We start from the raw sequence: 56,029 nt of genomic DNA, 5'->3' as shown, positions 1-56,029 counted from the left end.
CCGCCCCGCCGCCCCCCGCACCCGGGGGTGGCCCGTAGGGGTGAAGGGGGCGACGGCGGAGGGCGCCCGGAGAGCGCGGTCTACTCGGCGGCGAGGTGGTCCGGGCCGGAGGAGATGCGGCCGCCGGGCACGCCCGCCTGGGGCTGGCGGCGGGCCGGTTCGCGGCCGGGCGGCTGGGCGCAGCGCTCCTGGGAGGGCGGCGAGGTGGTCGGCAGCGAGACCGGTTCGCCGGCCTTCACCTGCACCGGCTCCCCGTCGTGCCGCAGGTGGATCACGTCGCCCCGGCGCAGCGTGTACGTGGTCTCGTCGTGGTCGATCCGCACCGCGAGCAGCTTCCCCCGGATCAGCAGCGAGAAGCCGATCCGGGTCAGCCCGGCCGGCAGCCTGGGCCGGAACCACAGCGCCTCGCCGTGGTCGCGCAGTCCGCCGAAGCCCGCGACCAGCGCGATGCAGGCACCGGCGAGCGAGGCCATGTGCAGGCCGTCCCGGGTGTTGCCGCCGAGGTCGTGGAGGTCCATCAGGGCGGCCTCGGCGGTGTAGTCGTAGGCGAGGTCGAGCTGGCCGACCTCGGCGGCGATCACGGCCTGGGTGCACGCGGAGAGCGAGGAGTCGCGGACGGTCAGCCGCTCGTAGTAGGCGAAGTTGCGGGCCTTCTGCTCGTCGGTGAACGCGTCGCCGCGGACCTGCATGGCGAGCACCAGGTCGGCCTGCTTGACCACCTGCTTCCGGTACAGGTCGAAGTACGGGTAGTGCAGCAGCAGCGGGTAGTTCTCCGCCGGGGTGTTCTCGAAGTCCCAGACCTGGTGGTCGGTGAAGCCGTCGGCCTGCGGGTGGACGCCGAGGTCGGCGTCGTACGGGACGAACATCGCCGCGGCGGCGTCCCGCCAGGCGGCCGTCTCCTCGGTGTCGACGCCGAGCGCGGCGGCCTCGCGCGGGTGCCGGGCGGCGGACTCGGCGGCGGCGAGCAGGTTCGTCTGCGCCATCAGGTTGGTGTAGACGTTGTTGTCGGCGACGGCGCTGTACTCGTCGGGGCCGGTCACGCCCTCGATCCGGAACCGGCCGGCGGCGTCGTGGTGGCCGAGCGAGCGCCACATCCGGGCCGTCTCGACCAGCAGTTCGAGCCCGTACTCGCGCTCGAACTCGACGTCCCCGCTGGTCCGGACGTAGCGGGCGACGGCGACCGCGATGTCCGCGCCGATGTGGAACGCGGCGGTGCCGGCCGGCCAGTAGCCGGAGCACTCCTCGCCGCGGATCGTCCGCCAGGGGAACACCGCCCCGGCCAGGCCGAGCTGGACCGCGCGCTCGCGGGCCATCGGCAGGGTGGTGTGCCGCCAGCGCAGGGCCTGGGTGACGGCGGACGGCAGGCAGTAGGTGAGCACCGGCAGGACGAAGGCCTCGGTGTCCCAGAAGCTGTGCCCGTCGTAGCCGGGGCCGGTCAGGCCCTTGGCCGGGATGGCGCGCTCCTCGCTCCGGGCCCCGGCCTGGAGGACGTGGAAGAGGGCGAACCTGACGGCCTGCTGGAGTTCGACGTCGCCCTCGATCTCGACGTCGCTGGTCTCCCAGAACTCCTCGAGGTAGGCGGCCTGTTCGGCGACCAGGTCGTCCCAGCCGGTGTACCGGGCGGCGGTCAGCGCGGCCTCCACCTGGTCCCGGACGGCGGGCAGCGAGCGGGTCCCGGACCAGCCGTAGGCCATGAACTTCACCAGTCGCAGCCGCTCGCCGGGGCGGAGCACGGTGGTGACGCTGATCCGGCAGTGGTCGTCCTCGGCCTCGGCGACGGTGTCCAGCCGGTCCGGCCCCTCGATCACGTGGTCCATGCCGGCGGCGACCCGGATGCCGCTGTAGCGGGTGCGGTGCACCAGCACCGCCTTCGTCCCGCCGGCGTGGCTGGCCTCGGCGAGCAGCGGGGCCTCGAGCACCGCGGCGGCCCTGGGGTCGCCGTCGGCGCCGCCGGGCAGTTGCTCGTTGGCCACGAGTTCGCTCTGCAGCACGATCCGCACCGGGGCGTCCACCGCCTCCACGGTGTACTCGACCGCGGCGACCGCCCGCTGGGTGAGCGAGACCAGCCGGGTGGAGTCGACCCGGACGGTCCGCCCGGCCGGGGAGGTCCACTCGGCGGAGCGCCGCAGCAGGCCGTCCCGGAAGTCCAGCCAGCGGCGGTGGGAGACCAGTTCGCCGTAGCGGAGGTCGAAGGGCTCGTCGTCGACCAGCAGCCGGACGATCTTGCCGTTGGTGACGTTGATGACGCTCTGGCTGGACTCCGGGTAGCCGTAGCCGCCCTCGCCGTAGGGCATCGGGCGCAGCTCGAAGACACCGTTGAGGTAGGTGCCGGGCAGGCCGTGCGGCTCGCCCTCGTCGAGGTTGGCGCGCAGGCCGATGTGGCCGTTGGAGAGCGCGAACACGGATTCGGCGCGGGCCATCGAGGTGAGGTCGAGGCCCGGTTCGACGACCTGCCACGGGTCGACGACGAAGGGTTGCTCCTGACCGGTCATGCCGGTGTCTCCTCGGGCTTGCCGGGGGCCTGCGGCCCGGGGTCGGGGATCAGTTCGGCGAGGTCCCGGACCACCACGGTGGCGCCGTCGCGGCGCAGTTCGGCGGCCTGGCCGACCCGGTCCACCCCGACCACCGCGCCGAAGCCGCCGGCCCGGCCGGAGGCGACCCCGGCCAGCGCGTCCTCGAACACGGCGGCGTGCGCGGGCTCGACGCCCAGGGTCCGGGCGGCGGCCAGGTAGGTGTCCGGCGCGGGCTTGCCCGGCAGTGCGTCCCGGGCGGCGACGAGGCCGTCCACGATCACGTCGAAGTAGCCCTCGATGCCCGCGGCGCGCAGCACGTCCCGGCAGTTGGCGCTGGACGAGACCACGGCGGTGGGCAGGCCGAGCGCGCGCAGCCGGCGCACGTAGTCGACGGAGCCCGGGTACGGGGCGACGCCCTGCTCGCGGATCATCCGCAGCACGGTGTCGTTCTTGGCCCGGCTGACGCCCTGCACGGTGCGGGCGCCCGGCGGGTCGGCGTCGGTGCCCTCGGGCAGCTCGATGCCCCGGCTGCCGAGGAAGGCGCGGGTGCCGTCGAGTCTGGGCCGCCCGTCCACGTAGGCGTCGTAGTCGGCGACGGCGTCGAAGGGGGTGAACGGCCCGCCGGTGCGGGCGGCTTCGGCGCGCAGGAAGGCGTCGAAGGTGTCCTTCCAGGCCGCGGCGTGCACCGTGGCGGTCTGGGTGAGCACCCCGTCGAGGTCGAACAGGAAAGCGCGGATGTCGTCCGGTAGCCCCAGCATGGGTGCAGTCTTACCCGCCGGAGCGCGTTCGACCGCCCATTCCCGGCGGCGCGTCGCGGGAACGGGCGGCGCGGCGGCCCGGGCGGGCCGCCCGGGGCCCGGGATGCGTCCGGGGCACCGGGGGCGTCCCGGGCCCCGGGGGGAGCGTGGGGACCGGGGGAAGTCCGGGGCGGAGGTGCGCGCGAGGACCGGGGCCGGGGCGGATCAGCCGCCGGAGCCGTAGGTGGTGTTGTCGCAGATGTTGTCGTCCGCCGAGCGGGCGTCGGCGACGATGCTGCTGGGCAGCGGCTGGGGCACGGCGGGGGCGGACGGGGCCGCCCCCGAGGCGCTGCCGGAGGCGCCCGGGGCGGTGGCGCCGTTGGCCGCCGCGAAGTCCTTGCCGACGATCACGGTGATACCGGCCGAGGTGCCGGGCTCGACCACCGCGCCGGGGAAGACCGCGGCGACCTTCTCCGCGTTCGCCTTCTGCCCGGAGCCGTACTGGACCATCGTGGTCGTGTACTTGAGGTTGTCCGCCCGGCCGACGGCGGTGGCGGTGAACTTGGCCGCCTTCAGCTGCTCGGCCGCCTTGCCGGCCATGCCGGTGGCGCTGGTGCCGGTGTAGACCGACACCTTGATGCTCTTGGTGTCGGCGAGCGGGGAGCCGGCCGCAGCGGCGTGCGCCACGGCCGCCGGGGTGGACGCGGTGGTCGCCGCCACGGCCGGCGGGGCGGTCGGGGAGGGGGCCTCCGCGGGCTGCTCGCCGGTGGCGTTCTGGCCGTCGATGGTCTGGTCGGCCTTGAGGGTGTCCCAGAGCTTCTTGGCGTCCGCCTGGACGATGTCGATGTTGGCGTCCACGGTGCGGTAGCGCCAGGGCAGGGTGACGAACTTGAGGTCGTGCAGGTCGATGTTGCGCAGCGAGAGGCCGAAGGACATCAGCTTGTCGGCGCTGTCGAGGCCGGGGTCGACGGTGAGCGAGCTGGTGGCGGCGTTGGCGAGCGGCAGCAGGGTGGTCGGGTTGAGCCCCTGCTTCTTGATCTTGGACGCCAGCGAGCTGATGAAGGCCTGCTGGCGCTTCATCCGGCCGATGTCGGAGCCGTCGCCGATGCCGTGCCGCAGCCGCACGTAGTCGAGCGCCGGCTGGCCCTCCACCTTCTGCGGGCCCTTCTTCAGGACCACGGCGCCCTTGGCGGGCAGCTTCTCGTTGAGGTCCTTCTCGTAGATGTCCTCGGGCAGGCAGACGTCCACGCCGTCGACCGCCTTGGTCATCGCCGAGAAGCCCTGGAAGTCCACCACCATGGTGTGGTCGACCCGGATCCCGGTGAGCTTCTCCACGGTGTTCTGGGTGCAGGCGGGGTTGCCCTCGTCGGTGCCGCCGGTGGAGAAGGCCGCGTTGAACAGGTCGCTGTTCGAGCCCTTGGTCCACTTGCCGTTGGGCAGCTTGCAGGACGGTATGGCCACCATCGCGTTGCGCGGTATCGAAATTCCCACCGCGTGCTTGTGGTCGGCGTAGACGTGCAGCAGGATCGTGGTGTCCGAGCGGGCTCCGCCGTCCTCGCCGCCGCCGAGGTCGGAGTTGTTCTTGCCCCGGCTGTCGGAGCCGATCAGCAGCAGGTTGACGGGCTTGTTGCCGTCCGCGTCGGCCTGCGCCTCCGGCGGGCGGTCCTTGGCGATCGCGTCCGCGTCGAAGGACTTGATGTTGCCGTTCAGCTGGTAGTAGATGAGCCCGCCGGCGCCCGCCAGCAGCACCAGCACACCGGCGGCGGACCAGGCGACGATCTTCTTGACGTCCCGCTTCGGCTTGCGGGCGGCCGCCCTGGCCGCGGCCCGTCCGCCGCCACCGGCCGGAGGCGGACCGGCCTTGGCCGGACCGGCCTTGGCGGCCTGGCCCTGTTTGCCCTGGGCGGCCCGTCGGGCCTCGGCGCGGCCACCGGCCCGGGGCCCGGGCACCGGGGCACCGGGCGTACCGCCGGCGGCACCGTCAGCCGTGAGCGCACCGGGCGCGTCGTCACCGCGAGCCGGACCCTCGCCCCACTGACCAGACATGCCTGAACCTTTCACCGGCGGACGCTGCGCCCACTACGACCGGACGCACTGCACACAGAGAGACGGTCGAGACCGCTCCCGGGTTGCACGTACGACGGTCGCAATAACCGACGAACGCCCCCGGCCGCGCCGTCCACGGCCCTCCGTGCGGGTCCGATGTCCCCCAACGAACCCGGTTTGGATCATACAAACCGATCGTCAGAACGCATCGTTCGCATGCTCTGCGTCACCGGCCGCGCCCTCCGGCACCCTCGGGACCCTTCGGCGCCGGTGGAACGACGGAGGCCCGGGTCGGAGGTCTCCGGCCCGGGCCTTTCGCGTCGGTGGGGCGCCAGGGGCTCGAACCCTGAACCTACGGATTAAAAGTCCGCTGCTCTACCCATTGAGCTAGCACCCCGACACCGTGGACATCATGCCAGACCGGGCCGCCCGGTGCCGCCGAATACCGCCCCGCGTCCGGGGTCCCGGGATCGGCCGCGGGGAGCGTGACCCAGGTCACTTTCCGGGAGCCTTGGCCACCGGGCGGACCGCGTGTCACTATTTCTGCACGCCCACCCTGCCCAAAACCCGTTCCGGGGGCGGGTGTTGAGTGCCAGAACCGCCGGTCCCCGCAGGTCGGACCAGGTCTTCGGTCGGCACGGCGGTGATTCCCCTCGGTTCGTCCGTCACCCGCGTGTGCCTCGGCGTACGCACCCGCCCCGATCCCGGCACGGGTGCCCGGCCCGCGGCTGACGGCTGTGCGACGTCGCGGCGTGCACGACCCGCGACGAACCCCCCCGATCCACACAGACGCCACGATTGGACAGGTGGAAGAAGAATGTCGGAAAGCGCCTTCCTGGAGAACTTCTACGCGGCCGTCGAGGGAACCGCCCGCGTGGTGGACGTACCTTTCGAGCGCGAGACGGTGTGGCCGGTCCTGACCGCCTACCAGGACGTGCTGCCGGAGTCGGTGATCTCCTTCCGGGTGCAGAACAGCCCGCTCGGTGCCGATGACCTCGACTGCCGGTTCACCATGCTCCCCCGGGGGCTCGACCCCTACGCCGTCGCGCTGGCGAACGGCCTGACCGAGAAGACCGACCACCCCGTCGGCAAGCTGCTGGCCGAGGTCCACGGCGAGCTCCCGATCGACAGCTGCGGCGTCGACTTCGGCGTCCGGGCCGGGTTCACCAAGACCTGGTCCTTCCCCACCGTCGAGCGGCTGCTGACGGTCCGCGAGGTCGCCGCGCTGCCGTCGGCCCCGGCGGGCATCACCGACAACCTCGACGTCTTCGACCGCTACGGCCTGTCGGACATCGTCAGCACCGTCGGCATCGACTACGGCAGCCGGACGGTCAACCTCTACTTCGGCGGCGGCGCCTCCGGCCGGGTGCCGCGGGAGACCTTCGCCCCCGCGGGCGTCCGCGCGATGCTCGCCGAACTGGGCCTGCCGGCCCCGAGCGAGGAGCTGCTGACGTTCAACGAGAAGGCGTTCGTCATGTACGCCACGCTGAGCTGGGACTCCCCCAAGATCTCGCGGATCACCTACTCCGTGATGACGCCCGAGCCGCTGGCGCTGCCGGTGACCGTCGCCCCGCAGATCACCCGGCTGGTCCAGGAGGCCCCGTACAGCACCGAGGGCCGCAACTTCGTCTACGGCGTGACGGTCACGCCCAAGGGCGAGTACCACAAGATCCAGTCGTACTACCAGTGGCGGCGGCCGGTCGAGAAGATGCTCGTCGCCGAGTCGTAGGCCGTCGCCGAGTCGCGACCCGCGGCATCCGCACCCCTGCGGCACCCGCACCACCCCGGGCCTGCCGGGGACCCGAACCGGGTCCCCGGCAGGCCCTTTTCGGTCCCGCCACCGGATTCCTTCCTTCCGAGAACTCTGGATGAGCGATCTCCATGCAGAAACGAAACGGGGAGCTGAGTTCGTTGTCCCTACCCGCCGCACCCGAGGGGTTGTCGGAGAACCGCGGCGCCCGGCCGGTCGGCACCGGCCGGGCCCGGGCCAAGGCGATCGTGCTGGGTGAGCACGCGGTCGTCTACGGAGCTCCGGCGCTCGCCCTCCCGCTCCCGCAGCTGGGCGTCACCGCCACCGCCGGGTACTCCGCGCAGTCCCCGGCCGACCCGGACGACTTCTCCCTCACCATGACCGGATCCGAGTCCCGGCCGGGGGCCGCCCAGGCCTCCGGCGGACTGCACCGGCTGACCGCCGAGTTCCGGGCCGCCATGGGCGTGCCCGACCGCCTGCACCTCGATGTGATCATCGACTGCGCGATCCCGGTCGGCCGCGGCCTCGGCTCCAGCGCCGCCTGCGCACGGGCCGTGGTGCACGCGCTGGCCGACCTGTTCGAGCGCGAGGTCACCCCGCAGCAGGCGTTCGACCTGGTGCAGACCGCCGAGAACGTCGCGCACGGCCGGGCCAGCGGCGTCGACGCGATGGCCGTCGGCGCGAGCGCCCCGCTGCTGTTCCGGGCAGGGCGGGCGGAGGAGCTGCCGATCGGCTGCGACGGTCTGTTCATCGTCGCCGACAGCGGCGTGGCGGGCCGCACCAAGGACGCCGTCGAACTGCTCCGCGAGGGCTTCCGGCAGCGGCCGGGGACCCAGGAGGACTTCCTGCGCCGGGCCACCGACCTGACCGCGACGGCCCGGACGGCGCTCGCCGAGGGCCGGCCCGAACAGCTCGGCGCCCAACTCACCGACTACCACGAGCTGCTCCGCGCGGGCGGCCTGAGCACCGACCGGATCGACGGGATGGTGTCGGCCGCGCTGGCCGCCGGCGGGCTCGGCGCCAAGATCACCGGCGGTGGCATGGGCGGCTGCGTGATCGCGCTGGCCACCGAGGAGTCGGCCGCGGAGGTCACCCGCGCGCTGCTCGCCGCCGGCGCCGTCCAGACCTGGTCCGTACCGCTGAGGGAGTACCCCGGCCATGGCCGCTGAGCAGCCGACCGCCACCGACCGACCGCACCCCGGCACCGGAGTCACGGCAAGCACCGGGAGCACCGGGAACGCCGCCGGGGACGCCACCGCCGTCGCCCATCCGAACATCGCGCTGGTCAAGTACTGGGGCAAGCGGGACGAGCGGCTCGTCCTGCCCTGGACCGACAGCCTCTCGATGACCCTGGACGTGTTCCCGACCACCACCCGGGTCCGGCTCGCCCCCGGGGCCGCCGAGGACACCGTGACGCTCGACGGCGCGCCCCTGGAGGGCGAGCCGCGCCGCCGGGTGACGGCCTTCCTCGACCTGGTCAGGGAACGCGCCGGAAGCCCGCTGCGGGCCGTCGTGGAAACCCGCAACACCGTCCCCACCGGCGCCGGACTGGCCTCCTCCGCGAGCGGCTTCGCCGCACTGGCGACCGCCGCCGGCGCCGCGTACGGACTCGGCCTGGACGCCACCGGGCTGTCCCGGCTGGCCCGGCGCGGCTCCGGATCGGCCTCGCGCTCCGTCTTCGGCGGGTTCGCGGTCTGGCACGCCGGGCAGCCGGACCGCGGCGGCGACCCCGACCTCGGCTCCTACGCCGAGCCGGTCCCGGTGCCGGTGGCCGCGCTGGACCCGGCGCTGGTGGTCGCGGTGGTCGACGCCGGCCCGAAGGCGGTGTCCAGCCGCGAGGCGATGCGGCGCACCGTCGCCACCTCGCCGCTGTACCGGCCGTGGGCCGCCTCCAGCCAGGCCGACCTGGCCGAGATGCGGGAGGCGCTGCGGCGGGCCGACCTGGACGCGGTGGGCGAGGTCGCCGAGCGCAACGCGCTCGGGATGCACGCCACCATGCTGGCGGCCCGCCCGGCGGTGCGCTACCTCTCGGCGGCCACCCTGACCGTGCTGGACGCGGTGCTGGAGCTGCGCCGCGGCGGGGTGTCGGCCTGGGCGACCATGGACGCCGGCCCCAACGTCAAGGTGCTCTGCCGGCGGTCCGAGGCGGAGCGGGTGGCCGGGGTGGTCCGCGAGGCCGTCCGCGGCGGTTCGGTGCACATCGCCGGCCCCGGACCGGGCGCCCGGCTGCGGGACGCGGACGCGTGAGCACCGGCCGCCCGCCGGTGGTCCGGCGCGCGCCGGGCAAGCTGTTCGTCGCGGGCGAGTACGCGGTGGTGGAGCCGGGCAACCCGGCGATCCTGGTGGCGGTCGACCGCCGGGTCACCGCCACCGTCACCGAGCCCGCCGGGGAGGGGACGCTGGTCTCCTCCGACCTCCTCGCGGCGCCGGTGCGCTGGCTCCGCCGGGGCGAGGGGCTCGACCCGGTCGGGGTCGAGGACGCCGACCGGGCCCGCCGGGAGCTGGCCCATGTGCTGGCCGCGCTCCGGACCGTCACCCGGCTGCTGGCCGAACACGGCCGCCCGGCACCGGAGCTGGACATCGCGATCAGCAGCGAGCTGCACCGGGACGGGGTCAAGTTCGGCCTCGGCTCGAGCGGCGCGGTGACCGTGGCGACCGTCACGGCGGTGGCCGCGCACTGCGGGCTGACGCTGTCGGCCGAGGAGCGGTACCGGCTGGCGCTGCTGGCCTCGGCCGAACTCGACCCCAAGGGCTCCGGCGGCGACCTGGCCGCCAGCACCTGGGGCGGCTGGATCGCCTACCGGGCGCCCGACCGGGCCGCCGTGCTCGACCTGGTCCGCCGGCGGGGGGTGGCCGGGGCACTGGCGGAACCCTGGCCGGGCTTCGAGGTGCGCCGGCTGCCGCCGCCCCCGGGGGTGGCGCTGGAGGTCGGCTGGACCGGCACCCCCGCCTCCACCTCGGAACTGGTGTCCGGGCTGCACCGCCGGGCCTGGCGAGGCACCCCGCCGCACCGCCGGTTCGTGGCCGCCAGCGCCGATCTGGTGCGGGCCGCCGCCGACGCGCTCGAGCACGGCGACCGGCCCGCGCTGCTGGACAGCGTCCGGCGCGCCCGCCGGGAGCTGGCCCGGCTCGACGAGGAGGCCGGGCTCGGTGTCTTCACACCCGCCCTGACGGCGCTGTGCGACATCGCCGAGGCCGTCGGCGGGGCGGCCAAGCCCTCCGGCGCGGGGGGCGGCGACTGCGGCATCGCCCTGCTGGAGGTGCCGTCCGCACCGAACACCCAGGACGCGCCGAACACCCAGGACGCGCCGAACACCCAGGACGCGCCAGCCACCCGGACCGCCCCGGGTACCGCCGCGTCCCACCACTCCCGGGCCGGGGCCACCGGAGCCCCGCCGGACATCGACCACCTACGGGAACGGTGGGCCGCGGCCGGGGTGCGACCCCTGGACCTGCGTCCCGCCACGGAAGGGAACGAGGAATGATCTCTCAACGCAAGGACGACCACGTCCGGCTCGCGGTCGAGCAGCAGCACGGCCACGTCGGGCGCAACCAGTTCGACGAGGTGTCGTTCGTCCACCACGCCCTGGCCGGGATCGACCGCCCCGAGGTGTCGCTGGCCACGGAGTTCGCCGGCTTCTCCTGGCCGGTCCCGCTGTACATCAACGCGATGACCGGCGGCAGCGAGATGACCGGCAGAATCAACCGGGACCTCGCGATCGCCGCCCGGGAGACCGGGGTGCCGATCGCGTCCGGCTCGATGAGCGCCTACTTCAAGGACGAGTCCTGCGCCGGCACCTTCAGCGTGCTGCGCGAGGAGAACCCGGACGGCTTCGTCCTGGCCAACGTCAACGCCACCGCCTCGGTCGAGAAGGCGCGCCGCGCCGTCGACCTGCTGAAGGCCGACGCGCTGCAGATCCACATCAACACCGTCCAGGAGACGGTGATGCCGGAGGGCGACCGCTCCTTCTCCGCCTGGGTGCCGCAGATCGGCCGGATCGTGGAGGGCGTGGATGTCCCCGTCATCGTCAAGGAGGTCGGCTTCGGCCTCAGCCGGGAGACCGTCCTGGTCCTGCGCGACCTCGGCGTCCGGGTGGCGGACCTCGGCGGCCGGGGCGGCACCGACTTCGCCCGGATCGAGAACGGCCGCCGCGACCTGCGCGACTACACCTTCCTGGAGGGCTGGGGCCTGTCCACCGCCGCGTGCCTGCTGGACAGCCGGGACGTGGACCTGCCGGTGCTGGCCTCCGGCGGTGTGCGCCACCCGCTCGACGTGGCCCGGGCCCTGGCGCTCGGCGCCCACGGTGTCGGGGCGTCCGGCACCTTCCTGCGCACCCTGATGGACGAGGGCGTGGAGGCGCTGGTCGCCCAGCTGTCCAGCTGGCTGGACCAGCTGGCGGCGCTGATGACCATGCTCGGCGCGGCCACCCCGGCCGCGCTGACCGGCCGGGACCTGCTGATCCAGGGCACCCTGCGCGAGTTCTGCGCCGACCGCGGTATCGACACCGCGCAGTTCGCCCGGCGTTCCGCCGCCGGGACCACCACCACCGGAGGCATCCGATGACCGAGGACCACGCCATCGCCGGCGTCCCGATGCGCTGGGTGGGTCCGCTGCGCATCTCGGGCAACGTCACCACCACCGAGACCCATGTCCCGCTGGCCACCTACGAGTCGCCGCTGTGGCCCTCGGTGGGCCGGGGCGCCAAGGTCTCGATGCTCGCCGAGCACGGCATCGTCGCCACCCTGGTGGACGAGCGGATGACCCGCTCGGTGCTGGTCGAGGCGACCGACGCGGGGACGGCGCTGGCCGCCGCCCGGAGCATCCGGGACCGCTTCGAGGAACTGCAGGAGGTGGTGCGCGGCTGCAGCCGGTTCGCCGAACTCGTCGGCGTCCGGCACGAGATCAACGCCAACCTGCTGTTCGTCCGGTTCGAGTTCACCACCGGCGACGCCTCCGGGCACAACATGGCCACCCTCGCCTCCGACGTGCTGCTGCAGCACCTGCTGCGGACCGTCCCCGGCATCTCCTACGGGTCGATCTCCGGCAACTACTGCACCGACAAGAAGGCCACCGCGGTCAACGGCATCCTGGGCCGGGGCAAGAACGTGGTGACCGAGCTGCTGGTGCCGCGCGAGGTCGTCACCGGGGTGCTGCACACCACCGCGGCGAAGATCGTCCAGCTGAACATCCGCAAGAACATGCTCGGCACCCTGCTCGCCGGCGGCATCCGCTCGGCGAACGCCCACTTCGCGAACATGCTGCTCGGCTTCTACCTGGCGACCGGCCAGGACGCGGCCAACATCGTCGAGGGCTCGCAGGGCGTCGTGATGGCCGAGGACCGCGACGGCGACCTGTACTTCGCCTGCACCCTGCCGAACCTGATCGTCGGCACGGTCGGCAACGGCAAGGGACTCGCCTTCGTGGAGACCAATCTGGCCCGGCTGGGCTGCCGGGCCGACCGCGGGCCCGGCGAGAACGCCCGCCGGCTCGCCGTGATCGCGGCCGCGACCGTGCTCTGCGGCGAGCTGTCGCTGCTCGCGGCGCAGACCAACCCGGGCGAGCTGATGCGCGCCCACGTCCACCTGGAACGCGGCACCACGGAGAAGGTCGGAGTTTAGGTATGTCCAACGGGGCCACTGTCGGAATCCACGATCTGTCGTTCGCGACCACCGAGTTCGTGCTGCCGCACACCGCGCTCGCGGAGTACAACGGCACCCCGGTCGGCAAGTACCACACGGGCATCGGCCAGCGGTCGATGAGCGTGCCGGCCGCCGACGAGGACATCGTCACCCTGGGCGCGGCGGCCGCCGCCCCGATCGTCGCCCGGCACGGCACGGACGGGATCCGGACCCTGGTGTTCGCCACCGAGTCCTCGATCGACCAGGCGAAGGCCGCCGGCGTGTACGTGCACTCGCTGCTCGGCCTGCCGTCGGCGACCCGGGTGGTCGAGCTCAAGCAGGCCTGCTACGGCGCCACCGCGGCCCTGCAGTTCGCCCTCGGCCTGATCCACCGCGACCCGTCCCAGAAGGTCCTGGTGGTGGCGAGCGACATCTCCAAGTACGAGCTGGACAGCCCCGGCGAGGCGACCCAGGGCGCGGCCGCCGTGGCGATGCTGGTCACCGCGGACCCGGCGCTGGTGCGGATCGAGGAACCCTCGGGCCTGTTCACCGCGGACGTGATGGACTTCTGGCGGCCGAACTACCGCGACGCGGCACTGGTCGACGGCCAGGAGTCGATCGGCGCCTACCTCCAGGCGGTGCAGGGCACCTGGAAGGACTACTCCGAGCAGGGCGGCCGGCCGCTGGAGGACTTCGGCGCCTTCTGCTACCACCAGCCGTTCACGAAGATGGCCTACAAGGCGCACCGGCACCTGCTGAACTCCGCCGGGCACGACACCGACGAGGCCGCCGTCGAGCGGGCCCTCGGGCGCACCACCGGGTACAACGCGGTGATCGGCAACAGCTACACCGCGTCGGTGTACCTGGGCCTGGCCGCGCTGCTCGACGGGGCGGAGGACCTCGACGGGCAGGCGGTGGGCTTCCTCAGCTACGGCTCGGGCAGCGTCGCGGAGTTCTTCGCCGGGACGGTGGTGCCCGGCTACCGGGAGCACCTGCGGACGGAGGCGCACCGGGAGGCGGTCGAGCGCCGGCGGCCGATCGGCTACGACCGCTACCGCGAGCTGCACGAGTGGGGCTTCCCGACCGACGGCGGCGACCACCCGACCCCGGCCGGGACCACCGGGCCGTTCCGGCTGGCGGGCATCGGCGGGCACAAGCGGATCTACCAGAAGCGCTGACGGCGAAGGGGCCGGGGACTCTCCGCGGAGAGTCCCCGGCCCCCGGCCGGGCGCCCCGGCCGCCGTGCGCGGCCGGTCCCGGAGCACCCGCGGATCCGTTGACGGGCGGTGTTCCCGCCCGCCCGGCAATGGATCCGCGGGGTCGTCGCGCCGGTTCGGCACCCGGTGGCCGGTCAGGACCGGCGGCGCAGGGCGATCTCGGTGAGTTCCTGGATGTCGAACTCCGAGCGGCCCGGTGTGCCGTAGCGGGTGATCTTGCCGCGGCTGACCCATTTGCGGATGGTCGCCTCCGAGACGCCCGCGGCGAGCGCGGCCACGTTCGTCGGCACGAGCCGGTGTCTGGGCGGCCGGCTCAGACGGCCGCCGTCCGCCGTTGGTCCAAGAGGTGCCGTAGCGTGAGCCATTCGCGAATCCCCCATGAATGTCCGGACGAGCAGCCGACGCTGGTCCGTCCCCCGTTGTGGTGCTGCGGTGAGGCGTCGATCGTCCCGGGGCAGCCGTCCACCACGCAGGCCCGGGTGGGCACCGCGCGGTCGCCGGCCTCGGGGTCGATCGCGTCGAGCAGTTCGAGCCGCAGGTCCTCGATCTCGTCGGCGAAGTCGGCGGCCGGCGGCTGTGCGGTGAGCCAGTCCAGGTGGCGGCCGAGGAACCGGGTCAGGTGCGGCACCGAGCGGAGCACCGCGGTGGTGCCGAGCCGCTCGGCGGCGAACCGCGACCAGGACTCCAGGATCGCCACGATGTTGTTGCGGGCGTCGATCGCGGACAGGTTCAGCCGGTCCCGGCGACGGCTCCCGGAGACCCGGGTCGGGTTGCGCCGCCGGGGCTCGGTCTGGATGTGGTGCAGGCACTCCCGGTGCAGCTCCGGGAGGGCCCGCAGGGTGTGTTCCAACTGCCTGATGCACGGGCCGCAGAGGACGGACCCCGCGGCCGCGGGAACCTCCCGTCCGTGGTTCCTGGGACACGAGTGGAACTCCATCGAATCTCCTTCGTGCGCGCGTCCGGCCCCCGGACTCCCTGCCCGACGGGTCAGTCGGTGGGAATCCAGTCCCGCCTGATGTGCGGGGTCTCGATGCCGAGCGACTTCATGTGCTCGATCGGGTTGGTGTACTCGCGGCTGGCGGCGATGAGGCCGTCCCGGAGCGTGAATCCGTGGATGAAGTGGTTGCGGTAGTGGCCCTCGGGGTAGCCGGGGAAGCGGATGGTGCCCTCGCCGTCGCACTCGACCATGACCTGGCCCGGATCCTGGGTCTCGTACACGTGGACGTCGAACCACCGCCAGTCGGGCAGGACTTCGAGCGAGAGCTCGTTGTGCCGCTTGAGCTTCTCCCGGCCGGTGACGACGATCGGCCGGCCGATGTCGGTGTAGAAGAGCGCGGCGGTGCCGTCCTCGGTGTAGAGGGTGTAGCGGCGCAGCCGGGCCTCCGGGCCGGTCTCCAGGTACTGCTCGACGGCCCGGCGGTTGCGGGCGCGCAGGTCGTGGTGGTCGGTGAAGATCTGTGGCGAGGTCATGACATCTCCTCGGGAGTCGGGGCCGGTCGGGGGCCGGTCGGGGTGCGCGGCGGGCCGCGCGGGGGGTCAGGGCTGGAGCCGGCTGATCCCCCAGCCGTCGGCGGTGCGGTCGTAGCGCAGCCGCTCGTGCAGCCGGTCGGTGCCGTCGGCCCAGAACTCCAGGGCGTCGGGCACGAGTTCGAAGGCCACGTAGGACGCGGGGCGGGGCAGCGGCTGCCGCGGCCGGCCCAGTTCCAGCGCCTTCGCCCGCAGTTCCTCGAAGTGCTCGAGGTCCTCCACCGGGCGGCTCTGCCGGGACACCGTGGTCATCGGGTGGGTGAACACCGCCCTGGCCGCCCACAGTTCCTCCGCCGTGGCGTCGGGCAGCCGCCGCACCGGGCCGGCCAGCACGATCTGCTGGCTGGTCTCGCGCCAGTACAGGACACCGGACGCCCAGGGGTTCTCCGCCAGCTCCCGGCCCTTCTGGCTGTCGGCGTGGGTGGCGAAGACGAGCCCGGCCTCGGTGATCCGGTTGATCACCAGGATCCGGGACGAGCTGCGGCCCCGGGCGTCGGCGGTGGCCAGCGCGAGCGCGCGGGGCTCCCGCACGCCGTGCTCGGCCGCGGCCGCCAGCCAGGAGTTCAGCAGGCCCATCGGCTCGGCCGGCGGGGTGCGGAACTCGGGGAACTCGAGCGCGACGGTCCCGGTCAGCGACTCGGACCGCTTCCGGTCGGGCTGGGCGGCCGGCAGGGCGGCCGGCTGGGACCCGCCGGACCCACCGGACCGGACGGACTGGACGGACCGGACGGACTGGTCAGACATGCAGCACTCCTTCGATGGTGACGACACCGTGGCCCGAGACCTCGACGCTGTCGACGCGGTCGCCCTCGCCGTGCACCAGCGCGCCCATCGGCGAAGGGCGGCCGATCTCGACGCCCTGGGTGATCTCGATGCGCCGGCCGTAGACGCCCAGGCCGTGCCGGGCCAGGTGGATGGCGATGGGCCCGGCGGCGGAGCCGGTCGCGGCGTCCTCCACGACCCCGTACGCGGGCGAGAACATGCGGTTGCGCCAGCTGGTCCCGGAGCCCGCGATGCAGTTGGTCGCCATGTCCGGGAACCGGGCCAGCGCGCGGTGGTCCGGGTCCACCTTGGACAGCGCCTCGACGCTCTCGAAGCCGACCAGGACGTGCCGCGGGCCGTTGCGGTAGATCTCCACCGGCAGCGTCGAGGAGCTCACCCCGAGCGCCCACAGCAGTTCCTCGGCCCGCTCGAACGGCTCCCAGACCGGCACCGGCTGGCGCATGCTGGTCGCGACGGTCCGACCGTCCACCCGCTCCAGGTCGAACGGGATGACGCCCATCGCGGTCTCGATCCGCAGCGTGTCGGCCTCGGTGTGCCCGCCCAGCGCGATCGCCGTGCCGAGCAGCGGGTGCCCCGCGAAGGGGAGTTCGTTGACCGGGGTGAAGATCCGCACATGGTGGTCCCCGCCCTGCTTGGGGGTGAGGACGAAGGTGCTCTCGGAGAGGTTCATCTCCCGGGCGATGCGCTGCATCTGCTCGCCGGACAGGTCGTCGGCCCCGAAGAAGACCGCCACCGGATTGCCGGTGAGGGGCCGGCGCGCGAACGCGTCGACGACGACGTACTTGTGCATGGGTCCTCCCGCTCTCGTTCTCGTCATGGGGACTGCGGGCCGCGGGCCGGCGGCGGGGGTGCGCGCACCTCCCGCACCTCGGGCGCCGGGCGCGCGGGCGCGCCCCGGGCGGGGCACACGGCTGTGCCCCGCCCGGACAGCGCGGTGCGCCGGGCCGCGCGCCGGAGCGCGACGCGGCCTCGGACAGAGGGTGCCGGACCGGAACTCACGGGGGGAGAGCGCCGGTCCGGCGGTCCGGGGCGGCCCGGCCGCCCGGCGGCGGTGCCGGGCGGCGGGCGGCTCAGGCGGGGTCGGGGACCCGCGCCGGGCCGAGCAGCCCGGACAGGGCGGTGGCCACGATCCGCGGCCCCTCCCTGGTCAGGACCGACTCGGGGTGGAACTGGAGCGAGGCGAAGCCGGGACCGCGCAGCGCGTGGACCTCCCCGCTCTCCGGGTCCCGGCTGACCAGGACCCGGCCGACACCCTCGGCGGCGAACTCCTCCGCACCGGCGACCAGCGCGAAGGTGTTGTAGAACCCGACCCGCTCGGTCCGGCCGAACAGGTCGACCGCCTTCTGCACGCCCTGGTTGGGCACGGCGCGGCGCCGGATCGGCAGCCCGAGCCGCAGCCCGAGCAGCTGGTGGCTGAGGCACACCGCGAGGAACGGCCGGCGCTCGGCCAGCAGGGTGTCGAGCGCGCCCCGCAGATGCCGCATCTTGGGATGCGCGGCCTCCTGCGGATCGCCCGGCCCCGGCCCCATCACGACCAGGTCGTGGCCCTCGAAGGCGTACTCCTCGTCGAACCGGCGGACCGTGACCCGCAGGCCCAGGGAGCGCAGCTCCTGGTCGATCATCGAGGTGAAGGTGTCCTCGGCGTCGATCACCAGCACGCTCCGCCCGGCCAGTTCGGGCCGGGCGGAGACCCGGGAGGCGGCGTCGGCGAGCCAGAAGTCGGCGATGGAGTCGTTGCGCGACGCCAGGGCCCTGAGCACGCTCGGGTGCCCGGCGAAGCGCCGCTGCTCCCCGCCGTCGAGCGCGGCGACCAGCCCGGCCGCCTTGGCCCGGGTCTCGGCGGCCTCCGACGCCGGGTCGGAGTGCCGCACGATGGTGGAGCCCACGGCGATGCCGATCCGCCCCTGCTCGGAGATGTCCGCGGTGCGGATCAGGATCGCGGTGTCCATCACCCGCTCCCCCGCCGCGTCCCGGCCGATCAGCGCGGCCACCCCGCTGTAGTAGCCGCGGCCGCCCGGCTCGTACCGGTGGATGATCCGGCAGGCGCTCTCCACCGGGCTGCCCGTCACGGTGGGTGCGAACATCGTCTCGCGCAGGATGTCCCGCACGTCGCGATCGGTCCGGCCCTCGATCAGGTACTCGGTGTGCGCGAGGCGGGCCATCTCCTTGAGGTAGGGACCCACCGCCCGGCCGCCGCCCGGGCAGATCCGGGCCATCATCTTGAGTTCCTCGTCGAGCACCATGTAGAGCTCGTCGGTCTCCTTGCGGTCCGCCAGGAACTCCAGCACCCCGCTGAGGGTCGGCCCGGACGGCGGGTAGCGGTAGGTGCCGCTGATCGGGTTCATCACCGCGGTGCCGTCACGGAGGCTGACGTGCCGCTCCGGCGAGGCGCCGACCAGGGTCCGTTCGCCGGTGTGCACCAGGAAGGTCCAGTAGGCGCCGCTCTCGCGCTCGAGCAGCCGGCGGAACAGCGCCGGCGCGCTCAGCGGCCCGAAGTCGGTGATGTCGGCGACGAAGGTGCGCTTGATGACGAAGTTCGCGCCCTCGCCGGTACCGATCATCTCCTTGACGATGCGGCCCACGACCTCGCCGTAGGCCTCGTCGTCGACGTCGAAGGCACCGCCGGCCAGCGGGGTCGGCACGTCCGGGATCCGGGCCAGCGCCCGCTCCAGCGGCAGCCGCTGCTGGCCGGTGACGGTCATCGCCACCAGCGGGGTCCCGTCGTCGGCGGCCTCGAAGCCGCGCTCGGCGAGCTGCCGGTAGGGGACCACCACGAGCACCTCGTGCCGGTCCCCGACGACGGGCGCCGCGGCGGCGGCCGCCTCCGCGCCGGGCAGCGGGATCCCGGCCAGTGTGGCGGGCAGCGCGACCGAGCCGGTCAGCACCTCCACCACCGGGCCGGTGCCCCCGGCCGCGCCGGGCCGGTGCAGCAGCGCGAAGGCCTCCGGCCGGCCCGCCAGCACCTCGGCGAGCAGGTCGGGACCACTGTCGGAACCGCTGTCGGGCCCGGGGTCACCGGGCAGGTCGCGGGTCATCCGAACAGTCCCTTGACGGTGGTGACCCGGGCACATCGCTCGGCGGCGTACTTCAGCGCGGACCGGTGGTACTCGGCGGAGAAGTCCGCCGTGGCGTCGGCGACGAAGAACACCTGGATGTCGTTGGTGAAGGCCTCGATCGCGGTGGCCAGCACGCCCACGTGGGCGTAGACGCCGCAGAGCACCAGCTGGTCGCGGCGGGTGTCGCGCATCCGCTCCAGCAGGTCGGTCCGGAAGAAGGCGCTGTAGCGCCATTTGGTGAGCAGCCAGTCCTGCGGGGCCGGCGCGAGCGCGTCGACCACCTGGCGGTCCTCCGGGGCCGGGCGCATGCCGGGTCCCCAGAAGTCCTTGAGGAGGCCGCGCTGTTCGTCGGACATGCCGCCCGGCTGGGCGGTGTAGGCGACCGGGACGCCCAGGTCGGCGCAGCGGTCGCGCAACAGCGCCGCGTTGCCGACGAGTTCGTTCCTGGTGCGCTCGGGGATGGACTCGAGGAAGTACCGCTGCATGTCGTGGACGAGGAGGACCGCGCGGTCCGCCTCGGCGGTCCAGGACACGGTGGCCGGAGGCAGTTCGCCCTCGGCCGGTAACGGGTACGACTGGATCGGGGGTATGCCGGTCATGGCTCCGGTTCTTTGCTTGATGCGCGGGCGTGTGGGGCGCGCAGAGCGGTGCGGAGGATGTGCCGCGAGGAGTGCGGCGCGGGGTCGGCCGACCGGTCAGACGGTCCAGGCCGACACCACGGCGACGGCCTGGGCCGGGTTGAGCCGGGGGTCGCAGCACGAGGTGTACCGGTCGCCGACGGAGCCGAGGTCGGCCTCGGTCGAGGCGCACTCGGTCACGTCGTCCGGGGTGGTCTCCAGGTGCAGGCCGCCGGCCACGCCGCCCGCGCCGCGCACGGCCTCGACGAACCGCGACACCTCCAGGGCCACCGTCTCCACCAGGCGCGTCTTGTAGCCGCCGGGCGCCGTGACGGTGTTGCCGTGCACCGGGTCGCTGAGCCAGACCACGGGGTGGCCCGCGCCGCGGACCGCGTCGACGAGCTTCGGCAGCCGGTCCGCCACGTTCTCGGCGCCCATCCGCGCGATGAGCGTGAGCCGGCCCGGATCGCGCCACGGGTCGAGCTTCTCGCACAGCGCGAGCAGTTCGTCGGGCTCCATGCCGGGGCCGACCTTGCACGCCACCGGGTTGGCCACCTGCGACAGCAGCGCGACGTGGGCGCCCTCGACCTGGCGGGTGCGCTCGCCGATCCACGGCCAGTGGGTGGAGCCGAGGAACAGCCGCCCCTTGTCGTCGACGCGCAGCATCGGCGTCTCGTAGTCGAGCAGCAGTGCCTCGTGGCTGGTCCACACGAGGGGTTCGACCACGTCGCGGCCGGCCGCGCGGTCGCGCCAGCCGAGGTGCTCGACGATGTCACCGGCCGCCATGTAGCCGGTGAGGATGCGCAGCGGATCGGGCCGGCGGATCTCCGGGTCCGGCTCCGGTCCATTCACCATGTGCCCACGAAAGACCGGAAGTTCGACCCCGTCGATGACTTCGGTGGGCTTGGAACGGGGCTTGGCGAACTGCCCCGCGATACGGCCCGCGCGCAGGACCGGCTTTCCGGTCCGCAGACCGAGGGTCCCCGCGAGCAGGTCGAGCAGCGCGGACTTCCGCGCCACATGTTGACGTGTGCATTCCTGCGGATCCTCGGCGCAGTCCCCGGACTGCAGCACGAGCGCTTCTCCGAGCGCGACTTTTCCCAGCAGGGTTCGCAAGGTCGCAAGGTCGTCCGGCTGGACCAGGGCAGGGCGAGAGGCCAGTGCCTCGCCCACCCGATTGACCTGGGGTAGGTCGCTCCATTCGGGTTGTTGCAACGCCCCGCGGATACGAATCTCCCGTATAACGTCTTCCACGACGTACTCCGATCCGGCGGTCTATTTATTGATTTCTCAGGTGGGAATTCCGGTCCGCTTGATCTCGGGGACCGGAATGCCCAGGGCCCGCAGCTGCTGGAACGGATTCATGAACTCCCGCTGCAGCGTTATCCGCCCGTTCTCCAGTTCGAACGAGTGGATGAAGTGGTTCTCGTACCAGCCTTCGGGATAGTCACCGAAGAGGATCTTCCCGCGGCCGTCGCACTCGACCCAGAAGCGGTTCGGGTCCTGGGTCTCGAAGATCTCGACGTTGTACCACTCCCAGTCCGGGAAGCACTTGAGCGACCAGACGGCGTGCTCGCCGAGACGGTCCCGGCCGTGCGTGGCCACCGGGGAACCGGTGTCGGTGGTCCACAGGCCGCCCACGCCGTCCTCGGTGAAGAGCTCGTGCCGGCGCAGCCGGTCCTGGCCGAGGGTCTTCATGTACCGCTCGACGACGGCCCGGTTGAGGCGCCGCAGCTCGGCCTCGTCGGTGAATCCCTGCGGGCTGACGGATTCAGGCACGGTGGTATCCCCTGTTTGTTATTCGGACGAGTGAATGAGCAAGCAAGCGATCTTGTTTGAATCCTGCCTCACCGGCAGATGTTTCCGCAACAGCGGCTTATGAACTAACTGTGAAGGTTCGGGCCCGGCGGGCCCGCCCCGGGCATGGCCGAAAACCGTCCGGGGATAAAAAAACGGTTGTTCTTCCGCCGCACTTTTGAAAGCAGTGGGGCCAATGTTTTCGGAATCCTTTGTTCCGTTGCCGGGCGCCCGCGCCCCGGTGCGGCGGCGCGGGCGCGGCGGCGGCGACGGCCGGGCCCCGCCCGGCGAGTATCGGCCAACCGGACGTCCGGTCAGCCCACGGGCACGGCGGGCTCCCCCCGGTGGCTCGTGAGGTGGCCCCGGAGCGTGAAACCGGGGGCGGCGGCCTCGGCCGGATTCAGCGGGACCCCCCGGTCCAGCAGCTGGCGGGAGGCGAGGTGGTCGGTGGGCCGGTTCACCGACTCCACCGCCTGCAGCTCACCGCCCCGGAACAGCAGCACCGAGAACGCGTCCGGGTCCTCCCCGAGCACCACCTCGGTGTCGTGGCCCTCGTCCAGGCCGGCGATCTGCACGGTGGTCGCGAACTGGTCGCTCCAGAACCACGGCAGCTCGCGGTAGCCCCGGCTGTCGCCGGTCAGCCGCGCGGCCACCAGCTCGGCGTGCCCCACCGCGTTCTGCACGGACTCCAGCCGCAGCCGGTTGCCCGAGCGCACCTGCGGGAACGCCGCACAGTCGCCGATCGCCGAGATGTGCGGATCGCTGGTCAGCAGCCGGGCGTCGACGACGATGCCGCCGCTCACCCGCAGCCCGGCAGCGGCCGCGAGACCGGTGCTCGGGATCACCCCGATCCCCGCCAGCACCAGGTCGGCCGGCAGCCGGGCGCCGTCGGCCAGCTCCACCGCCGCGACCGCACCCCGCTCGTCGCCGTGCAGGGCGGCGACCCCCTGGCCGAAGACCAGCCGGGAGCCCTCCCGCCGGTGCAGCCGGGTGAAGTGCTCGGCCGTGCGGGCCGAGACCACCCTGGCCAGCGGGCGGTCGAGGGCCTCGAGCACGGTCACCTCGCACCCGGCCCGGCGGGCCGCCGCGGCGAACTCCAGGCCGATGAAACCGGCCCCGACCACCACCGCGTGCCGGGCCGACCCGAGCGAGCGGCGCAGGGCGGCGGCGTCCTGCGCGGTGCGCAGGGTGTGCACGCCGCGCAGCCCGGCCCCCGGCACGGCGAGCGTCCGCGGGGTCGCCCCGGTGGCCAGCACCAGGTGGCCGTACTCGTACACCGAGCCGTCGGCCAGCCGGACCGTGCGGGCGGCCGGGTCGACCGCCGTCACCGAACCGGCGACCAGTTCGATCGACTGCCGCGCGTAGTAGCCGACCGGACGCAGCCAGAGCTGCGCCTCGTCCGCCTCCCCCTTGAGGTAGGCCTTGGACAGCGGTGGTTTTTCGTAGGGGAGTTCGTCCTCGGCGTCGATGAGGACGAGCCGTCCGCCGTAGCCGTGCTCACGCAGCGAGGCCGCCGTCTGGTAGCCGCCCTGGCCGGCGCCGACGACGACGACCGAGTCGGGGTGGGATCCCTCGGCCATCACTTCTGCCGCTCGGGCAGGTGCACGATCAGGCCGTCCAGCGCCTCGGTCACCGTGAGCTGGCAGCTGAGGCGGCTGTTGGGGCGGCGCGGGCAGGCGGTGAAGTCCAGCATCTCGTTCTCGTTCGGCTGGATCGGCTCCGGCTTGTCGAGCGTCGACTCGTCGACGTAGACGTGGCAGGTGGCGCACTGCAGATTCCCGCCGCACTGGGCGACGATGCCGTCGATGTCGTTGAAGACGGCCCCGCGCATGACGCTGGTACCGGTCTGGACGTCGATCGTGCGCTCGGCCGCGTCCACGGCGACATACGTGATCTTGGGCATGACGGAACTCCTCGATGGCGCCCGGGCGCGCGCACGGGGGCACGCCGACACACGGCACCGGTCAAGTGGGTGAATGGAGGAAGGACGGCGCCGCCGGTGGTTGCCGCAGGAAACGTCGATCCTGCCAACCCGCCATCTCATACCGGCCATTCGGACACGCGAAGCCCTCGGCCAGGACACGGCAGCGCTTTTGAGCGTAGCAAAGGAGTCCGGGGCACGCCAGGATCGATCTTCGGGGCGCCGGCGGGGCTCAGACCGACTCCCGGCCGGTCCTCGGATCCGGCCGACGGTGCGTCATGAGCGGCCTGCTGACGGTGAATTCGCGGAACCGGCGGGCCGCCTCGGACTGGTAGGCGTCCCGGTTCCAGACCAGCGTGAGCACCCGGTAGCAGTTCGGCGCGGCCACGTGCACCCAGGCCACCGGGACGTGCGAGTCGGTGCCCGCCAGCCGGGACATCGCCGGGATCAGGCCGATGCCCAGCCCGGTGCTGATCATGTCCTGGCTGGCCCCCGGCTCGTCGCCCTCGCAGGACAGCCGCGGGGTGAGCCCCTCGGTGGCGAACAGCCGCTCCAGCAGCGCGCGTTGCCAGTTCCCCCGCCGGGTGGTGACGAACGGCTCGTCGGCGATCTCGGCGATCGTCACGCTCTCCCGGCCGTCCAGCCAGTGCCCGCGCGGGACGGCCAGCAGCACCTCCTCCCGGAGCAGCTCGACGGAGTCCAGGTTGGCGGCGGTCAGCGGCTGCGAGGCCACGCAGAAGTCCACCTCACCGGCGCGCAGTTGGCGGTCCATCTCCTCGACGTTCGACTGGAAGAGCCGCACCTCGGCCCCGGGGAAGGCGGCCCGGAAGCTGCCCATCAGATGGGCGACGGTCAGCAGCGTCTCGGAGGCGACGCCGACCCGGCCGAGCCCGGTCTCCCGGGCCTCGCGCAGCGCCCGGCGCCCGTCGTCGAGCTCGCTCAGCGCCCGGTCGACGTGCCGCAGGAACACCACGCCGTACTGGTTGAGCCGGATCCGCCGGCCCTGCCGGTCGAAGAGCGGCGAACCCAGCTCGGCCTCCAGCCGGGCGATGGTGCGGCTGAGCGAGGGCTGGGCGACGCTCAGCTCCTCGGCGGCCCGGCTGATGTGCTCGAAACGGGCGACGGCCTGGAAGTAGCGGAGTTGCAGCAAATCCACGGTTCACCTCTGCTCATGTCCGGCGAGCTATGCGTACATAGCAAAACCGGTCTTGGAAGGCATAAGCAACCCTCGCCTAACGTCATCGGCGGGGTTCGTCGCGCAGGTGGCGGGCAGAGATGCCCGCCACCTGCACACGCGAGCGGGGAACCCTTCCTTCCCCGCGTCCGCTTCCCGCGTCCGCCTCCCCGACTTCCTCATCCGTCCGCCGACCCGGAGGCCAACCGCCCCCCAGGAAGGTCGCATCATGAGCGCTGCGGATCTGGCCCGACTCCAGTTCGCGGCCACCACCAGCGTGCACTGGCTGTTCGTCATCCTCACCATGGGGCTGGTCCCCATCGTGGCGATCATGCACACCCGGGCCGCGTACACCCGCGACCTCGCCAAACGCGCGGTCCGGGAGCGCATGACTCGCTTCTGGGGCCAGCTCTACGTCATCAACTACGCGGTCGGCATCGTGACCGGCCTCGTCATGGAGTTCCAGTTCGGACTCAGCTGGAGCGGCCTGAGCAAGTTCGCGGGCAACGTCTTCGGCGCGCCACTGGCACTGGAGACCCTGATCGCCTTCTTCGCCGAGTCCACCTTCCTCGGCATGTGGATCTTCGGCTGGGGCCGGATGCGGCGCGGCATCCATGTCGCGCTGATCTGGCTGGTCGCGCTGACCGCCTACCTCTCGGCGTTCTGGATCCTGGTCGCCAACGGCTTCCTCCAGCACCCGGTGGGCTACGAGGTGCGCGACGGCGTCGCCTACCTGACCGACTTCTGGGCCCTGGTCACCAACGCCAACGCCCAGGTGGCCCTCGCCCACATCGCGCTCGCCGCGCTCACCACCGGCGGCATCTTCGTGGCCGGCATCAGCGCCTGGCACTTCGCCAAGGGCACCGAGGAGACCGAGCTGTTCCGGAGTTCGCTGCGCCTGGGCGTCTGGGTGAGCATGCTCTCCTCCTTCTTCGTCATCATCGTGGGCAACCTCCAGGTCCCGGTCATCGAGAAGACCCAGCCGGTCAAGGCCGCGATCCTGAACGGCGGCGACCTCGCCGCGGCGCAGGCCCAGGAGGTCGCCGCGCACGGCCCCGGGGACTACCTGCCCTGGACGGCCTGGGTGAAGAACTCGATGGACCTGATGACCATCCTCGGCAACACGGTCTCGACCATCACCTTCATCGCCGTCTTCCTGCTGCTGAAGGACCTGCTGGTGCGCAAGCGCTGGCTCGCCTACCTGATGACCGCGATCGTCCCGCTGCCCTTCATCGCCTCCGTCGGCGGCTGGGTGGTGCGCGAGATCGGCCGCCAGCCGTGGCTCGTCTACGGCCAGTTGACCGTCGACGACGCCGTCTCGAACGTGAGCACGGGCGCCCTGGCCGTGTCCTGCACGGTGTTCGTCGCCATCTTCCTCGCCCTCGCGGTGACCAACTGGACGCTGATCACCCGCTTCGCCCGCCGCGGCCCGGCCGGCGCCCAGCTCGGCGCCGGCGACCCGCTCCCGGACGAGCTGCCCGGTGCGGGCGGCGCCGGCGAGAAGCAGCCGGTCCCGGCCTTCTGAGCGGGCCGACCGCTCCCGCACCGCGACGAACTCCTCTGATGTGACGGAAGGTTGGGCTACATGAGCCTGGAGACCCTCTGGCTGGCCCTCCTCGGCCTGCTGCTCGCCGGCTACTTCGTACTGGGCGGCTACGACTACGGCGCCCAGATGCTGTCCCCGTTCCTCGGTTCCGCCGACGCGGGACCCCGGCCGGCGGCCGGACCGGCCGCCGGAGCACGGGCCGGTGCAGGATCCGGATCCGGCACCGGCACCGGCCCGGACGACCGGCGGAACGCCGCACTCGACGCGATCGCGCCGTTCTTCCTCGGCAACGAGGTCTGGCTGGTCGCCTTCGCCGGCGTGATGTTCGGCGCGTTCCCGCACCTGGAGGGCAGCCTGCTGTCCGGCCTCTACCCGCTGATCGTGGCGATCCTGGCCGGCCTGGTGCTCGGGAACGCCGCGATCCAGCTGCGCGGCCGCTCCCGCGGCCCGCGGGCGGCCAGGGTGTGGAACGCCCTGGTGGTGCTCGGCGGCGCGCTGCCCGCCGTGTGCTGGGGCATCGTGGTCGGCCTGCTGCTGCACGGCGTGCCGCGCCGGGCCGACGGTTCCTTCCACGTCGGCGCCGGCGAGGTGTTCGGACCGTTCGCGCTGACCTGCGGGGTGGCCACCGCCCTGCTCTTCGCCGGGCACGGCGCGGCCTTCGTCGCGCTCCGCTCGGAGCCCGCAACGGCCGTCGCCGCCCGGCGGACGGGTGCCACCCTGCTCGCCGCGGCGGGCGCCGCCGGAGCCCTGGCGCTGCTGCTCTCGCTGTTCGGGGCCGGTGCCTCGATGACCAGGACGGGGACCTCGGTGGTCCTGTTCGCCCTGATCGTGGCCGCCCTCGCGGCCGGGTGGTGGTACCTCGGCCGGGGCCGCGACACGCTCGCCTTCACCGCCACCTGCCTGGCCACCGCGCTGCCGGTGCTGCTGATCGGGGCCGGCCAGTACCCCTACCTGCTGTCGGCCTCCGCCGGTGGCGGCATCACCGTCGACGACGCGGTCGCCGACGGCGCCACGCTCAAGGTGCTGATCGGGTTCGGCGTGGTGGTCGTCCCGCTGATCCTGCTCTACCAGGGCTGGAGCTGGTGGGCGTTCCGCGGCCGCACCGGCCGGCGGCACCCCAGCTACTTCTGACCGACCGCCGTCGGCCGGCAGCCCACCGCGGCTGCCGGCCGGCGGCGTCCGACCGCCTGGCGGACCACGGAGGGACCACGGGATGAAGCCGGCCGAACGCCGTCTGCGGCGCGAGATCCCGGCGCTCCGGCGCCACTTGACCATGTCCACCGTCCTCGCCCTGCTGGGCGCCGGACTGGTGCTCGGCCAGGCCGAACTGCTGGCCGGCCTGCTCGCCGACGGCTTCGCCGGACGCGGCCGGTGGACCGGGCCGCTGGTCGCGCTCGGCACCGTCCTCGCCCTGCGCGCCCTGCTGGCCTGGGCCCGGGGCGCCCTCGCCCAGCGGGCCGCCGCCGCGACCAAGCGGGACCTGCGCGACCGCCTCACCGCCCACCTGCGGGACACCGGCCCCCGGCGGCTGGCCGCCGGTCGGCACGGCGAGACCGCCACCCTGCTCACCCGCGGCCTCGACGCCCTGGACCCCTACCTCACCGGCTACCTGCCCACCATGGCCGCCACCGCCGTCGTCCCGCTGGTGGTGGTCGTCCGGCTCGGCCTCGCCGACTGGACCTCCGCGCTCATCGTGGTGATCACCCTTCCGCTGATCCCGGTGTTCGGCGCGCTCGTCGGCCTGCACACCGCGCAGCGCACCGCCCGGCAGTGGCGGCTGCTGGCCCGGCTGGGCGGCCACTTCCTGGACGTCGTCGCCGGGCTGCCCACCCTGCGCGCGTTCGGCCGCGAGCGGCACCAGACCCGGGTGGTGCGGGAGATGGCCGACGCGCACCGGCGGGCCACCATGCGCACCCTGCGGGTCGCCTTCCTCTCCTCCCTCGTGCTGGAGACGGTGGCCACCCTGTCGGTGGCGCTGGTCGCCGTCCCGGTCGGCCTGCGCCTGCTGGACGGCACGCTCGACCTGCGCACCGCCCTGGTCGTGCTCTTCCTCGCGCCGGAGGCCTACCTGCCGCTGCGCGCGGCGGGCGCGGCCTTCCACGACAGCGCCGAGGGCATCGCGGTGACCGAGCGGGTGTTCACGCTCCTGGACGACGCTGACGACGCCGGCGGCACGGGTGACACGGACGACACGGGCCCCGCCGGCGGGCCGACCGCCCGGCTCCTGGTCGAGGCCCGGACCGGGCCCCCGACCCCCGTGCCCGAGGCCCGCACCGCACGACTGGTCCTCGACGGCGTCACCGTCCACCACCCCGACCGCTCCGCCCCCGCCCTCGCCGACGTCTCGCTCACCGTCCACCCCGGCGAGCACCTGGCCCTGGTCGGCCCCAGCGGCGCCGGCAAGTCCACCCTGCTCGCCCTGCTGCTCGGCTTCGTCGCCCCCGGCACCGGCCGGGTCCTGGTCGACGGCACCGACCTCGCCGCCCTCGACCCCGACGCCTGGCTGTCCCAGGTGGCGTGGGTCCCGCAGCGCCCGCACCTGTTCGCCACCTCCGTCGCCGACAACATCCGCCTCGGCCGCCCGGACGCCACCGACGCCGAGGTCCGGGCCGCCGCCCGGGCCGCCTGCGCCGACGGCTTCATAGCGGCACTGCCGCAGGGGTACGACACCGTCCTCGGCGAGCACGGCGCCGGACTCTCCGCCGGCCAGCGCCAGCGCACCGCCCTGGCCCGCGCCTTCCTCAAGGACGCGCCGGTCCTGCTGCTCGACGAGCCCACCGCCCACCTCGACCCGGAGAGCGAGGCCGCCGTCACCCGGGCCACCGCCGAGCTGATGCGCGGGCGCACCGCGATCGTGGTCGCCCACCGGACCGGCCTGCTGCCGCACGCCGACCGGATCCTCACCGTCCGGGCCGGCACGGTCGAACCTTCCCCCGCCCGCCCGGCTGCCGCCGACCTCACCGGGCTGGTCCGCTCATGACCCGCCCGGCCGCCGCGGCCGCCCTCCCCCCGGGCGCCGCCCCCGCGCCCCGACCGCTCGCCCCCGGAGCTCCGATGCCCGACCGCGCCGCCAGCGGCTCCCACCCCACCCTCCGGCTGCTGAGCCTGCTGCTGCCGCACTGGCGCCGGCTGCTGCCCGCCGTGCTGGCCGCCGCCGGCAGCGAACTCAGCGGCGCCGCGCTGATGGCCACCGCCGCCTGGCTGATCACCCGCGCCGCCGAACAGCCTCCGATCGCCGCCGTCGCCGTCGCGATCGTCGCCGTCCGCGCCCTCGCCCTCGGCCGGGGCACCCTGCGCTACGCCGACCGCCTGCTCGGGCACGACGGCGTGCTGCGCGCCGTCGCCGACTTCCGCGCCCGGGTGTACGAGGCGCTCGTCCCGCTCGCCCCGGCCGGCACCCCCGCCTTCCGCGGCGGCGACCTGCTGACCCGGCTGGTCGACGACGTCGACGCCGCGCAGGACCTGCTGCTGCGGGTGCTGATCCCGGTCACCGCCGCCGTCCTGGTCGCCGCGGCCGCCGCCGGTACCGCGCTGGTGCTGCTTCCGCCGGCCGGGCTGCTGCTCGCCCTGCTGCTCGCCCTCGCCGCACTCGTGGTGCCCGCCCTGGTGCTCGCGCTGTCCCGCCGGGACGGTCGCGCCGAGAAGGCCGCGCGCGCCGAACTCGCCGCGCTCACCGTCGACCTGACCCGGGGTGCGGCCGACCTCGCCGCGTACGGTGCCCGGGGCCGCGCCCACGCCCGGACCGCGGCGGCCACCGCCCGGATCGCCGACCTGGAGGAGCGCCGGGCGCTCACCACCTCGCTCGCCTCCGCCGTGGTCCTGCTGCTCCAGGCGGCGGCCACGGTCGGGGTCACCTGGCTCGGCCTGCGCGCGCACGCCGACGGCCGGCTGCCGGCCGTACAGCTCACCGTCCTCGCGGTGCTCGCCCTGGTCTCCTTCGACGCCCTCGCCGGACTGCCCGCCGCGGCCCGCCGGCTGGCCGACGTCTGGGCCTCCGCCCGCCGCCTCGCCGACCTGATGGACACCCCGGCCCCGGTCACCGATCCGGCCGATCCGGCCCCGCTCCCCCTCGACGGCCCGCTCGGCGTGGAGATCACCGGCCTGCGGGTGCGCCACCGCCCGGACGGCCCGGCCGTCCTGGACGGGGTGAGCCTGCGGCTGCCGCCCGGCCGCCGGGTCGCGCTGGTCGGCGCCAGCGGCTCCGGCAAGTCCACCCTGATCGCGGCGCTGATGCGGTTCCTCCCGTACGAGGGCGGCAGCATCCGGATCGGCGGGCGGGAACTGCGGGACTGCGCGGGTGCCGACGTCCGCCGGGCGATCACCGGCATGACCCAGGACGCCCATGTCTTCCACACCACCGTCCGGGCCAATCTGCGGCTGGCCCGCCCCGAGGCCACCGACGAGGAGCTCCGCGACGCGGCCCGCCGGGCCCGGCTGCTCGACTGGATCGACTCCCTCCCCGAGGGCTGGGAGACGGTGCTCGGCGGGGACGGCGCCACCGTCTCCGGCGGTCAGCGCCGACGGCTGCTGCTGGCGCGCGCCCTGCTCGCGGACCCGCCGGTGCTGGTCCTGGACGAGCCGACCGAGGGCCTCGACCCGGACACCGCCGCCGCCGTCCTCGCCGACGTGCTCGACGCGACCCGCGGCCGGACCACCCTGCTGGTGACCCACGACCACGCCGCCCTGGACGCCGTCGACGAGGTGCTGACCCTCGCCGCCGGCCGGCTCGTGCCGGCCGGCGCACCGGCCGCGTCCTGACCCGCCCCGCCCGCCGGGGGGCGGGTGGGGTGCCGCGGGCGGCACCCGGCTCCCGCGCGGACCCGGGCACCGCGCGCACGGGCACCGCGGACCCGGAGCGGTCGCACCCGGGCTGCCCGGGCGGCCCGGCCGGTCGCACCCGGGCCGCTCACAGGCTCCGGGCGGCGATGTCGCCGTAGGAGGTGGTGGCGCGGATGTCGAGGACCGCGGCGCCGTCGTTGCGCAGGCTGTTGCTGATCCGGCCGTGCCCGGTACCGGCGTCCAGGGCCGCGGAGACCCCGGCCGCGGCGGCCACCTCGATGTCGCCGGACTCGGTGCGGAGCACCACCGCGCCGCGAAGCGCCTCGGCGATCCGGACGGAGCCCCGGGAGGTGCTGATGTCGGCCGGGCCGTTGAGCCGGCCGACCTCGACGTCGCCGTCGACCGCGGTCAGCCGCACGCTGTCGGCCTCGTCGACCTTGATCCGGCGGTAGGCACCCTGCACGACGACGTCACCGAGACGGCCGACGGCCCGGAGCTCGGTGCTCTCGGAGGCCACCTCGATCCGGGAGCCGACGGGCACCTGGAGGGTGATCTCCACGGCACCGGCACCGACCAGCCGGCCGCCGGGAACGGTGTCGACCCGCAGGACGCCGTCCCGGAAACCGACGACGGCCTGCTCGGCGGTGCGGATGTCGCGGGCGCGGCCGGACTCGGCGGGCCGCACCTCGACGGTGACGTCGGCCCGGTCGGCGGCGATCACCTGGACCCGGCCGGCCGGCAGGCCGACGACAGCGGTGACCGGGGCGGTGGTGGCGAACTTCTCCATGTTGCTGCTCTCCTGTTGCTCGTGGTGCTCCTGCTGCTTTCCGACACCACGAACGCTACGTTGCATTCGCATATTCATCAATAGCTTCGTTGCGAAGAACAGCCATAATTGCAGGCTAGATGTCGAATATCGTTGCAACGAATCCTCTTTCAATGCAACGTCGACGCGATCGATCGTTGCATTGACGGTGTATGAACGCTATGCTGCGGAGGTCCGGGCCGCACGAAGGGAGACCGAGGTGCCGGGAGGCCGACTCACCCAGCAGGAACGCCAGCAGATCGCACTCGGGGTGGCCGACGGGCTCGCCTACGCGGAGATCGCCAGGCGCCTCGACCGCCCCACCTCGACGGTCACCCGCGAGGTGATGCGCAACGGCGGCCCCGCCGCCTACCGCGCCGACGCGGCCCACCGCGCCACCGAGCGCCGCGCCCACCGGAGCCGGCAGGCCGCCCCCCGCGGACCGCAGCCGCCCGAGCCGGCCGCGCACGGGCGCGACCCGGAGGCCGTGCGCGCGTACGAGGAGGTGTTCACCGCCCTGGTGATGCAGCAGGGCCTGCCCAGGATGATGGCCAGGGTCCTGACCTGCTTGTTCACCACCGACGAGGGGAGCGTCACCGCGGCCGAACTCGTCCGGCGGCTCCAGGTGAGCCCGGCGTCCGTCTCCAAGGCGATCGCGTTCCTGGAGGCCCACGGCCTGGTCCGGCGCGAACGCGACGAGCGCCGCCGCGAGCGCTACGTCGTCGACGGCGACGTCTGGTACCAGTCGATGATCGCCGCCGCCCAGGCCCACGCCCGGTTCGCCGAGACCGCCCGGGAGGGCGTCGGCGTGCTCGGCACCGGCACCCCGGCGGCCGTTCGTCTGGAGAACATCGCGCGGTTCATGGACTTCGTCGGCGAGAGCATCAGCCGCTCCGCCGAACAGGCCCGCGACGTCCTCCACACCGGCGCGAACCCGGCCCCGGCCCCGGTCCCGGCCCCGGGAGCGACGGACTCCGAGGATGGGATTTGACGCTCGTCTGACAAGGTGAAACGCCGTCACCCGCCCTCGCGTCGCCCGGGCGTGTGACGAACGGTCGGATCAACTGTCCGGTATGCGTATTCCCTTCCGGACCGGGCGGATCGCCTCGGTTCTCGCCCTCCTAGGAGGAACCCTCCTGGGCAGCGGCCTGATCGCCCCACCGGCGCAGGCCGCCATCTCCTTCACCAAGAGCGTGGACAAGGCGACCGCCTCCCCGGGGGAGAACGTCACCTACACCCTCCGGTACACGTGCTCGATCAACGAATGCACCGGCGGACACATCCTCGACACCCTGCCGTCGAACATGCAGTTCGTCGGCTGGACCCCCGACCCCTCCTCGGTCGACCAGGCCGGCTCCACCGTGCCCGCGACGGGCGCGACGGGCGGCACGATGGACATCAAGCTGCAGAACCTCAGCCCCGGCACCACCGCCACCATCACGGTGGTCATGAAGTACCCCAACTTCACCACCCCCAACGGCGCCACCTCCACCAACTCGGCCACCATGAGTGCCACCGGTGAGACCTCGCAGAACGCGAGCGCCAACACCAGGGCCGAGGTCCAGCCGCAGTACACGGTGACCAAGGGCATCCAGACCAGCAGCCAGGACGGGCGCACCGTCACCTACCAGTTCAGCCCCTGCGCCACCGACAACGTGCCCAACGTCGACCTGGACAGCAGCCGTCTGTTCGACACCCTGCCGCCGGGCGCGGTGGTGGACACCGGCCGCTCGCCGGGCTGGACCCAGGTGGCCCCCGGTCCCAACACCTGGGGCTACGACATCGGCCCGTTCGTGTCCGGCAACGGCCGCGGCGGCTGCCGCCAGCCGGGTGTCCTGGTCGTGTACTACCCGGAGAGCGACTTCCCCAGCGGCACCACCTCCACCAACAACGTGGACCTGCTGGGCGACCCGCTCGGCACCGACCCCGAGACCACGCTGGACTCCGCCTCCACCACCACCGGCCAGTTCCAGCCCCCGGCCACCGGTGTGGACGTCACCGCCAGCAAGGTGTGGCGCGACACCGTCGTCTCCGGCGACCTCAACAGCTTCAGCCTGTCGGCCACCAACACCTCCGGCCCGGCCACCAGCCTGACCATCACCGACCCCGGTACCGGCACCACCGACGGCCTCTACAACTGGATCTACCCCCAGTCCCTCCAGCTGGAGCCGTGGAACCCCACCAGCATCCAGCTCACCCTCCAGTACCGGCTCAACGGTGACCCGACCTGGCTGACCTTCAGCCCCGGCAGCCCCTTCAACGGCGCCGCCAACCGCCGGGTCACCTTCGCCGAGGGCGCCGGCGACCCGGCCGACGACGTCCTCGGCATCCCCGCCGGCCGCTGGCTCGACGGCCTCCGGTTCACCTGGAACGGGCCCATCCCCACCGGCTGGAGCCCCGGCAACGCGGTGCAGCTGGTCACCCAGGTCGCCACCCCCGGCCACGACGGGCGCGCCGCCCCCGTCCCGCTGACCAACTGCGTCGACACCTCCGCGACCGACGGCACCAACAACGCCGACGCCAACGCCTGCGCCAGCACCACGATCACTCAGGCCACCAACCTCGGCGCGGCCAAGACCACCGTCGCCGGCGAGCTGTCCGCCCCCGGCGGCAAGGCCACCTTCCAGGTCATCCCCTACAACCGCAGCGCCCGCGACCTGGACCGCCCGCTCGTCCTGCTCGACCTGCTGCCGCCCGGCGTCGTCTACATCGACGGCTCCGCCCGGCCGGACCCGAACTACCCGGACGCCAAGGCCCCCGAGTCGATCACCGTCACCCCGGGCCCCGACGGGCGCCAGCTGCTGAGGATGCAGTGGCCGGCCGGCGCGCCCGACTCCACGTACCTGCACGACCCGCTGGCCTACCGGATGCTCTTCGACGTCCAGGTCGCCAGCAGCATCCGCTCCGGTGAACTGACCAACGACGTCTACGTCACCGTCGACCAGCCGACCGACCCGGTCGCCTGCATGTTCTCCGGCTCCGACAGCGGCAGCACCCCGGACGTGCTCGACCTCAACGGCAACGGCAACACCAGCGAGCTGCTCTGCCACGCCTCCTCCAAGATCCAGGTGGACGTGCCCAGCGTGCTGCGCTCGTTCAAGGAGGTGAAGGGCGACCTCGACTCCGACTACCTGAGCATCGGCACCGCCACCCCCGGCGGCCACATCTCCTACCGGATGACCGTCCGCAACGACTCGCCGGACCCGGTCACCGACTTCATCGCCTACGACAAGCTGCCCACCCCCGGCGACAACTACGTGCTCACCCAGGACGCGCAGCGCGGCAGCACCTGGACGCCCTCGCTGAGCGAGCCGATCGTCAGCAGCGACCCGACCGTGGTGATCGAGTACACCACCGACGCCAACCCCTGTGTCGAGAGCGCGCTCGTCGACCGGACCGGCTGCAACGCGAACGCGGTCTGGAGCACCGCCTTCCCCGCCCCGGGGACGGCGACCTGGTTCCGCGTCCACCGCGCCGGCGCGATGGCCTCCGGGGAGTCCTTCACCCTGACCTGGCCGATGGTCACCCCGTTCGACGCTCCGGACACCGAGTACGCCTGGAACAGCTTCGCCTTCACCGCCACCGACAACGAGGGCCGGCAGCTGCTGCCCGCCGAGCCGGCCAAGGTCGGCGTCGCGGTGAAGCGGGTCACCGAGCCGAACAACGCGCTCGGTGACTTCGTCTGGGTCGACAAGGACGGCTCCGGCGTCCAGAAGCCCGGCGACACCGGCGTCCCCGGCGTCAAGGTCGACCTGCTGGACGAGAACGGCCAGCCGGTGCGCGACAAGGACGGCCGACCCGTCACCACCACCACCGACGCCAACGGCCTGTACCTCTTCGACAACCTCCCCGACGGCACCTACCAGGTGCGGTTCGACCTCTCCACGCTGCCGCAGGGCGCCAAGGTCACCACCCGCGGCTCCGGCACCGACCCCACCAAGGACTCCGACGCCGATCCCACCACCGGCCTGACCCAGACCGTCACCCTCTCCGGCGGCCGGCGCTACCTCGACCTCGACATGGGCATCGTCCAGCCCCCGCCACCGGCCGACAACGCGCTCGGTGACTTCGTCTGGGTCGACAAGGACGGCTCCGGCGTCCAGAAGCCCGGCGACACCGGCGTCCCCGGCGTCAAGGTCGACCTGCTCGACGGCAACGGCCAGCCCGTCGTCGACGCCAACGGCCGACCCGTCACCACCACCACCGACGCCAACGGCCTGTACCTCTTCGACAACCTCCCCGACGGCACCTACCAGGTGCGGTTCGACCTCACCACCCTCCCGCAGGGCGCCAAGGTCACCATCCGCGGCTCCGGCACCGACCCCACCAAGGACTCCGACGCCGACCCCACCACCGGCCTGACCCAGACCGTCACCCTCTCCGGCGGCCGGCGCTACCTCGACCTCGACATGGGCATCGTGCTCCGGTCCTCGTCCCCGTCGCCGTCGCCCTCGCCGACGTCCTCGCCCTCGCCGACCTCGTCGCCGAGCCCGACGTCCTCGCCGTCGCCCACCGCCTCGCCCAGCCCGACGTCCTCACCGTCGCCGACCGCTTCGCCCTCGCCGACCTCGTCGCCGAGCCCGACGTCCTCGCCGTCCGCCACGACCACGACCACGACCACCGCGTCCACGGTCCCGACCCACCGGCCGACCCACCACCGGCCGACCGGCGAGCCGCTGCCGGACACCGGCAGCTCCGCCGCCGACGGCCTGATCGCGGCCCTCGGAGGCCTCGCCGTCCTCGGCGGTCTGCTCCTGTGCCTGGTCGCCTACCGCCGCCCGGGACGGCACAGCTGATCCACCGGTGAACAACTGAACAGCAAGGCCGGGACCAGTGGCGTCGCCCCCGGGCGACGCCACTGGCGTGTCCGCCCACGACCGGAAGCGGTGGCGGGGCACCGATCGGAAGCGGACCGGAAGCGGCGGCGCCTTTCCCCGGAAGCGACCGGACTGGTGTGCTGTCACCGGAGGCGGGGCGGACCTCGACCGCACGGGGGACGGCAGGGTCCGCTCCCGCCCACCCACGGCGGGAGGAGCAGCATGCCAAGGCGCGGGCCGCGGAACGCCGCTGTACCGGCCCGGCCGTCAGTCCCGCCCGTACGGGTCCCGCAGGAAGCGCTCCAGCTCCAGCAGGTCCGTGCGGCGCAGGTCGTCCGGGTGCACGACGAGCCTCAGCTCCGGCGCGACCGGGGTGCCGTCCGCGCAGGCCAGGACGAAGGACTCCACGATCATCCTGGCGAGCCGGCCCCGGTCGAGGTCCACGATCCGCGCGAGGCCGGAGCCGAGCATCGGCACCGCGACCGGGCGGTACCGCCCGTGCAGGGCGACCGCCTCCCAGAGCCGGTCCAGGGCCGACGCGAGGTGCTCCGGACGCGACCGGGCCACCATGTCGTTGCCCAACCGGGAGTACGCGGTCGCGAAGATCTGCCGCCGGCCGTGCGGCACCGCCACCGTCGTCCCGATCGGATAGCGCAGCCGGCGCCCGCGGGGCTTGTCCCGGCTGCGCTCCCGCTCGACCACCGCCACCGGCCGCAGCGCCCGCTCCAGCTCGGCGTCCAGCTGCTCGCTGCGGCCGCCGAACAGCCGTTCCACGAGCTGCCCCTGGATGCTCGACCGGCTGATCACGACGTCCTGGTCGATCTCGGTGTCGAAGGTGTCGGTGAAGCCCGCCACCAGGTTGGCGTCCTCCTGGTCGAAGAGGTCGCCGCAGACCACCACGACCTCGACCGCGCGGTCGGGCAGGGCGGCACGCAGCAGCTCGTCGTCCCAGCGGCCGCGCAGCCTGGTCCGCAGCCGGCCGAGTTCGGAGACCCAGGACGGGTCGTCCGGGCGTTCCCGGACCGCCGCCTCGGCGACCGGCAGCGCGAGCTCCGGCCGGCCGAGCCTGACCCGGCAGGAGATCAGCTCCCGGCGGGCGGTGTCCTGGAGGCCGGTCAGCCGGCGGATCAGCGGTTCGGCGAACTCCTCGCCGGCGGCCTCGGCCAGCGGTCTGCCCCGGACCAGGCCCAGCGCCTCCTCCAGGTGCCAGGCGGCCATCGCCGGTCCGACCCGGAAGGACTCGTTCACCAGCTCGGTGAAGCGGGCGCAGTCGAGCTCCGCGGACGCGAGGCCGAGCCGGTAGGCGGTTTCCGAGCCGCGCGCGGTCGACAGCTGCTCGGTGCGCAGGAGCCGCGCGCCGGACACCGGGTCGCCCGCGCCGAACGCGCGCCGCAGCTCGACCACCCTCTTGTGCACCTCGTTGCGGCCCCGCGCGCCCTGCCCCGGGAGGTCGGCCCGCCGGCCCCAGACGTCCCGGCGCAGCCGGGAGACCGGCACCGCCTCGCCGTCGGCCGCCACCAGCCGGACCAGCAGCCGTCTGGTCAGCGGGGTGAGCCGGACCGGCACCCCGTCGGACTCCACCCGCACCGGCCCCAGCACACTCACCCGGACACCCGTCATCGGAACCCCCACCTGCCTCGGCCCCGGCCGGGAGCGGCCGCCCTCGAAGCACCGAGCAGGATAGCAACCACCGTGCCCGGCAGGCAGGTTGATGATCGGCGTGTCGTATGATCCGCCGACTGCCGGGCACCGGCCGGGTGTCCCGGCGCACCGCGTCCGCGTTCCTGCGCCACACCGCGACCGCCTTCGGCGGGCTGGCGGTGGCGGGCCAGCTCGCCGCACCGCTGTTCCCCCACGGGCTGCCCTCGCCCGGCTGGGTGACCGCGGGCTCGGCCGGGGCCTGCGTGCTCTGGGGCGCGTACCTGAGCCGGCCGGTCCCCGTGGTGCGGCAGGAGTTCCGGCGGCCCGACACCACGGTGGTGGTGGAGGCCGGTGACCTCTTCGCCGCTCCGGGCCATCTCGTGGTCGGCTTCTGCGACACCTTCGACACCGCTCCGGAGGACGGGCGGCTGATCCACCAGGACAGCGTGCAGGCCCAGTTGCTGCGGCGGCGCTACGACGGGGACCTCGACCGGCTGGACGCCGAACTCGCCACCGCCCTGGCCCCGGTCGCCCCGCGGTCCCGCGAGCTCAGGGCGGACAAGCCGCTCGGCAAGCTCGACCGCTACCCGCTGGGCACCGTGGCCGTCCTCGGCACCCCGCCCCGGCTGGTCTTCGCCACCGCCTACAGCCGGCTCGGCCGGGACCTGGTGGCCTCCTCCGGGGTGGAGGACCTCTGGTTCGGCCTCAACCGGCTCTGGGACGCCGTCGACCGGCGGGCCCGGACCGACTCCGTGGCGATGCCGCTGGTGGGGTCCGGGCTGGCGAGGATGGACTACCTGGACCAGGACAGCCTGCTGCGGCTGATCCTGATGTCGTTCGTCGCGCGGTCCCGGGAGGGCGCGGTCTGCCGGGAGCTGCGGGTCGTCCTGCGGCCGGCGGACCTGGCGAACGTCTCCGTGCCGGAGGTGCGGGCGTTCCTGCGCAGCATGGCCGAGGGCCTGGCCGGCCGGTGACGGCAACGGTGGCAGGTGGCACCACTGGTGACGGCACCGGTCGGCGGCGGCCGACGGCGGTCGGCACCGGTCGGCGACGGCCCGGCCGCGGTGGTGCGCCGCGGCCGGGCCGGACCGTCCCGCACCGGATCAGCCCGGGCCGGATCAGCCCGTGCGGCGGTAGGCCCCCAGGTCCAGGAACGGCCCGGTGTCCAGCCAGTCGTTGCCCCGGTCGTCCACCGGACAGCCGGCCACCTCCAGTCGTTGCGCCACCTTCCGCAGCGCGAAGACGTGGTTCCCGTCCGCGGTGAACCGGATCACGTTGCGGCCCGCCAGGTCCGAGGCCGGCCGGACGTCCCCGAACTCGACCATCACGGTCCGCTCCGGATAGGCCATCAGCACCATGCCCAGTTCGATCAGCACGTTCTGGCGCGGCTGGCCGGAGGGTGCCCGCTCGTGCGGCGGCTCGGCGGGCCCCTTCAGGTCGTCGTGGAGCACGGCGACGTCGTCCGGGGTGAGCAGGACGAGCGCGGCCCCGGCCACCGAGGGCGCGTGGGCCACCACCTCGCCGATGAACGGGGAGGGCAGGCCGGTCGCCCCGACCAGGTGCTCCCACTCCAGCGGGTTCAGTCCGAGTCTGCGCAGCAGCCCGAACATCTCCCGCCGGACCTGCTCGTCGCGGCCGTGGACCACGAACACGTTGCGGCTCCGCTCGGGACCGACCGTCGCCCGCGCACCCGTCGTCCGCGCGCCCGTCGACCCCTCGGCCTGGCGGGCACCGCCCCGGTTGACGGTCTTGCCGGTGGAGTTGTCGATGGTCCCGTTGCCGAAGATGTTGCCGTGGACGGCCGCGTCGCGGCCTGTTCCCTGGTCGGTCATGGGTCGGTTGTCCTTGTCCTCGGTGTGTTCGTGCGGCGGCCGTCGTCGCGGCCGGGCCGGTGGCGGTGGTGCGGGGATCAGTTGTGGTTGACCTGCTTGTTGTGGGAGTTGTCGATGGTCCCGTTGCCGAAGACGTTGCCGCTCAGGACGTTGGTCTGGTTGCGCCGGTGGTCAGCCAGGTCGACCTGGTGCTCGCGCAGGAAGCGCTCGACGAGGTGCAGCAGCCGACGCTCCACGATCCGGGTGTACTTGTCGGCGTCCGACTCCTGGAAGTAGTGGTGGTAGGTGTCGCTGCAGGCCAGTTCGCGGATGCTGGTGCGCGCGCCGCGGTTCACCGCGAGCGTCGCGTACCGGCCGAGGCCGAACTCGCTGCTGTCGGCGACCGCGACGAGCTCGACCTCGAAGCGCCGGCCCTCCCGGTAGTGCTCGCGCAACCGGGCGTAGCCCGAGCGCAGCGGTCCGAGGGGCAGCAGGACCTGCCAGGACCGGCCCAGCACGTGCCCCAGGGAGTCCAGGGCCGCCCGCAGCAGCAGCCGCCGGTCCAGCCGCTCCGGCAGCCGGTCGACCAGGTGGAACTCGGAGATCACCGGGGTCAGCACATGGCTGTGGAACTCGGTGTGCAGGGTGTTGCCGCGGATGTCGAAGCCCACGAACAGGGAGGTGACCAACTCCTCGTCCCAGGAGCCGATCCGGGCGCACAGGTACTCGCGGGACGCGCCGTATCCCTCCGCCCAGTGCTCGCCGCCCTCCGCGCCGATCGCGGGCAGCGCGGTCCAGCCCGCTCCCACCGACCGGTCGTGCACGGTGACCGCCCGGGCGTAGCTGCGGCGTTCCACGGTGAGCGTCGCGATCCGCTCGGACTCCTTCGCCTCGTCCCGAAGTTCGGCGGCGAGGTGGTGCTGGACGAAGGCCGCCAGGTCCGCGACGTCGAACGGTACGACCGGCCGACGCCTGGTGACCACCGGACCGGCGGGCTCCTTCGGCCCGTCCGGCTCCGTCCGGCCGGCGAGCCGGGCGACCAGCTCCGCCACGTCGTCCCTGTTGTCCGGGGCGCCGAGCAGCAACTGCGCGTTCGACCACCGGCGCAGCCGCGTGCCGGCCCCGACGAACGGCCGGTAGCCGCCGAAGTAGGCGAGGCCGTCCCGGGCCGACTGCTCGCGCTCGATCTTCCCGACGAGCTCGTCGTCGAGGAGGACGGCCGACGGACGGCCGCCGTCGAACCCGCCCGGTCCGCCGCCCGGCCCGCGGTCCTTGAGCCTGGTGACCAGGGTGTGCAGGGTGGCCACCCGCCGGAGGTAGTCGGCCGACCACCACAGCCAGAGCAGGAGCAGGAGGAAGGAGAAGGCACCGATCACGCCGGTGGCGGCGAGGACGAACAGCAGGGCGGCCCCGGCCCCGAAGTACACCCAGGAATTGCGCTGCAGCGCGCGGGCCGCGAGCGCGTGGGCGAGCACCGGGACGGCGTCGTAGCCGAACGAGGGCGCGACCGCCCGGGCCCGGTTGGTCAGCAGCTCCCTGATCACCGCGCGGCGGTAGTCCGGGGAGAGGTAGGTACCCGCCGCGAGCAGCCGGGTGGCCCGGCTGCGGGCGTCCACCCCCGGAGGTCCGGTGGGCCCGTCCTGGCCCGGGGACGGGGGTGGCGGCGCGGCGAGAGAGGCGCCGTGGATGGTCATCGGTCGTTCAGAGCTCCTGTCGTGGAGGGGTCCGGTCCTGCCGGGGCCCGGGGCGTCCTCGCGCCCGTGCCGACCCACCGTCATCCCGTCCGGGAGACGGTCGCCCTGGCGATGGCACCGTCGGTGACGGTGTAGACGCCGCGGAAGCGCCGGACCGTGCCGTCCGTCTGCCGGGCCTCCAGCGTCGCGGTGACCGCGGCACCGTCGACCGAGAGCACGGTCACCGTGGTGGAGGTGGTCTCGTCGAAGCCGGTGACGAAGGTGTCGTAGTCGCCGGCGAGGTTGCGCCCGCCGAGCTGCCAGGCCGTGCGGAAGTCCCCGGCGTTGATCGCCGCGAAGTAGTCGCTCAGCACCGCGTCGGGTCGGGCGGACCCGGTCGGGGTGGCCGTGGCCGTCGGGGTGGCCGTCTCCGTGGCCATTTCTGTGGCTGTGGCTGTCGCCGTGGTGGTCGCGGTCGCCGAACCGGACCCCGAAGGTGACGGTGACCCGCCGGACCAGGACGAGGACGACGAGGGCGTGGGCGAGAACGAGAACGAGGTTGTCCGGGTGATCGTGGGTGTGGCCGAGGCCGAGGCCGAGGCCGAGGCCGAGGGCGTGCGGGTGCGGGTGCGGGTGGGCGTGGGAACCGTCCGCACGGGCGTCGGCGGCGGCTCGTCCCACCCCCCGGACCCCCTGCCCAGGCCGCCGGCGAGCCCGCTCGTGTCGATGCCGCCCCCGTCGTCCGTCCCGAACGAGATGCCGCCGCCCAGCCCGAGCAGCAGCAGGAGCACCGCCAGCGAACCCCCCACGACGGCCAGCACCCCCGTACGGACGTCCCCGGGCGGGGGCAGCAGCGACGGCGGCGGGTGAACGGGCCGGGCCGCGCCCGGTGGCCGGACCCGTGCGTCCGCCGGGACCGGCGGCTCCGGGATCTTGTCGTTCAACGCGGACCTCCTGTGCGGTCACCGAGGGATCGGGGCGCGGGACCCGGCACGTCCGTCCGTGCGCCCGGCCGTGCTGCCCCGGCCCCGGGCCCGCGGACCCACCGGGGGCCACGGACCCACCGGTCACCGCCCCTCGGGTCGATCCGACCAGGCCCCCTTCTTCCGCGGCCACAACCGGGGCTCTTCCGATCCGCTTCCGATGCGCTGGTGGACCCGGTGACAGGTGCGACGGGTGCGCCGCCGCACTCCCCCGAGCGCTCCGGCGCACGACGAGGGGCCCGCGCCGGCCCGTGCCCGCCCGGGCCCCTTGGAGCGGGCCGATCGCGGTGCTACGCCGCGGAGACCGGTTCGGGTGTCCAGTGGACGGCGCGGACGCGCCGCAGCCAGGCTTCGGCGGGGCGCTCGTCGGGGTGCTCGGGGAGGACCCCGGGACGGTCGAGGCGGTCGGTGGCCGCGGCGAGCAGGCCTTCGGCGTGGGCCGGGTCGTCGGCGATCCGCTCGCCGAGGCCGCGGACCCGCTCCGGATCCGGCAGCCGGACCTGGTTGTGGCCGACCTCGTGCAGGTGAACGGCCTGTTCGAGCAGCCGGACCAGGTGCCGGGCGTGCTTGGCGGCCCGGGCCCGGGTGACCGGGTCGGCGGTGTCGCGGGTCAGCAGCTTGCGGAACTGCTGGGTGGCATAACCGAGATAGGCGTTGCGGACACCCCGGGCGCTCAGGAACGAGCGGCGGATCGCTATCAGCTCCTCGCCCAGCGGGTCCCGCACCTCGTAGAGCTCGTCGGGCAGCCAGACCAGCTCGGTGGCGGTGGGATTGCAGCCGAGCGCGAGGCGGCACCACTTGGCGGCCTCGTGCAGGGTGCGGTCCGGCCTGGTGGAGACGTGCGACTCGGCCGGGCGGTGCAGGCCGTGGAAGCCCTCGGTCGGGGCGGCGAACAGGCCCAGCCGGTCGATGTCGGAACCGGCGTGCGCCAGTCCGTACGCGGTCGAGCCGACGATGCCGGACAGCAGGACGGTGCCGGGCGGGGAAGCGGGCGGGGAACCGGGCTGGGAACTGGGCCGGGTGGTGGGCCGGGTGGTGGGCCGGGTGCTCATCGGGCTCCTCTCGTCGGCCGGTCCGCAGGAGTCTGCCGGGTCGGGCCGCGCCGGGCCATCGAATTCCGCGGCCGCGGGCGCCCGCGGGCCGATACTGGGCCGCATGGCGAGGGCGAACGGCGGTCCGGCGGCGGGCACGGGCATCGGCACGGCGAAGCTCCGGGCCTGGTGGTCGCACCGGCAGTGGCTGGACGGCGCGCACCCGGAGGCGTCGGTCGGCGAGGTGCTGGCGGCCACCGGGTGGGCCAGGTCGGTGGGAGGGGCGGCGCCCTACCTGGGCCTGTTCGCCCGGGCCGGGCTCGGCCGGGCGGCCGTGGACGCCGCGGTGGCCCGGCTGGAGGCGCACGAGCTGCCCGCCGCGCGCGGCTGCACCTACATCGTCCCGGCCGAGGACTACGCGCTCGCCCTGGCGGCCGGCGCGGCCGTGCCGGAGGGCGAGGTGGCGTCCGCCGCGAAGCACCTGGGGGTGACTGCGGGCGAGGTCGAGCGGCTCTGCCTGGCGGTGGACCGCGCGCTCGCCGAAGCACCGGGGCCGCTGGACCCGGCGGCGATCCGGGTGGCCGTCGGCGAGGCCGTCCGGTCGCTGGGCGAGCCGGGACGCAAGCGCGGGCTGTCCACCACCCTGCCGCTGGCCCTCGGGCTGATGCAGTCGCGCGGACAGCTGCGCCGGGTGCCGGCCAACGGCCGGCTGGACCAGCAGCGGTACGGCTACGCGCGGTGGGACCAGCCGGTCGGCGGCGGCACGGCGGACCTGGCCCGGCGCTATCTGACCTGGGCCGGCCCGGCCTCGCTGAAGCACTTCCGGTGGTTCTCCGGTTTCGGCGCGGCCACCGCCCGGCAGGCGTTCGCGGAGGCGGGCGCGGTGCCGGTGGCCCCCGGTTCGGAGCTGCTGATGCTGCCCGAACTCGTGGACGCCTTCGCCGGGTTCACGGTGCCGACCGAACCGCACTACACGCTGCTGGCCGGGATCGACGGCATCCACCTGCTGCACCGCGAGCTGACCCGGCTGGTCGACCCGGCCGACGCGGTCCGTCCGGTGCCGGCTGGCCGGGCCGGGCGGAGCTTCGGCAGCGAGGCCGACCCGCAGACCCACGTCGTGCTTGACCGGGGCCGGATCGTCGGCTGCTGGGAGTACGACACCGAACGCGCCGAGATCGTCCATCTGTCCTTCGTGCCGTCGAACGCCGGGCTGCGGTCGGCGGTGGCCCGGACGGAGGAGTTCGTCCGGGCGGAGCTGGGGGACGCGCGCGGCTTCAGCCTCGACTCACCGAAGAGCCGGGTGCCCAGGATCGAGGCCCTGCGGGCGAGTTCGGGCGAATAGGCGCTCCGGCCGACACCATGGGGGGGTCGGCATAGAGTACGAACCATGTCGACTTCGAACGAGTTCGCCCAGCCGCACGGCTCCGACCCGGCCGGCGTGCTGCTGATCACCGGTGCCGGTCGCGGCATCGGCGCCGCGACCGCCCTGCTGGCCGGACGGCGGGGCTACCGGGTCTGCGTCAACTACCGCTCGGACGAGGCCGCCGCCGCCTCGGTGGTGGACGCCGTCCGGGCCGGGGGCGGGGAGGCGCTCGCCGTCCGCGCCGATGTAACCCGCAGTGCCGAGGTGGCCCGGCTGTTCGCCACCGTCGACGCCGAACTGGGCCCGCTCACCGGGCTGGTGAACAACGCCGGGACGCTGGAGCGGCAGAGCCGGCTGGAGGACATCGACGAGGAGCGGCTCAACCGGATCTGGGCCGCCAACATCACCGGACCGTTCCTGTGCGCCGCGCAGGCCGTCCGCCGGATGTCCACCCGGCACGGCGGGCGGGGCGGCGCGATCGTCAACGTCTCCTCCGCCGCCTCCCGGCTGGGCTCGCCCAACGAGTACGTGGACTACGCGGCGGCGAAGGGGGCCGTCGACTCGATGACCCGGGGGCTGGCCCTGGAGGTCGCCGACGAGGGCGTCCGGGTCAACTGCGTCCGCCCCGGCCTGATCCACACCGGCATCCACGCCCTGGGCGGGGAGCCAGGTCGGGTCGACCGGGTCGCGCCGAACCTGCCGATGCGGCGCGGTGGGCGGCCGGACGAGGTCGCGGAGGCGATCCTCTTCCTGCTGTCGCCGGCCTCCTCGTACACCACCGGCGCCTTCCTGGACGTCGCCGGCGGGCGCTGACGCCGACGGGGCCGGCGGGGGGCGGGGCGCGGTGGCGCGGGCAGGTCGGCGGCGCGGCGCGGGCGGTCGCGGGTCCGGCGGAATGGGGGATTCCTTCCCCTCGCGCGGTCCGCGACCTTACGGTGGGCCCATGACCGACGACCTGCCGGACCGTGAAGCCGACCTGCCGTCCTCTTTCATCGACATCCCCGGAGTGCGCAACTTCCGCGACGCGGGGGGCGTCGGCGCACTCCGCCGGGGCGTGCTGTTCCGCTCCGGCTCCTTCCACACGCTCGCCCCGGAGGGCGCCCTGCGGCTGAAGGCCCTGGGCCTGCGCACCGTGATCGACCTGCGGAGCCCGGTCGAGGTGGAGGTCTGGCCGGACCTGCGGCACGGCCTCGACCACGAGGCGCTCAGCCTTCCCACCCTGCCCGCCGACCGGGAGGACACCGACCGGCCGTGGCCGACGGGCCAGGAGGAGCTCTACCCGTTCATGGCCTCCACGGCCGGCCCGTCGCTGGTCGCCGCGATCCGCCGGCTCGGCACCCCGGGCGCCCTGCCGGCCGTCGTCCACTGCGCCGTCGGCAAGGACCGCACCGGTCTCACCATCGCGGTCGTCCAGACCCTGCTGGGTGCCTCCGAGGACGACATCACCGCCGACTACCTGCTCTCCAACACCGGCCTGGGCCTGCTGGACGGTCCGGCCCCGTACATCGACGAGACCGGCGCCGAGCGGATCTCCCGCCCGATCTCGGAGGAACTGCTCGCCTCCTCCTTCGCCTGGATCCGGGACCGCCACGGCTCCGTGCCCGCCTACCTCCGCGCCCACGGCAGCACCGACGAGGACCTCGCCGCCCTCCGGGCCAACCTCTCCGCGTAGGGCGGGTCCTCCGGCCCCGGCCGGCGCGCGGCGACGCGGCCTGCCGGGGTCTGCCGGGGTCTGCCGCGGCGGTCCTGGCCGGCCGGGGTGGCCTACTGGCGTTCCAGGTGCCACCACTGGGTCGGGGAGTCGGTGTCCTCCCACTGGTGGACGGGGTCCGACGGGGCGGCCGGGGCGGTGAGGGCCTTGCCGCTGACGAAGCTGGTGAGGGTGCAGGTGCCCGGGGCGTCGAGGTGGTGCTCGACCAGCCACTCCTGCGCGCCGAAGGCGTTGGCGGACCACTGCTGGACGGGCACGCCGTTGTCGGTCGCGGCGCCGGTGACGTCCAGGCGCTTGCCGCCGGCGACGTTCTCGACGTGGAAGAGCGCACCGCCCGGGTGGACGGCGGTCAGCCGCCAGAGCTGGGCGTCCGAGCCGTCCTCGGGAGCCAGCAGGACTTTGACGCCGCTGCGGCGGCTGCCGCCGGGGACCTCCAGCAGCAGGCCGGTCGCGACGTTCCGGATCCGGTAGCGGCCGTCGGTGATCTTGTGCTCGGTCACCCGTGGAGTGTCCCACCGGGCACCGACAGTCCCGCCCGCCGCGCCGGGGTCCGCTGCTCCCAGCCGAAGGCCGCGGCCAGGGCCAGCACCACCGCGGCGACCTCCGCCAGGGCCGAGACCGCGGTGCCGAGCAGCGTGCCGGCCGCGACCGCGGCGGCGGCCAGCAGCCGCGGCAGGTTCGGCCCGAGGTCGAAGGTGCGGCGGACCGCGGTGTTGACGACCAGGAAGAGCGCCACTCCCCCGGCCAGGGCGGCCGCCTGGGCGCCGGTGATCGGCGCCCCCGGGTGCGCGACCGCCGACTTCACCCCGGCGGCGAACAGCAGCACCCCGAGCAGCAGCCCGTAGTGGCCCAGGTTGTAGACGCTGACGGCGAGCCGGTTGCGCCGGTCGGAGGGCAGCGCGGCCATGCGGTGCTCGGCCCGGGTGTCGTCGTCGTGCCCGAAGTACGCCCACCAGAGCCCCACACAGACGGCCAGGCTCAGCAGGGCGACCCCGACCAGCGGGGCGCTGAGCTCGGCGGTGCCCGCGCCGACGCCGATCGCGATCACCGACTCGCCGAACGCGATGATCACCACCAGGCCGTGCCGCTCGACGAAGTGGTCCGCACGCAGTTGGAAGCTGGGCAGGTCGACCAGCCGGGGTATCGCGAACTGCAGGGCGAAGGCGGCCGCCCAGAAGGCCAGCTGGGCCGAACCGGTGAGGTAGCCGCCGGCCACCACCAGCCCGGTGTTGACGAGGTTGAGCCCGCCCATCCGGAGCACCGGGCCGAGCGCCACCCCGGACATCGCGAACATGCCCGTGTGCACGGCCACCACCAGCAGGTACGCCCAGCCGAAGGCGGCGCCACTGCCCTCGAAGGCGTGCGGTACGGAGAGCGAGATCACCAGGAAACCCGCCATCGCGAGCATCAGCAGGCAGCGCCGGCCGTGGGTGCTCGGCGGCATGGCGTTGGTCAGCCAGATGAAGGCGTCGTACATCCACCAGATCACCGCCAGCATCACCAGGACCTGGGCGAAGCCGCCCGGGGTGAGGTGGTGGGCCAGGCTGCCGGTCAGCTGGGTGACGGTGAAGACGAAGACGAGATCGAGGAAGAGCTCCAGCGGCGCCGCCCGGAGCGAGGGCTCGGCGGTGGCGGCGAGGAGAACGGGTGCGGGCGTGGGGGCGGTGGCTCCCCCGGCGGCGGAGGTACTGGTCGCGATCACCCGCGCGAGTATGGGGGACGGCGGACCGCCCCCGCCGGGGTTTCCGCCAGTCGGGCGGCGGCCGACGGCCCACCGACACCGGCCGGACACCGTCCGGCCATCGGCGGACACCGGAGGGCGGGGCGGCGGGCGGACACCGGCGGGCGGGCCGCCGCAGGTGCCGGGTTATGGTCGGAGCTCCGGGGAGCCCCGGGGCCGGTCGCCCCGGAGTCCCGAGGAGTCCGCCGCGGGTCCGCACCGGATCCGCCTGGAGTCGAGGAGTGGAACCGACGATGGCGAGGATCCCGAACGCGCTCACGGCCACCGCCCCCGCCGCGCTGACGGCGGCGGGCGGTCTGGTCGGCGGCTACGGCGTCGCCCGGTGGAGCGGCAGGCGACAGCTCGGCGGTGCCGTCCTGGCCGTGGCCGGTGCGGGCGCCGCCGCACAGTGGCACCGCCGCTCGGGCGCGCCCGCCGCGGCCGCCCTGACCGGGCTCTACGTGGTGGCCTTCGGCGGCTCGCACCCGCTGGCGAAGCGGATCGGCGCCTGGCCCGCCGTCCTGGCCGTCACCGGGGTGGTCACCGCCGCCTCGGCCGCCACCACGGCGCTCGTCACCCGGAAGAGCTGAGCGGCGCCGCTCTCACGCCCGACCCCTCACGCCCGCCCTGTCACCCCGCTCCCCCGCCGCCGAACCGGGCCTCGAACGCGGCCCGGTTCGGCGAGACCGGCGTCCGGTCCCAGACCGCGAAGACCACCCGGTCGAAGGCCGCCCCGTACCGGGCCAGCGCCAGTTCGAACGCCTCCGCCACCTCGGCCGGGTCGTTGCGGAACACCCCGCAGCCCCACGCCCCCAGCACCAGCGCGCGGATCCCGTGCCGGGCCGCCGCCGCGAGCACGCGCTCGGCCCGCTCGGCGAGCACACCACGGACGTCCACCCCGTCGCCCCCGGCCCGCAGGGCGAGCTGGCCGGCGTTCGGCGCGGGCGAGGTCAGGAACGTCACCGGGTACGGCCGCGCCAGCAGCCCGCCGTCCTCGCCCCGGATCACCGGCACCCCGGGCGAGACGATCACCCGGTGGCTGTACCGGAGGTCGCCGGAGGCGCGGTGCGCCGCGTAGTAGTCCGGCGCCTCCACCAGGCTGGTGTAGAGGAGGGCGCTGCGGCAGAGGTCCTCCTCCTGGGCCCGGGCCCCGCGCAGATAGCCGCCGCCCGGGTTCCGCGCGGACGCGAAGTTCAGCACCCCGACCGGCCCCGCCCCCGCCCCGAACAGCCGGCGGGCCGCCTGGACACTGCCCTCGGCCGTGACCTCGACGGTGCCGGCGTCCGCCGTCGGCCCCGGGCCGCCCGCCGCGACCAGCGCGTCGAGAGCGGCCGGGTCGTACGACACCGTCCCGGCCCTGGCCGCCGTCAGGCGACCGGCCAGATCGACGGAGTCGCCCCCGGACGCGCGGTAGCTCCCCCGCTCGGCGATGCCCTCGTTCACCGCCGCCACATCACGCAGTCTGCTGCTCATGCGACCGACCGTAGGTGACCGGGCGGGCGCCGCGCCACTGGTTATTCTCAGCAGCAGAACAACGGCCGTGGGCGACGGCGGCCCCGGGAACGCCGAACGGCCACGGGCCCGCTCCGACGATGCGGAGCGGGCCCGTGGCCGTGGTGCCGTGCGGTGCGCGGGTCAGCGCGGGCCGGCGTCAGTTCTTCCAGCGCGGCTTGCGGTCGTCGCGGTTGAAGCCGGCGTTGTAGCCACCGGAGGAGCGGCCGCCGCGCTCGTCGCCGCGGTCGCGGTTGAAGCCGCCGCCGGCCTGCGGACGGCCGCCGGAGCGGTGGTCGTCACGGCGGGCGAACGGACGGTTGTTGCTGCCGCCGCGCTCGTCGCGGTCACGGCCGAAGGCCGGACGGTCACCGAAGGAACGGGCCGGACGGTCGCCGAAGGAACGGCCGCCGCGGTCGTCGCGGTCACGGTTGAAGCCACCGCCCTGGCCGCGGTCACGGTCGCCGAAGGAACGGCCACCACGGTCGTCACGGTCACGGTTGAAACCGCCGCCCTGGCCGCGGTCACGGTCGCCGAAGGAACGGGCCGGACGGTCGTCGCGGTTGAAGCCGCCGCCGCGGTTGAAGCCACCGCGCTCGCCGCGGTCACGGTCGCCGAAGGAACGGCCACCACGGTCGTCACGGTCACGGTTGAAACCGCCGCGCTCGCCGCGGTCACGGTCGCCGAAGGAACGGCCACCACGGTCGTCACGGTCACGGTTGAAGCCACCGCGCTCGCCGCGGTCACGGTCGCCGAAGGAACGGCCACCACGGTCGTCGCGGTCACGGCCGGAACCGCCGCGCTCGCCGCGGTCACGGTCGCGGTTGAACGCCGGACGCTCGTTGCGCGCCTCGCGGTACGACGGCGTGCGCTCCTCGGTCGGCTCGGCGGCGGCCGGCTCGGTCACGGTCGCGACGGCGGTCTCCTCGCCCTCGGCGGCCGGGGCCTCGTCCACGATGCCCAGCTCGGCCCGCTCGCGCGCGGCCCGCGAGGCGAGCCGGTCGGCCTCCTCGCGCAGCTCGGTGGCGCGGCGCTGCGCGCGCTCCAGCTGACGGGTCATGTCGGCGATCTCGCGCTCGGCGGCACCGGCGATGTTCGCCGCGCTCTCAGCCTGGACCTCGACCAGCGAGCGGGCGCCGGTGATCCGGGCCACCTCGGCGTCGAAGGCGTGGTCCAGGATGTGGCGGCCGGCGTCGACGCCCGCGTCCTCCATCAGGCGGAAGACGCTGCGGCGCTGGTGCGGCAGCACCAGGGTGACGACGGTGCCGGAACGGCCGGCCCGGGCGGTGCGGCCGGAGCGGTGCAGGTAGTCCTTGTGGTCACCCGCCGGGTCGACGTTCAGCACCAGGTCGATGCCGTCGACGTGGATGCCGCGGGCGGCGACGTCGGTCGCGACGACGACGTTGACGTAGCCGTCCTTGAAGTCGCCGAGCACCCGGGTGCGGGCGCCCTGGGTCATGCCGCCGTGCAGCGCGTCGGCCTTCACACCGGCCTCGAGCAGCTGCTCGGCGACCCGGTCGGCGCCCATCTGGGTGCGGACGAAGATGATCGTGCGGCCCTTGCGGGCGGCGATCGCGTTGGTGATCGGCGCCTTGTCCTTGGGCTTCACCACGAGGATGTGGTGGGTCATGGTGGTCACGGCGCCGGCCGACGGGTCGACCTCGTGGGTGACCGGGTTGTTCAGGTAGCGCTTGACCAGGGTGTCGATCTCGTTCTCCAGCGTGGCGGAGAACAGCAGGCGCTGGCCGCCGGCCGGGACCTGGTCGAGGATCTCGGTGACCTCGGGCAGGAAGCCCATGTCGGCCATCTGGTCGGCCTCGTCGAGCACGGCGACCTGGACGTCGTCGAGCTTGGCGGAGCCGCGGTTGATCAGGTCGCGCAGACGGCCGGGGGTGGCCACCAGGACGTCGACGCCGCGCTCCAGCGCGTAGATCTGGTTCGACATCGAGGTACCGCCGCAGACGACCTTGAGGCGCAGGCCGAGCACCGAGCCGAAGGGCTCCAGGGCGTCGGCGACCTGCATGGCCAGCTCGCGGGTCGGGACCAGGATCAGACCGCGCGGCGACTTGGCGCGGGTGCGCTCGCCGGCGGCGAGGCGGGTCAGCAGCGGCAGGCCGAAGCTGAGGGTCTTGCCGGAGCCGGTACGGCCGCGGCCCAGCACGTCCTTGCCGGCCAGGGCGTCCGGGATGGTCGCGGCCTGGATCGGGAACGGGGTGGTGACACCGCGCTTGGCGAGGGCGCGGACGACCTCGTCCGGCAGGCCCAGGTCGCCGAAGGTGAGGGTCGGCTCGGCCTCGACGGCTTCGTCGTCGCCCTCGGCGGTGTCGGTGGCGTCGTCGGCCTCGGCGGCGTCGTCCGCGACGGCCTCGGTGGTGTTCTCCTCGACGGCGTCGACGGCGGCGATCAGCTCGGCGTCGGCCTCGGGGGCGGTGGTGGTGACATCGGCGGCGGACTCGCTCGCGGGCATGGCGAAGCGGGCGTCGTCAACGAGAGACATGCAAAACCTTCCGGAAGTGGCACGCGCCAAAGTCCGGGGTTCTGTTTCACAACCGCCTCTATGCGGTCAGCCACGGATCGCCGGAACGCGCCAAGGGCGCCAGATGGGTGTAGGGCGCCAGACAAATGAATCAAACGAACGATCTACCACCATAGACGAGCCTGGGGATCGGAGGCAAATGCCGAGGCCAGGCTGTGATTCAAGTCCCTTCAGTGTGCGGCCGGTCCGGCGCTGGGGGCCGCCGTGGCGCTGGGGGCGACCGTCGGTTCCGGGGCCGGGGTGGCGGTCGGGGCGGGGGTGGTGCGGCCGGGCTCCGGCGAGGCCGGGTGGCCGGAGGGACTGGCCGCCGGGGCGGAGGCCGTGGCACCGCCGGTACGGCCGTCGCCGGTGCCGGTGGTGGCTCCCGTGCCGCCGGGGTGGCCGGTGCCGCCGGCGGCGGCGCCCGTGCCCGCCGTGCCGCCGGCCGCGCCGCCCGTGACGGCTCCGCCCGGACGAGGTGCGGGGCTGGCGCTCGCGCCCCCGGCGGTGCCGCTCGCGCCGGGCGCGGGCTCGCCGGGGGCCGCCGCCGGTACCGGGTCCGCGACCGCGGGCGCGCCGTTGACGCCGCCCGCGCCGTTCCCGCCCCCGGCGCCCGCCGCGCCGTTCGCGCCGACGGCCGGCTCCCCGGGGGCCGCGTTCATACCGCCGGCCGAGGCGCCCTGGGCCTGCGCGCCCCCGGCCCGCTCCGACCGCCCGACCGCGCCGCCCTGGTGTCCGCCGCCGCTGGGCGAGGCCGAGGCGGTCGGCCCCGGCCTGGTCGGCGTCCCGGCCTGGCCGACCGGCACCGTGCGGTGCTTCTCGTCCGCGCCCGGCCCGACCGACATGCACCCCGTCAGCCCCAGCCCGGCCACCGCCAGGGCCGCCACCGCCCGGACCGCCCCGGTCCGCACCGTCCGCGTCCGCTCCGGCCCGTCCCGGTCCACCGCCGTCTCCCGCTCCGCCACCGCACGCATCGCACGCATCGCCGCCACCGAGCTCCCTCTCCCGCCCCGCCCGGGCCGCCCACCACGCGCGCACGGCCACCCTTGCGGGTGCCCAACGCGCGCCCCCGGCGCACGGACACGGGTGGACGCACCGGGAGCACTCGAACGAGCGTCGGCCGGGCCCCCTTCGCCCGGGAGTGCGAACGCCCGGGCGTTCGACGGCGGGCCCGCGGACGAGGGGGTCAGCCCCAGAGGGCCCCGGCCAGCCCGGCGCCCGCGTACACCGCCGCCAGACCCGCCGCGACGCTGCCCAGGACGTTCACCAGCGCGTACCGCCCGGCCCCGCCCTCGGCCAGCCGCAGCGTCTCGTACGAGAACGTCGAGTACGTGGTCAGCGCGCCGCACAGCCCCGTCCCCAGCAGCAGCTGGACCTGCGAGGACGCGGCACCGGCCGCCACCGCCCCGGTCACCAGCCCGAGGACCAGGCAGCCGGCCACGTTCACGGTGAAGGTCCCCCAGGGGAAGACCGAGTCGTGCCGGGACTGCACGGCCCGGTCGGTCAGGTAGCGCAGCGGCGCGCCGACCGCCGCACCGAGCACCACCAGCAGCCAGTTCACGCCCCGCCCTCCCCCGCGCCGCCCGTCGAGCCCGTGCTGTCGGCCCCCGCGTACCGGAGCAGCTCGCAGCGCTCCAGGGTCACCGGCCCGGCCGGCCGCAGCTCCTCCAGCTCGGGCAGGAAGGCCCGCACCCGCTCCTCGCTGTCCACGATCACCACCGCCACCGGCAGGTCCTCGCTCAGCGACAGCAGTCGCGCCGTGTGCACCAGCGAGGACGCGCCGAAGCCCTCGATCCCCCGGAACACGCTCGCCCCGGCCAGCCCGGCGGCCCGCGCCCGGTGCACGATCTCGCTGTACAGCGGGCGGTGGTGCCGGCGGTCGTTCTCGCCGACGAGCACGGTCAGCCGCAGTGCGGGCCCGCCCTGCCGGGCGGCCTCCCCGGCCTCCCCGCGTGCTCCGGCCGTCATGCCCGCACCCCGGCCCGCCGCAGCAGTCCGCGGGTCACCGCGGCCGCCGTCCAGACCGCCGCCAGCGCCGCCAGCAGCGTCAGCGCCAGGTACCCCGCCGCCGGGCCGGGCCGCCCCTCCGCCACCAGCCGGCGGAAGTCCACCGCGTACGTCGAGAAGGTCGTGAACCCTCCCAGCACACCGGTCCCGAAGAACGGCCGCACCAGCGGGTGGACCGGCCGCCCCTCGGTGATCACCACCAGGAAGACCCCGATCACGGCGCATCCCACCACGTTCACCAGCAGCGTCGTCCACGGGAAGGCCGACGGACCGGTCGGCCACAGCAGCCCCGCCCCGTACCTGGCCGTCGCCCCCAGAACCCCGCCGGCCGCGACCACCGCCACCGCCGGCCCCTGCCCGCGCAGCACCGGCGGGCGCCCCCGCGCCGCCGGGCCGGGCCCGGCACCGTCCGCCACCAAGTCCTCCGAAGTCGCCACAGCCCCATCAAACACCGGCGATCGACGGTGCCGACCGCCTGGCACACCGTCACCCCAGACCCGACAATGATCCGGTGGAGATGACCCCGGAAGACTTCGAGGTACTGGTCGCGGACGCGCTCGACCTGATCCCGCCGCGGCTCGCCGCGATGATGGACAACGTCGCCGTCTTCGTCGAGGACGAGCCCGACCCGGCCGACCCGGAACTCCTCGGCCTCTACGAGGGCACCCCGCTCACCGAGCGGGGCGAGTGGTACGCGGGCGTCCTCCCCGACCGGATCACCGTCTACCGGGGCCCGACCCTGCGCCTGTGCGAGGACCGCGAGCAGGTCGTCGAGGAGGTCCGCACCACGGTGATCCACGAGGTCGCCCACCACTTCGGCTTCGACGACCACGAGCTCGACGAACTCGGCTGGTCCTGAGCCCCGCCCCGGAACCGCCCCCACCGGCCGGCCCCACCGCCCGGCCCCGACGACCCACCCGCCCACCTGGCCGAAACCCGTTTTGGCGATCCGCCCGACATCCCATATGCTTCTCGACGTCCCCGAGCGCCGGAAACGGCGGGACAGGCCGCAAGCCCTCATCGTCTAGTGGCCCAGGACGCCGCCCTTTCAAGGCGGTAGCACGGGTTCGAATCCCGTTGGGGGCACGCAGTACCGTAGTACAGTGCAGTGAAGCAAGACCCAGTAAGACCTGGGTGGTTCGCCACCTCGAGGTCCCGTGGAGCAGTTGGTTAGCTCGCCACCCTGTCAAGGTGGAGGTCGCGGGTTCAAGTCCCGTCGGGATCGCTCGTCTCGCAAGAGACGGTGCAGTACGGCCAGGTAGCTCAGTTGGTACGAGCGTCCGCCTGAAAAGCGGAAGGTCGCCGGTTCGACCCCGGCCCTGGCCACAGCCGCCTGAAAAGGCAAAAAGGCCCCGGAGAGGTTCTCTCCGGGGCCTTCT

General features: G+C 74.1%; 49 protein-coding genes and 4 tRNA genes. 23 read left to right on the top strand and 30 right to left on the bottom strand.

What is annotated here, in order from left to right; translation table 11 throughout:
- Positions 1-80: 80 nt before the first annotated feature.
- The 4 genes from ACIPYS_RS33600 to ACIPYS_RS33585 all read right to left on the bottom strand — a co-directional run bounded on the left by ACIPYS_RS33600 (position 81) and on the right by ACIPYS_RS33585 (position 5,693).
- Positions 81-2,492: a glycoside hydrolase family 65 protein gene (locus tag ACIPYS_RS33600; RefSeq protein ID WP_093861402.1), complete on the bottom strand. Its 2,412-nt coding sequence runs from the start codon at positions 2,490-2,492 to the stop codon at positions 81-83.
- Positions 2,489-3,271 carry an HAD family phosphatase gene (locus ACIPYS_RS33595; protein ID WP_173862091.1) on the bottom strand — a complete coding sequence of 261 codons (783 nt, stop codon included), beginning with the start codon at positions 3,269-3,271 and terminating at the stop codon, positions 2,489-2,491. Before ACIPYS_RS33595 ends, ACIPYS_RS33600 begins: the two co-directional genes overlap by 4 nt.
- A 204-nt stretch (positions 3,272-3,475) precedes the next feature.
- Positions 3,476-5,296, bottom strand: coding sequence for an LCP family protein (locus ACIPYS_RS33590; protein ID WP_400753380.1), 1,821 nt, complete (start codon positions 5,294-5,296; stop codon positions 3,476-3,478).
- A gap of 324 nt (positions 5,297-5,620) precedes the next feature.
- Positions 5,621-5,693, bottom strand: a tRNA-Lys gene (locus tag ACIPYS_RS33585).
- Between the two features lie 420 nt (positions 5,694-6,113).
- Between ACIPYS_RS33585 and ACIPYS_RS33580 the strand changes: the two genes are divergently transcribed.
- From ACIPYS_RS33580 to ACIPYS_RS33550, 7 genes are all read left to right on the top strand, one after another.
- On the top strand, positions 6,114-7,025 hold the full coding sequence (locus ACIPYS_RS33580; protein WP_400753377.1) for an aromatic prenyltransferase: 912 nt from the start codon (positions 6,114-6,116) through the stop codon (positions 7,023-7,025).
- 152 nt (positions 7,026-7,177) lie between these two features.
- Positions 7,178-8,215: a mevalonate kinase gene (gene mvk / locus ACIPYS_RS33575; RefSeq protein ID WP_093861399.1), complete on the top strand. Its 1,038-nt coding sequence runs from the start codon at positions 7,178-7,180 to the stop codon at positions 8,213-8,215.
- Positions 8,205-9,293 carry a diphosphomevalonate decarboxylase gene (gene mvaD, locus ACIPYS_RS33570; RefSeq protein ID WP_400753373.1) on the top strand — a complete coding sequence of 363 codons (1,089 nt, stop codon included), beginning with the start codon at positions 8,205-8,207 and terminating at the stop codon, positions 9,291-9,293. Before mvk ends, mvaD begins: the two co-directional genes overlap by 11 nt.
- The gene (locus ACIPYS_RS33565; protein WP_400753370.1) at positions 9,290-10,531 is read left to right on the top strand and encodes a phosphomevalonate kinase; all 1,242 of its coding nucleotides are present in this window, start codon (positions 9,290-9,292) and stop codon (positions 10,529-10,531) included. The genes mvaD and ACIPYS_RS33565 overlap by 4 nt, the downstream gene beginning before the upstream one ends.
- Entirely contained in the window at positions 10,528-11,610 is a 1,083-nt protein-coding gene (gene fni, locus ACIPYS_RS33560) for a type 2 isopentenyl-diphosphate Delta-isomerase (protein WP_093861397.1), read from the top strand. The genes ACIPYS_RS33565 and fni overlap by 4 nt, the downstream gene beginning before the upstream one ends.
- The gene (locus tag ACIPYS_RS33555; RefSeq protein WP_400753367.1) at positions 11,607-12,665 is read left to right on the top strand and encodes a hydroxymethylglutaryl-CoA reductase; all 1,059 of its coding nucleotides are present in this window, start codon (positions 11,607-11,609) and stop codon (positions 12,663-12,665) included. The genes fni and ACIPYS_RS33555 overlap by 4 nt, the downstream gene beginning before the upstream one ends.
- 2 nt (positions 12,666-12,667) lie before the next feature.
- Positions 12,668-13,843 (top strand): hydroxymethylglutaryl-CoA synthase, encoded by a 1,176-nt coding sequence (locus ACIPYS_RS33550; RefSeq protein WP_400753364.1) that lies wholly within the window; start codon positions 12,668-12,670, stop codon positions 13,841-13,843.
- Positions 13,844-14,016: 173 nt separating this feature from the next.
- On the opposite strand, the gene ACIPYS_RS33545 is transcribed toward ACIPYS_RS33550, so the two are convergent.
- The 12 genes from ACIPYS_RS33545 to ACIPYS_RS33490 all read right to left on the bottom strand — a co-directional run bounded on the left by ACIPYS_RS33545 (position 14,017) and on the right by ACIPYS_RS33490 (position 24,739).
- Positions 14,017-14,172 carry a hypothetical protein gene (locus ACIPYS_RS33545; RefSeq protein ID WP_157855447.1) on the bottom strand — a complete coding sequence of 52 codons (156 nt, stop codon included), beginning with the start codon at positions 14,170-14,172 and terminating at the stop codon, positions 14,017-14,019.
- A 23-nt stretch (positions 14,173-14,195) separates the two neighbouring features.
- On the bottom strand, positions 14,196-14,732 hold the full coding sequence (locus ACIPYS_RS33540) for a hypothetical protein (RefSeq protein ID WP_231977707.1): 537 nt from the start codon (positions 14,730-14,732) through the stop codon (positions 14,196-14,198).
- A gap of 137 nt (positions 14,733-14,869) precedes the next feature.
- Complete coding sequence (locus tag ACIPYS_RS33535) at positions 14,870-15,352, bottom strand: PhzA/PhzB family protein (RefSeq protein ID WP_030397798.1); 483 nt, start codon at positions 15,350-15,352, stop codon at positions 14,870-14,872.
- 66 nt (positions 15,353-15,418) lie between these two features.
- Positions 15,419-16,153, bottom strand: coding sequence for a phenazine biosynthesis FMN-dependent oxidase PhzG (phzG, locus tag ACIPYS_RS33530; protein ID WP_400753358.1), 735 nt, complete (start codon positions 16,151-16,153; stop codon positions 15,419-15,421).
- Positions 16,146-16,982: a PhzF family phenazine biosynthesis protein gene (locus ACIPYS_RS33525; protein ID WP_093861393.1), complete on the bottom strand. Its 837-nt coding sequence runs from the start codon at positions 16,980-16,982 to the stop codon at positions 16,146-16,148. The genes phzG and ACIPYS_RS33525 overlap by 8 nt, the downstream gene beginning before the upstream one ends.
- Positions 16,983-17,262: 280 nt before the next feature.
- The gene (locus ACIPYS_RS33520) at positions 17,263-19,227 is read right to left on the bottom strand and encodes an anthranilate synthase family protein (protein WP_093861392.1); all 1,965 of its coding nucleotides are present in this window, start codon (positions 19,225-19,227) and stop codon (positions 17,263-17,265) included.
- A complete protein-coding gene (locus ACIPYS_RS33515; protein WP_093861391.1) occupies positions 19,224-19,847 on the bottom strand; it encodes an isochorismatase family protein in 624 nt (207 codons plus the stop codon). Before ACIPYS_RS33515 ends, ACIPYS_RS33520 begins: the two co-directional genes overlap by 4 nt.
- Positions 19,848-19,943: 96 nt before the next feature.
- On the bottom strand, positions 19,944-21,119 hold the full coding sequence (locus ACIPYS_RS33510) for a 3-deoxy-7-phosphoheptulonate synthase (protein ID WP_053649613.1): 1,176 nt from the start codon (positions 21,117-21,119) through the stop codon (positions 19,944-19,946).
- A 36-nt stretch (positions 21,120-21,155) separates the two neighbouring features.
- On the bottom strand, positions 21,156-21,644 hold the full coding sequence (locus ACIPYS_RS33505; RefSeq protein WP_045940585.1) for a PhzA/PhzB family protein: 489 nt from the start codon (positions 21,642-21,644) through the stop codon (positions 21,156-21,158).
- 332 nt (positions 21,645-21,976) lie between these two features.
- Complete coding sequence (locus ACIPYS_RS33500) at positions 21,977-23,242, bottom strand: NAD(P)/FAD-dependent oxidoreductase (protein WP_400753351.1); 1,266 nt, start codon at positions 23,240-23,242, stop codon at positions 21,977-21,979.
- A complete protein-coding gene (locus ACIPYS_RS33495) occupies positions 23,242-23,565 on the bottom strand; it encodes a 2Fe-2S iron-sulfur cluster-binding protein (RefSeq protein ID WP_093861389.1) in 324 nt (107 codons plus the stop codon). Before ACIPYS_RS33495 ends, ACIPYS_RS33500 begins: the two co-directional genes overlap by 1 nt.
- Positions 23,566-23,815: 250 nt before the next feature.
- On the bottom strand, positions 23,816-24,739 hold the full coding sequence (locus ACIPYS_RS33490) for a LysR family transcriptional regulator (protein ID WP_400753347.1): 924 nt from the start codon (positions 24,737-24,739) through the stop codon (positions 23,816-23,818).
- Between the two features lie 247 nt (positions 24,740-24,986).
- Between ACIPYS_RS33490 and ACIPYS_RS33485 the strand changes: the two genes are divergently transcribed.
- The 4 genes from ACIPYS_RS33485 to cydC all read left to right on the top strand — a co-directional run bounded on the left by ACIPYS_RS33485 (position 24,987) and on the right by cydC (position 31,061).
- Complete coding sequence (locus tag ACIPYS_RS33485; protein WP_400753344.1) at positions 24,987-26,282, top strand: cytochrome ubiquinol oxidase subunit I; 1,296 nt, start codon at positions 24,987-24,989, stop codon at positions 26,280-26,282.
- 60 nt (positions 26,283-26,342) lie between these two features.
- The gene (locus ACIPYS_RS33480) at positions 26,343-27,434 is read left to right on the top strand and encodes a cytochrome d ubiquinol oxidase subunit II (RefSeq protein WP_400753341.1); all 1,092 of its coding nucleotides are present in this window, start codon (positions 26,343-26,345) and stop codon (positions 27,432-27,434) included.
- Between the two features lie 82 nt (positions 27,435-27,516).
- Positions 27,517-29,283 (top strand): thiol reductant ABC exporter subunit CydD, encoded by a 1,767-nt coding sequence (gene cydD / locus ACIPYS_RS33475; protein WP_400753338.1) that lies wholly within the window; start codon positions 27,517-27,519, stop codon positions 29,281-29,283.
- Positions 29,284-29,357: 74 nt separating this feature from the next.
- On the top strand, positions 29,358-31,061 hold the full coding sequence (gene cydC, locus ACIPYS_RS33470) for a thiol reductant ABC exporter subunit CydC (protein ID WP_400753335.1): 1,704 nt from the start codon (positions 29,358-29,360) through the stop codon (positions 31,059-31,061).
- 148 nt (positions 31,062-31,209) lie between these two features.
- On the opposite strand, the gene ACIPYS_RS33465 is transcribed toward cydC, so the two are convergent.
- Complete coding sequence (locus tag ACIPYS_RS33465; RefSeq protein WP_400753468.1) at positions 31,210-31,869, bottom strand: DUF4097 family beta strand repeat-containing protein; 660 nt, start codon at positions 31,867-31,869, stop codon at positions 31,210-31,212.
- Positions 31,870-32,107: 238 nt separating this feature from the next.
- Here ACIPYS_RS33465 and ACIPYS_RS33460 point away from each other — a divergent pair, with 238 nt between their 5' ends.
- Together ACIPYS_RS33460 and ACIPYS_RS33455 are read left to right on the top strand one after the other, a co-directional pair.
- Entirely contained in the window at positions 32,108-32,878 is a 771-nt protein-coding gene (locus tag ACIPYS_RS33460; RefSeq protein ID WP_400753332.1) for a helix-turn-helix domain-containing protein, read from the top strand.
- Between the two features lie 82 nt (positions 32,879-32,960).
- The gene (locus tag ACIPYS_RS33455; protein WP_400753329.1) at positions 32,961-36,683 is read left to right on the top strand and encodes an SdrD B-like domain-containing protein; all 3,723 of its coding nucleotides are present in this window, start codon (positions 32,961-32,963) and stop codon (positions 36,681-36,683) included.
- 288 nt (positions 36,684-36,971) lie between these two features.
- Here the strand turns inward: ACIPYS_RS33455 and ACIPYS_RS33450 are convergent, their stop codons facing one another.
- Positions 36,972-38,324: a macro domain-containing protein gene (locus ACIPYS_RS33450; protein WP_400753326.1), complete on the bottom strand. Its 1,353-nt coding sequence runs from the start codon at positions 38,322-38,324 to the stop codon at positions 36,972-36,974.
- Positions 38,325-38,431: 107 nt separating this feature from the next.
- Here ACIPYS_RS33450 and ACIPYS_RS33445 point away from each other — a divergent pair, with 107 nt between their 5' ends.
- Positions 38,432-39,319 carry a macro domain-containing protein gene (locus ACIPYS_RS33445; RefSeq protein ID WP_231977706.1) on the top strand — a complete coding sequence of 296 codons (888 nt, stop codon included), beginning with the start codon at positions 38,432-38,434 and terminating at the stop codon, positions 39,317-39,319.
- A 144-nt stretch (positions 39,320-39,463) separates the two neighbouring features.
- On the opposite strand, the gene ACIPYS_RS33440 is transcribed toward ACIPYS_RS33445, so the two are convergent.
- The 3 genes from ACIPYS_RS33440 to ACIPYS_RS33430 form a co-directional block, all read right to left on the bottom strand.
- Positions 39,464-40,177: a TIR domain-containing protein gene (locus ACIPYS_RS33440; protein WP_093861379.1), complete on the bottom strand. Its 714-nt coding sequence runs from the start codon at positions 40,175-40,177 to the stop codon at positions 39,464-39,466.
- Between the two features lie 77 nt (positions 40,178-40,254).
- Complete coding sequence (locus ACIPYS_RS33435) at positions 40,255-41,850, bottom strand: hypothetical protein (RefSeq protein ID WP_400753322.1); 1,596 nt, start codon at positions 41,848-41,850, stop codon at positions 40,255-40,257.
- An 80-nt stretch (positions 41,851-41,930) separates the two neighbouring features.
- Positions 41,931-42,269 carry a hypothetical protein gene (locus tag ACIPYS_RS33430; protein WP_093861377.1) on the bottom strand — a complete coding sequence of 113 codons (339 nt, stop codon included), beginning with the start codon at positions 42,267-42,269 and terminating at the stop codon, positions 41,931-41,933.
- Positions 42,270-42,279: 10 nt separating this feature from the next.
- Between ACIPYS_RS33430 and ACIPYS_RS33425 the strand changes: the two genes are divergently transcribed.
- Positions 42,280-42,699, top strand: a complete 420-nt coding sequence (locus ACIPYS_RS33425) for a hypothetical protein (protein ID WP_400753319.1) — start codon at positions 42,280-42,282, stop codon at positions 42,697-42,699.
- 403 nt (positions 42,700-43,102) lie between these two features.
- Here the strand turns inward: ACIPYS_RS33425 and ACIPYS_RS33420 are convergent, their stop codons facing one another.
- A complete protein-coding gene (locus tag ACIPYS_RS33420) occupies positions 43,103-43,864 on the bottom strand; it encodes a DNA polymerase beta superfamily protein (protein WP_400753316.1) in 762 nt (253 codons plus the stop codon).
- A gap of 103 nt (positions 43,865-43,967) precedes the next feature.
- Here ACIPYS_RS33420 and ACIPYS_RS33415 point away from each other — a divergent pair, with 103 nt between their 5' ends.
- The 3 genes from ACIPYS_RS33415 (at position 43,968) to ACIPYS_RS33405 (ending at position 46,878) form a co-directional block, all read left to right on the top strand.
- The gene (locus ACIPYS_RS33415; protein WP_400753313.1) at positions 43,968-45,185 is read left to right on the top strand and encodes a DNA glycosylase AlkZ-like family protein; all 1,218 of its coding nucleotides are present in this window, start codon (positions 43,968-43,970) and stop codon (positions 45,183-45,185) included.
- Between the two features lie 45 nt (positions 45,186-45,230).
- Positions 45,231-46,019, top strand: a complete 789-nt coding sequence (locus ACIPYS_RS33410; RefSeq protein WP_093861374.1) for an SDR family oxidoreductase — start codon at positions 45,231-45,233, stop codon at positions 46,017-46,019.
- A gap of 130 nt (positions 46,020-46,149) precedes the next feature.
- Positions 46,150-46,878, top strand: coding sequence for a tyrosine-protein phosphatase (locus ACIPYS_RS33405; protein ID WP_400753310.1), 729 nt, complete (start codon positions 46,150-46,152; stop codon positions 46,876-46,878).
- Between the two features lie 92 nt (positions 46,879-46,970).
- Here the strand turns inward: ACIPYS_RS33405 and ACIPYS_RS33400 are convergent, their stop codons facing one another.
- Positions 46,971-47,417 (bottom strand): RICIN domain-containing protein, encoded by a 447-nt coding sequence (locus ACIPYS_RS33400; RefSeq protein WP_093861372.1) that lies wholly within the window; start codon positions 47,415-47,417, stop codon positions 46,971-46,973.
- Positions 47,414-48,619 (bottom strand): low temperature requirement protein A, encoded by a 1,206-nt coding sequence (locus tag ACIPYS_RS33395; protein ID WP_400753308.1) that lies wholly within the window; start codon positions 48,617-48,619, stop codon positions 47,414-47,416. Before ACIPYS_RS33395 ends, ACIPYS_RS33400 begins: the two co-directional genes overlap by 4 nt.
- Before the next feature lie 272 nt (positions 48,620-48,891).
- Between ACIPYS_RS33395 and ACIPYS_RS33390 the strand changes: the two genes are divergently transcribed.
- The gene (locus ACIPYS_RS33390; protein ID WP_093861370.1) at positions 48,892-49,227 is read left to right on the top strand and encodes a hypothetical protein; all 336 of its coding nucleotides are present in this window, start codon (positions 48,892-48,894) and stop codon (positions 49,225-49,227) included.
- Positions 49,228-49,267: 40 nt separating this feature from the next.
- Here ACIPYS_RS33390 and ACIPYS_RS33385 read toward each other — a convergent pair whose 3' ends face one another.
- The 6 genes from ACIPYS_RS33385 to ACIPYS_RS33360 form a co-directional block, all read right to left on the bottom strand.
- Positions 49,268-50,110: a TIGR02452 family protein gene (locus ACIPYS_RS33385; RefSeq protein ID WP_400753305.1), complete on the bottom strand. Its 843-nt coding sequence runs from the start codon at positions 50,108-50,110 to the stop codon at positions 49,268-49,270.
- A gap of 178 nt (positions 50,111-50,288) precedes the next feature.
- The gene (locus ACIPYS_RS33380; RefSeq protein ID WP_400753302.1) at positions 50,289-52,625 is read right to left on the bottom strand and encodes a DEAD/DEAH box helicase; all 2,337 of its coding nucleotides are present in this window, start codon (positions 52,623-52,625) and stop codon (positions 50,289-50,291) included.
- A 209-nt stretch (positions 52,626-52,834) separates the two neighbouring features.
- Positions 52,835-53,626 carry a hypothetical protein gene (locus ACIPYS_RS33375; RefSeq protein WP_400753299.1) on the bottom strand — a complete coding sequence of 264 codons (792 nt, stop codon included), beginning with the start codon at positions 53,624-53,626 and terminating at the stop codon, positions 52,835-52,837.
- Between the two features lie 203 nt (positions 53,627-53,829).
- Positions 53,830-54,204 carry a fluoride efflux transporter CrcB gene (gene crcB / locus ACIPYS_RS33370; RefSeq protein ID WP_093861366.1) on the bottom strand — a complete coding sequence of 125 codons (375 nt, stop codon included), beginning with the start codon at positions 54,202-54,204 and terminating at the stop codon, positions 53,830-53,832.
- Entirely contained in the window at positions 54,201-54,611 is a 411-nt protein-coding gene (locus tag ACIPYS_RS33365; protein ID WP_093861365.1) for a DUF190 domain-containing protein, read from the bottom strand. The genes crcB and ACIPYS_RS33365 overlap by 4 nt, the downstream gene beginning before the upstream one ends.
- Positions 54,608-55,087: a CrcB family protein gene (locus ACIPYS_RS33360; protein ID WP_173862089.1), complete on the bottom strand. Its 480-nt coding sequence runs from the start codon at positions 55,085-55,087 to the stop codon at positions 54,608-54,610. The genes ACIPYS_RS33365 and ACIPYS_RS33360 overlap by 4 nt, the downstream gene beginning before the upstream one ends.
- Before the next feature lie 80 nt (positions 55,088-55,167).
- On the opposite strand from ACIPYS_RS33360, the gene ACIPYS_RS33355 reads away from it, so the two are divergent.
- The 4 genes from ACIPYS_RS33355 to ACIPYS_RS33340 all read left to right on the top strand — a co-directional run bounded on the left by ACIPYS_RS33355 (position 55,168) and on the right by ACIPYS_RS33340 (position 55,976).
- On the top strand, positions 55,168-55,509 hold the full coding sequence (locus tag ACIPYS_RS33355; RefSeq protein WP_173862274.1) for a metallopeptidase family protein: 342 nt from the start codon (positions 55,168-55,170) through the stop codon (positions 55,507-55,509).
- A 154-nt stretch (positions 55,510-55,663) separates the two neighbouring features.
- Positions 55,664-55,736 (top strand) — tRNA-Glu (locus ACIPYS_RS33350).
- A gap of 65 nt (positions 55,737-55,801) precedes the next feature.
- Positions 55,802-55,875: transfer RNA gene (locus ACIPYS_RS33345), tRNA-Asp, on the top strand.
- 27 nt (positions 55,876-55,902) lie between these two features.
- Positions 55,903-55,976, top strand: a tRNA-Phe gene (locus tag ACIPYS_RS33340).
- The last annotated feature ends 53 nt before the right edge of the window (positions 55,977-56,029 follow it).

The sequence above is a fragment of the Kitasatospora sp. NPDC089913 genome (assembly GCF_044748625.1).
In the GTDB taxonomy this organism is placed as follows: Bacteria; Actinomycetota; Actinomycetes; order Streptomycetales; family Streptomycetaceae; genus Kitasatospora.
Note: the sequence above shows the minus strand (reverse complement) of the source record. Positions and strands in the feature narration are given on the sequence as shown.

Excerpts from the sequence above, each read along its gene's own strand:
- ACIPYS_RS33600 (WP_093861402.1), bottom strand. The coding sequence starts at position 2,492 with ATGACCGGTCAGGAGCAACCCTTCGTCGTCGACCCGTGGCAGGTCGTC.
- ACIPYS_RS33595 (WP_173862091.1), bottom strand. The coding sequence starts at position 3,271 with ATGCTGGGGCTACCGGACGACATCCGCGCTTTCCTGTTCGACCTCGAC.
- ACIPYS_RS33590 (WP_400753380.1), bottom strand. The coding sequence starts at position 5,296 with ATGTCTGGTCAGTGGGGCGAGGGTCCGGCTCGCGGTGACGACGCGCCC.
- ACIPYS_RS33580 (WP_400753377.1), top strand. The coding sequence starts at position 6,114 with ATGTCGGAAAGCGCCTTCCTGGAGAACTTCTACGCGGCCGTCGAGGGA.
- mvk (WP_093861399.1), top strand. The coding sequence starts at position 7,178 with ATGCAGAAACGAAACGGGGAGCTGAGTTCGTTGTCCCTACCCGCCGCA.
- mvaD (WP_400753373.1), top strand. The coding sequence starts at position 8,205 with ATGGCCGCTGAGCAGCCGACCGCCACCGACCGACCGCACCCCGGCACC.
- fni (WP_093861397.1), top strand. The coding sequence starts at position 10,528 with ATGATCTCTCAACGCAAGGACGACCACGTCCGGCTCGCGGTCGAGCAG.
- ACIPYS_RS33555 (WP_400753367.1), top strand. The coding sequence starts at position 11,607 with ATGACCGAGGACCACGCCATCGCCGGCGTCCCGATGCGCTGGGTGGGT.
- ACIPYS_RS33550 (WP_400753364.1), top strand. The coding sequence starts at position 12,668 with ATGTCCAACGGGGCCACTGTCGGAATCCACGATCTGTCGTTCGCGACC.
- ACIPYS_RS33535 (WP_030397798.1), bottom strand. The coding sequence starts at position 15,352 with ATGACCTCGCCACAGATCTTCACCGACCACCACGACCTGCGCGCCCGC.
- phzG (WP_400753358.1), bottom strand. The coding sequence starts at position 16,153 with ATGTCTGACCAGTCCGTCCGGTCCGTCCAGTCCGTCCGGTCCGGTGGG.
- ACIPYS_RS33525 (WP_093861393.1), bottom strand. The coding sequence starts at position 16,982 with ATGCACAAGTACGTCGTCGTCGACGCGTTCGCGCGCCGGCCCCTCACC.
- ACIPYS_RS33520 (WP_093861392.1), bottom strand. The coding sequence starts at position 19,227 with ATGACCCGCGACCTGCCCGGTGACCCCGGGCCCGACAGCGGTTCCGAC.
- ACIPYS_RS33515 (WP_093861391.1), bottom strand. The coding sequence starts at position 19,847 with ATGACCGGCATACCCCCGATCCAGTCGTACCCGTTACCGGCCGAGGGC.
- ACIPYS_RS33500 (WP_400753351.1), bottom strand. The coding sequence starts at position 23,242 with ATGGCCGAGGGATCCCACCCCGACTCGGTCGTCGTCGTCGGCGCCGGC.
- ACIPYS_RS33495 (WP_093861389.1), bottom strand. The coding sequence starts at position 23,565 with ATGCCCAAGATCACGTATGTCGCCGTGGACGCGGCCGAGCGCACGATC.
- ACIPYS_RS33485 (WP_400753344.1), top strand. The coding sequence starts at position 24,987 with ATGAGCGCTGCGGATCTGGCCCGACTCCAGTTCGCGGCCACCACCAGC.
- ACIPYS_RS33480 (WP_400753341.1), top strand. The coding sequence starts at position 26,343 with ATGAGCCTGGAGACCCTCTGGCTGGCCCTCCTCGGCCTGCTGCTCGCC.
- cydD (WP_400753338.1), top strand. The coding sequence starts at position 27,517 with ATGAAGCCGGCCGAACGCCGTCTGCGGCGCGAGATCCCGGCGCTCCGG.
- cydC (WP_400753335.1), top strand. The coding sequence starts at position 29,358 with ATGCCCGACCGCGCCGCCAGCGGCTCCCACCCCACCCTCCGGCTGCTG.
- ACIPYS_RS33465 (WP_400753468.1), bottom strand. The coding sequence starts at position 31,869 with ATGGAGAAGTTCGCCACCACCGCCCCGGTCACCGCTGTCGTCGGCCTG.
- ACIPYS_RS33455 (WP_400753329.1), top strand. The coding sequence starts at position 32,961 with ATGCGTATTCCCTTCCGGACCGGGCGGATCGCCTCGGTTCTCGCCCTC.
- ACIPYS_RS33450 (WP_400753326.1), bottom strand. The coding sequence starts at position 38,324 with ATGACGGGTGTCCGGGTGAGTGTGCTGGGGCCGGTGCGGGTGGAGTCC.
- ACIPYS_RS33445 (WP_231977706.1), top strand. The coding sequence starts at position 38,432 with ATGATCCGCCGACTGCCGGGCACCGGCCGGGTGTCCCGGCGCACCGCG.
- ACIPYS_RS33440 (WP_093861379.1), bottom strand. The coding sequence starts at position 40,177 with ATGACCGACCAGGGAACAGGCCGCGACGCGGCCGTCCACGGCAACATC.
- ACIPYS_RS33435 (WP_400753322.1), bottom strand. The coding sequence starts at position 41,850 with ATGACCATCCACGGCGCCTCTCTCGCCGCGCCGCCACCCCCGTCCCCG.
- ACIPYS_RS33430 (WP_093861377.1), bottom strand. The coding sequence starts at position 42,269 with ATGGCCACGGAGACGGCCACCCCGACGGCCACGGCCACCCCGACCGGG.
- ACIPYS_RS33420 (WP_400753316.1), bottom strand. The coding sequence starts at position 43,864 with ATGAGCACCCGGCCCACCACCCGGCCCACCACCCGGCCCAGTTCCCAG.
- ACIPYS_RS33415 (WP_400753313.1), top strand. The coding sequence starts at position 43,968 with ATGGCGAGGGCGAACGGCGGTCCGGCGGCGGGCACGGGCATCGGCACG.
- ACIPYS_RS33410 (WP_093861374.1), top strand. The coding sequence starts at position 45,231 with ATGTCGACTTCGAACGAGTTCGCCCAGCCGCACGGCTCCGACCCGGCC.
- ACIPYS_RS33405 (WP_400753310.1), top strand. The coding sequence starts at position 46,150 with ATGACCGACGACCTGCCGGACCGTGAAGCCGACCTGCCGTCCTCTTTC.
- ACIPYS_RS33390 (WP_093861370.1), top strand. The coding sequence starts at position 48,892 with ATGGCGAGGATCCCGAACGCGCTCACGGCCACCGCCCCCGCCGCGCTG.
- ACIPYS_RS33385 (WP_400753305.1), bottom strand. The coding sequence starts at position 50,110 with ATGAGCAGCAGACTGCGTGATGTGGCGGCGGTGAACGAGGGCATCGCC.
- ACIPYS_RS33380 (WP_400753302.1), bottom strand. The coding sequence starts at position 52,625 with ATGTCTCTCGTTGACGACGCCCGCTTCGCCATGCCCGCGAGCGAGTCC.
- ACIPYS_RS33375 (WP_400753299.1), bottom strand. The coding sequence starts at position 53,626 with ATGCGTGCGATGCGTGCGGTGGCGGAGCGGGAGACGGCGGTGGACCGG.
- ACIPYS_RS33365 (WP_093861365.1), bottom strand. The coding sequence starts at position 54,611 with ATGACGGCCGGAGCACGCGGGGAGGCCGGGGAGGCCGCCCGGCAGGGC.
- ACIPYS_RS33355 (WP_173862274.1), top strand. The coding sequence starts at position 55,168 with ATGACCCCGGAAGACTTCGAGGTACTGGTCGCGGACGCGCTCGACCTG.